This is a genomic window from Kitasatospora sp. NPDC034023, from assembly GCF_055575795.1.
The window spans coordinates 1-57,468 of sequence record NZ_JBVIRY010000025.1 but is presented as its reverse complement, the minus strand read 5'-3'; the positions used below and the strand labels follow the sequence as shown (position 1 = coordinate 57,468).

The 57,468-nt window shown below is 73.4% G+C and carries 49 protein-coding genes (1 of these 49 only partly in view); 36 read left to right on the top strand and 13 right to left on the bottom strand.

Annotated elements, in window-relative coordinates:
* Positions 1-60: the final stretch of a DUF4192 domain-containing protein gene (locus tag ACZ52R_RS28920; RefSeq protein ID WP_465754420.1), read on the top strand. 1,464 nt of this gene lie to the left of the window's left edge; only the last 60 of its 1,524 coding nucleotides appear in the window; the start codon falls outside the window, past its left edge; the stop codon is at positions 58-60.
* A gap of 36 nt (positions 61-96) precedes the next feature.
* On the opposite strand, the gene ACZ52R_RS28915 is transcribed toward ACZ52R_RS28920, so the two are convergent.
* On the bottom strand, positions 97-1,410 hold the full coding sequence (locus tag ACZ52R_RS28915; RefSeq protein ID WP_465754419.1) for an alpha/beta fold hydrolase: 1,314 nt from the start codon (positions 1,408-1,410) through the stop codon (positions 97-99).
* 752 nt (positions 1,411-2,162) lie between these two features.
* On the opposite strand from ACZ52R_RS28915, the gene ACZ52R_RS28910 reads away from it, so the two are divergent.
* The 8 genes from ACZ52R_RS28910 to ACZ52R_RS28875 all read left to right on the top strand — a co-directional run bounded on the left by ACZ52R_RS28910 (position 2,163) and on the right by ACZ52R_RS28875 (position 12,429).
* Positions 2,163-4,286 carry an amylo-alpha-1,6-glucosidase gene (locus ACZ52R_RS28910; protein WP_465754435.1) on the top strand — a complete coding sequence of 708 codons (2,124 nt, stop codon included), beginning with the start codon at positions 2,163-2,165 and terminating at the stop codon, positions 4,284-4,286.
* A gap of 173 nt (positions 4,287-4,459) precedes the next feature.
* Positions 4,460-5,218: an NUDIX hydrolase gene (locus ACZ52R_RS28905; protein ID WP_465623160.1), complete on the top strand. Its 759-nt coding sequence runs from the start codon at positions 4,460-4,462 to the stop codon at positions 5,216-5,218.
* 11 nt (positions 5,219-5,229) lie between these two features.
* On the top strand, positions 5,230-5,361 hold the full coding sequence (locus ACZ52R_RS28900) for a hypothetical protein (RefSeq protein ID WP_465623158.1): 132 nt from the start codon (positions 5,230-5,232) through the stop codon (positions 5,359-5,361).
* Between the two features lie 221 nt (positions 5,362-5,582).
* The gene (locus tag ACZ52R_RS28895) at positions 5,583-7,193 is read left to right on the top strand and encodes an ATP-binding cassette domain-containing protein (protein WP_465754418.1); all 1,611 of its coding nucleotides are present in this window, start codon (positions 5,583-5,585) and stop codon (positions 7,191-7,193) included.
* A 3-nt stretch (positions 7,194-7,196) separates the two neighbouring features.
* Positions 7,197-8,102, top strand: coding sequence for a hypothetical protein (locus ACZ52R_RS28890; protein WP_465754417.1), 906 nt, complete (start codon positions 7,197-7,199; stop codon positions 8,100-8,102).
* A 202-nt stretch (positions 8,103-8,304) separates the two neighbouring features.
* Positions 8,305-9,183: a FadR/GntR family transcriptional regulator gene (locus ACZ52R_RS28885; RefSeq protein ID WP_360505985.1), complete on the top strand. Its 879-nt coding sequence runs from the start codon at positions 8,305-8,307 to the stop codon at positions 9,181-9,183.
* Between the two features lie 519 nt (positions 9,184-9,702).
* A complete protein-coding gene (locus ACZ52R_RS28880; protein ID WP_360505988.1) occupies positions 9,703-11,337 on the top strand; it encodes an RNA polymerase sigma factor in 1,635 nt (544 codons plus the stop codon).
* A gap of 291 nt (positions 11,338-11,628) precedes the next feature.
* A complete protein-coding gene (locus tag ACZ52R_RS28875; RefSeq protein WP_465623243.1) occupies positions 11,629-12,429 on the top strand; it encodes a S1 family peptidase in 801 nt (266 codons plus the stop codon).
* 224 nt (positions 12,430-12,653) lie between these two features.
* On the opposite strand, the gene ACZ52R_RS28870 is transcribed toward ACZ52R_RS28875, so the two are convergent.
* Positions 12,654-12,887: a DUF7455 domain-containing protein gene (locus tag ACZ52R_RS28870; RefSeq protein ID WP_360505994.1), complete on the bottom strand. Its 234-nt coding sequence runs from the start codon at positions 12,885-12,887 to the stop codon at positions 12,654-12,656.
* A 538-nt stretch (positions 12,888-13,425) separates the two neighbouring features.
* Between ACZ52R_RS28870 and ACZ52R_RS28865 the strand changes: the two genes are divergently transcribed.
* From ACZ52R_RS28865 to ACZ52R_RS28840, 6 genes are all read left to right on the top strand, one after another.
* Entirely contained in the window at positions 13,426-15,537 is a 2,112-nt protein-coding gene (locus ACZ52R_RS28865) for a DNA gyrase/topoisomerase IV subunit B (protein WP_360505997.1), read from the top strand.
* 156 nt (positions 15,538-15,693) lie between these two features.
* Complete coding sequence (locus ACZ52R_RS28860; protein ID WP_465623150.1) at positions 15,694-16,179, top strand: DUF1453 domain-containing protein; 486 nt, start codon at positions 15,694-15,696, stop codon at positions 16,177-16,179.
* A gap of 82 nt (positions 16,180-16,261) precedes the next feature.
* Entirely contained in the window at positions 16,262-17,437 is a 1,176-nt protein-coding gene (locus ACZ52R_RS28855; RefSeq protein WP_465754416.1) for a sensor histidine kinase, read from the top strand.
* Positions 17,434-18,126 (top strand): response regulator transcription factor, encoded by a 693-nt coding sequence (locus tag ACZ52R_RS28850; RefSeq protein WP_465623147.1) that lies wholly within the window; start codon positions 17,434-17,436, stop codon positions 18,124-18,126. Before ACZ52R_RS28855 ends, ACZ52R_RS28850 begins: the two co-directional genes overlap by 4 nt.
* A gap of 127 nt (positions 18,127-18,253) precedes the next feature.
* A complete protein-coding gene (locus ACZ52R_RS28845) occupies positions 18,254-18,892 on the top strand; it encodes a DUF485 domain-containing protein (RefSeq protein ID WP_465623145.1) in 639 nt (212 codons plus the stop codon).
* Positions 18,889-20,691: a solute symporter family protein gene (locus tag ACZ52R_RS28840; protein WP_465623144.1), complete on the top strand. Its 1,803-nt coding sequence runs from the start codon at positions 18,889-18,891 to the stop codon at positions 20,689-20,691. Before ACZ52R_RS28845 ends, ACZ52R_RS28840 begins: the two co-directional genes overlap by 4 nt.
* Positions 20,692-20,836: 145 nt before the next feature.
* Here ACZ52R_RS28840 and ACZ52R_RS28835 read toward each other — a convergent pair whose 3' ends face one another.
* Entirely contained in the window at positions 20,837-21,523 is a 687-nt protein-coding gene (locus tag ACZ52R_RS28835) for a response regulator (RefSeq protein WP_360506014.1), read from the bottom strand.
* Positions 21,523-23,118 carry an ATP-binding protein gene (locus ACZ52R_RS28830; RefSeq protein WP_465623142.1) on the bottom strand — a complete coding sequence of 532 codons (1,596 nt, stop codon included), beginning with the start codon at positions 23,116-23,118 and terminating at the stop codon, positions 21,523-21,525. Before ACZ52R_RS28830 ends, ACZ52R_RS28835 begins: the two co-directional genes overlap by 1 nt.
* Before the next feature lie 305 nt (positions 23,119-23,423).
* Here ACZ52R_RS28830 and ACZ52R_RS28825 point away from each other — a divergent pair, with 305 nt between their 5' ends.
* From ACZ52R_RS28825 to ACZ52R_RS28815, 3 genes are read left to right on the top strand one after another with little or no spacing between them, the layout of a single operon-like run.
* Entirely contained in the window at positions 23,424-24,248 is an 825-nt protein-coding gene (locus ACZ52R_RS28825; RefSeq protein WP_360506020.1) for an ABC transporter ATP-binding protein, read from the top strand.
* On the top strand, positions 24,238-25,107 hold the full coding sequence (locus tag ACZ52R_RS28820; protein ID WP_465623140.1) for an ABC transporter permease: 870 nt from the start codon (positions 24,238-24,240) through the stop codon (positions 25,105-25,107). The genes ACZ52R_RS28825 and ACZ52R_RS28820 overlap by 11 nt, the downstream gene beginning before the upstream one ends.
* 39 nt (positions 25,108-25,146) lie before the next feature.
* Positions 25,147-26,223, top strand: coding sequence for an ABC transporter substrate-binding protein (locus tag ACZ52R_RS28815; RefSeq protein WP_360506025.1), 1,077 nt, complete (start codon positions 25,147-25,149; stop codon positions 26,221-26,223).
* Positions 26,224-26,378: 155 nt separating this feature from the next.
* Here the strand turns inward: ACZ52R_RS28815 and ACZ52R_RS28810 are convergent, their stop codons facing one another.
* The gene (locus ACZ52R_RS28810) at positions 26,379-27,281 is read right to left on the bottom strand and encodes a sucrase ferredoxin (RefSeq protein ID WP_465664866.1); all 903 of its coding nucleotides are present in this window, start codon (positions 27,279-27,281) and stop codon (positions 26,379-26,381) included.
* 97 nt (positions 27,282-27,378) lie between these two features.
* On the bottom strand, positions 27,379-29,829 hold the full coding sequence (locus ACZ52R_RS28805; protein WP_360506031.1) for a DNA gyrase/topoisomerase IV subunit A: 2,451 nt from the start codon (positions 29,827-29,829) through the stop codon (positions 27,379-27,381).
* A gap of 274 nt (positions 29,830-30,103) precedes the next feature.
* Here ACZ52R_RS28805 and ACZ52R_RS28800 point away from each other — a divergent pair, with 274 nt between their 5' ends.
* From ACZ52R_RS28800 to ACZ52R_RS28790, 3 genes are all read left to right on the top strand, one after another.
* On the top strand, positions 30,104-31,477 hold the full coding sequence (locus ACZ52R_RS28800; protein WP_465664864.1) for a M16 family metallopeptidase: 1,374 nt from the start codon (positions 30,104-30,106) through the stop codon (positions 31,475-31,477).
* 20 nt (positions 31,478-31,497) lie between these two features.
* Complete coding sequence (locus tag ACZ52R_RS28795; protein WP_360506092.1) at positions 31,498-32,862, top strand: M16 family metallopeptidase; 1,365 nt, start codon at positions 31,498-31,500, stop codon at positions 32,860-32,862.
* Between the two features lie 315 nt (positions 32,863-33,177).
* Positions 33,178-34,371: an RtcB family protein gene (locus tag ACZ52R_RS28790; protein WP_465623133.1), complete on the top strand. Its 1,194-nt coding sequence runs from the start codon at positions 33,178-33,180 to the stop codon at positions 34,369-34,371.
* A gap of 83 nt (positions 34,372-34,454) precedes the next feature.
* Here ACZ52R_RS28790 and ACZ52R_RS28785 read toward each other — a convergent pair whose 3' ends face one another.
* Positions 34,455-34,736: an HPr family phosphocarrier protein gene (locus ACZ52R_RS28785; RefSeq protein ID WP_360506040.1), complete on the bottom strand. Its 282-nt coding sequence runs from the start codon at positions 34,734-34,736 to the stop codon at positions 34,455-34,457.
* Between the two features lie 241 nt (positions 34,737-34,977).
* Between ACZ52R_RS28785 and ACZ52R_RS28780 the strand changes: the two genes are divergently transcribed.
* From ACZ52R_RS28780 to ACZ52R_RS28765, 4 genes are all read left to right on the top strand, one after another.
* Complete coding sequence (locus ACZ52R_RS28780; RefSeq protein ID WP_465664886.1) at positions 34,978-37,779, top strand: bifunctional acetate--CoA ligase family protein/GNAT family N-acetyltransferase; 2,802 nt, start codon at positions 34,978-34,980, stop codon at positions 37,777-37,779.
* Between the two features lie 91 nt (positions 37,780-37,870).
* Complete coding sequence (locus tag ACZ52R_RS28775; protein WP_360506045.1) at positions 37,871-38,470, top strand: DUF5998 family protein; 600 nt, start codon at positions 37,871-37,873, stop codon at positions 38,468-38,470.
* 32 nt (positions 38,471-38,502) lie between these two features.
* Positions 38,503-39,690, top strand: a complete 1,188-nt coding sequence (locus ACZ52R_RS28770) for an alkaline phosphatase family protein (RefSeq protein ID WP_465623130.1) — start codon at positions 38,503-38,505, stop codon at positions 39,688-39,690.
* Between the two features lie 61 nt (positions 39,691-39,751).
* Positions 39,752-40,408, top strand: coding sequence for a thymidine kinase (locus tag ACZ52R_RS28765; RefSeq protein WP_360506051.1), 657 nt, complete (start codon positions 39,752-39,754; stop codon positions 40,406-40,408).
* A gap of 86 nt (positions 40,409-40,494) precedes the next feature.
* Here the strand turns inward: ACZ52R_RS28765 and ACZ52R_RS28760 are convergent, their stop codons facing one another.
* A complete protein-coding gene (locus ACZ52R_RS28760; RefSeq protein WP_465623239.1) occupies positions 40,495-41,238 on the bottom strand; it encodes a VOC family protein in 744 nt (247 codons plus the stop codon).
* Between the two features lie 165 nt (positions 41,239-41,403).
* Here ACZ52R_RS28760 and ACZ52R_RS28755 point away from each other — a divergent pair, with 165 nt between their 5' ends.
* Entirely contained in the window at positions 41,404-42,279 is an 876-nt protein-coding gene (locus ACZ52R_RS28755) for a sulfurtransferase (RefSeq protein ID WP_465623128.1), read from the top strand.
* A gap of 54 nt (positions 42,280-42,333) precedes the next feature.
* Here ACZ52R_RS28755 and sepH read toward each other — a convergent pair whose 3' ends face one another.
* Positions 42,334-43,413, bottom strand: coding sequence for a septation protein SepH (gene sepH, locus ACZ52R_RS28750; protein ID WP_465623126.1), 1,080 nt, complete (start codon positions 43,411-43,413; stop codon positions 42,334-42,336).
* A 518-nt stretch (positions 43,414-43,931) separates the two neighbouring features.
* On the opposite strand from sepH, the gene ACZ52R_RS28745 reads away from it, so the two are divergent.
* Entirely contained in the window at positions 43,932-44,777 is an 846-nt protein-coding gene (locus ACZ52R_RS28745; protein WP_465623124.1) for a hypothetical protein, read from the top strand.
* Between the two features lie 46 nt (positions 44,778-44,823).
* Here the strand turns inward: ACZ52R_RS28745 and ACZ52R_RS28740 are convergent, their stop codons facing one another.
* On the bottom strand, positions 44,824-46,146 hold the full coding sequence (locus tag ACZ52R_RS28740; RefSeq protein WP_465623122.1) for a D-arabinono-1,4-lactone oxidase: 1,323 nt from the start codon (positions 46,144-46,146) through the stop codon (positions 44,824-44,826).
* Positions 46,147-46,249: 103 nt separating this feature from the next.
* Positions 46,250-47,506, bottom strand: a complete 1,257-nt coding sequence (locus tag ACZ52R_RS28735; RefSeq protein ID WP_465664862.1) for an MFS transporter — start codon at positions 47,504-47,506, stop codon at positions 46,250-46,252.
* 136 nt (positions 47,507-47,642) lie between these two features.
* Here ACZ52R_RS28735 and ACZ52R_RS28730 point away from each other — a divergent pair, with 136 nt between their 5' ends.
* Together ACZ52R_RS28730 and ACZ52R_RS28725 are read left to right on the top strand one after the other, a co-directional pair.
* Positions 47,643-48,785 carry a ferrochelatase gene (locus ACZ52R_RS28730; protein WP_465623118.1) on the top strand — a complete coding sequence of 381 codons (1,143 nt, stop codon included), beginning with the start codon at positions 47,643-47,645 and terminating at the stop codon, positions 48,783-48,785.
* Positions 48,786-48,827: 42 nt separating this feature from the next.
* Complete coding sequence (locus tag ACZ52R_RS28725) at positions 48,828-49,646, top strand: inositol monophosphatase family protein (RefSeq protein ID WP_465623117.1); 819 nt, start codon at positions 48,828-48,830, stop codon at positions 49,644-49,646.
* A 167-nt stretch (positions 49,647-49,813) separates the two neighbouring features.
* On the opposite strand, the gene ACZ52R_RS28720 is transcribed toward ACZ52R_RS28725, so the two are convergent.
* Positions 49,814-49,999, bottom strand: a complete 186-nt coding sequence (locus ACZ52R_RS28720) for a hypothetical protein (RefSeq protein WP_030057688.1) — start codon at positions 49,997-49,999, stop codon at positions 49,814-49,816.
* A gap of 443 nt (positions 50,000-50,442) precedes the next feature.
* On the opposite strand from ACZ52R_RS28720, the gene ACZ52R_RS28715 reads away from it, so the two are divergent.
* The 4 genes from ACZ52R_RS28715 to ACZ52R_RS28700 all read left to right on the top strand — a co-directional run bounded on the left by ACZ52R_RS28715 (position 50,443) and on the right by ACZ52R_RS28700 (position 54,484).
* Complete coding sequence (locus ACZ52R_RS28715) at positions 50,443-51,096, top strand: response regulator transcription factor (protein WP_465664860.1); 654 nt, start codon at positions 50,443-50,445, stop codon at positions 51,094-51,096.
* Positions 51,097-51,181: 85 nt separating this feature from the next.
* Positions 51,182-52,483 carry a sensor histidine kinase gene (locus ACZ52R_RS28710; protein ID WP_465623115.1) on the top strand — a complete coding sequence of 434 codons (1,302 nt, stop codon included), beginning with the start codon at positions 51,182-51,184 and terminating at the stop codon, positions 52,481-52,483.
* 229 nt (positions 52,484-52,712) lie between these two features.
* Positions 52,713-53,711, top strand: a complete 999-nt coding sequence (locus ACZ52R_RS28705) for an acyl-ACP desaturase (protein ID WP_465664858.1) — start codon at positions 52,713-52,715, stop codon at positions 53,709-53,711.
* A gap of 473 nt (positions 53,712-54,184) precedes the next feature.
* A complete protein-coding gene (locus ACZ52R_RS28700; protein WP_030057692.1) occupies positions 54,185-54,484 on the top strand; it encodes a DUF4193 domain-containing protein in 300 nt (99 codons plus the stop codon).
* A gap of 367 nt (positions 54,485-54,851) precedes the next feature.
* Here ACZ52R_RS28700 and ACZ52R_RS28695 read toward each other — a convergent pair whose 3' ends face one another.
* Positions 54,852-55,301, bottom strand: coding sequence for a DUF3093 domain-containing protein (locus tag ACZ52R_RS28695; protein ID WP_465754415.1), 450 nt, complete (start codon positions 55,299-55,301; stop codon positions 54,852-54,854).
* Between the two features lie 136 nt (positions 55,302-55,437).
* On the opposite strand from ACZ52R_RS28695, the gene ACZ52R_RS28690 reads away from it, so the two are divergent.
* The 3 genes from ACZ52R_RS28690 to ACZ52R_RS28680 all read left to right on the top strand — a co-directional run bounded on the left by ACZ52R_RS28690 (position 55,438) and on the right by ACZ52R_RS28680 (position 57,353).
* Entirely contained in the window at positions 55,438-56,016 is a 579-nt protein-coding gene (locus ACZ52R_RS28690; protein ID WP_465664884.1) for a PaaI family thioesterase, read from the top strand.
* The gene (gene dut / locus ACZ52R_RS28685; RefSeq protein ID WP_465623112.1) at positions 56,013-56,480 is read left to right on the top strand and encodes a dUTP diphosphatase; all 468 of its coding nucleotides are present in this window, start codon (positions 56,013-56,015) and stop codon (positions 56,478-56,480) included. The genes ACZ52R_RS28690 and dut overlap by 4 nt, the downstream gene beginning before the upstream one ends.
* A 69-nt stretch (positions 56,481-56,549) precedes the next feature.
* Positions 56,550-57,353 (top strand): DUF3710 domain-containing protein, encoded by an 804-nt coding sequence (locus tag ACZ52R_RS28680; protein WP_360506080.1) that lies wholly within the window; start codon positions 56,550-56,552, stop codon positions 57,351-57,353.
* Positions 57,354-57,468: the final 115 nt, after the last annotated feature.

Genomic DNA, 57,468 nt, shown 5'->3' with positions numbered 1-57,468 from the left:
GGCCTGCACCGGTGCCGCGGGGTCCGGCGGGCGGCGAGAGGAGGCCGCCGTGCCCACTGAGCCGCCCGCCCCCGCCCCGTACCGGTCTGCCGGCCGCTACGCCTCGCCGTGCGCCATCTTGATCAGGCGGTCCAGCACCTTGCCGCCGCTCGCCCGCAGGCCGTCGTGCTCCCACTCGTTGGTGATCCAGGTCCGCAGGCCGCGCACCGCGCGAGCGGTCTCCAGCGAGTCGGCGGTGTCCACGTACATGTCGTCGTGGTACACCGCCGCCACGACCGGTACGCCGTTGGCGGCCAGGCGCGCCCGGTCGTACAGGTCGGGCCAGTCGGTGCGGGCGGCGAGCAGCTCCGCGGTCTCCTTCAGCGGGCGCAGCGCGGGGTCGGTGTCGAACATCCAGGGGTAGATCATCTCCCCGGTGAACAGCACCGGCGCGTCCGACTCCAGCGCGGCCCGGGCGTCGAACCGCGGGAACTCCTTGCGGAGCCGCTCGGCCGACCAGGCGGTGCCGCCCTGGTCCACCGACCGCTGGCCGTAGATCGACTCGTGCAGCACGGCGTACAGCGGGCCGCCCGCGAAGGAGAGCTGGGCCTGGGCGCCGGCCAGGAAGGTGTCGGAGAGCTCGGGCCCGGCCGCGCCCTCCACCCAGGCCTCCTCCAGCAGGTAGTGCAGGACGCCGGAGCCGCTGCCGCCGCCAAGCAGCAGTCCGAGGGCCTGGAACGCCTCGACGGTGAGCAGCCCGCCGTCCGGCAGGGTCGCGGGGGCGTCCGCGAGGTGGGCGGCGATCCGCCGCACCGCCTCGACGTCCTGCGGGAACCGGGCGTAGTGGTCCTCGTTCTTGCGGGCCACGCGCGGGTAGGCGGCGCGGTAGACGTCGTCGGCCGAACTGCCGAGGCCGGCCAGGCCTCCGGTGATGAAGGCCTCGGTCAGGCCCTCGGGGGCGATGGAGAGGTAGGTGAGCGTGCAGAAACCGCCGAAGCTCTGACCGAGCACGCTCCAGCGCCGGTTGGCGCCGAGCAGCCGGGTGCGGATCAGCTCTGCGTCCCGGACGATCGAGTCCGCGCGGAAGCGGGCCAGGTAGTCCGCCTGATCCTGCGGGCCGCCGCGCCGGGCGAGGGTCTGCCGGGTCGCGGGCGTGGACCGCCCGGTGCCGCGCTGGTCGAGCAGGAGCACCCGGTAGTCGTCCAGGGCGCGCTTCAGCCAGGAGTCCCGGCTGAGCGGGCGGGCGGCCTTGCCGCCGGGCCCGCCCTGGAGGAAGAGCAGCCATGGCAGGTCGTCCCGCTCGCGGCCGGCGGCCACCACCTCCCGGGCGTACACCTCGATCTGCTCGCCCTGCGGGGCGGCGTGATCGAGGGGCACCTGGAAGACGTGGTCGGTCGTGACAATCCCGGGCAGCCGGCTGACGGTGGACATGGAACTCCTCGGTCTCTGCTGGTCACAACGGTGGTGTCGCGGTTCACGGGATCACCGGGTGCGGGGGCCGCGACCCCCGCACCGTATCCTGGCGGCGATCGAGCGCCGGTTCGACCGTCCCCGTCCATCCGGCCGGGCGGCCGACCCCGGCCGACGCCCGGTCCGAGCGGTGCGGACGACAGCCAGGAACGCCCGGAACCAGGCCTCGGCCGCAGGCGGCGACGGGCCCGTGGCGCGGTCCCGGTGATGCTCCGACGGACGCGGCACGACCGCCCGGCGGGGGCGGTCCCGACCAGCGGCGCTTCGGGCGGGGCGTGACCTGGCGGCGGTGCGCGGCGTTCACCCCGGGGGCCCTGCGCCGGACGGAGACCGACCGGGGCCCGGCCCGGCCGCCCCTGGCCCCACGGCGACCGCCGGCCACGCGCGGCACCGGGCCCGGTCGCCGCGAGGGGACCGGCCGGCCCGACGGGCGCGGGCCACGCGGCAGGGCGTCACCGGCGGGCCGGAATGGCGGACCTGACGGGGTGTCGGGCGCGGTGGCGGGCCCGACGCGACGGCGCGGCGCGCCGGTACCGGCCCGGTACCGAGCACCGCTTGGTACGACCCGCCACCGGGTACGGCCAGACACGGCACACCCGCCGACGGGAAACCCCGCCGGCTCGGCACCATCAGCACGCGATCGAGCATGCTCGCGGCCCACCGGCCTGACCCGGCCACCGGACCGCCGAGGGGAGGAGAGTCCGGTGACCGCCATGAGGCCACCACAGGCCATGCCGGCCGAGAGCGTGGTCGGCGCGCCGAGACCGGTCGGGCGCCCCGACCAGGTCCCGCCGACCGGCCCCGGGGGCGCACCCGCCGGTTCGGGTCGGCCCACCGCCGCGCCGCGCCCGCAGCCCCCCGCGGTCCACCACGCGGTGATCTGCGTCAATGCCCCGGCGATGGCTGCCTCCGGCCCCGACGGCCAGCTGCGCGGCCACGGCCTGCACGGCTTCTACCGCAACGGTGTCCGGGCACTCGCCCGGATGGAGCTGCGGCTGGGCGGCATGGAGCCGCTGCCGCTCCAGGGCGCCCTGACCAGCACCGCCCAGGCTCGCTTCCTCGGCGCCGTCCGCATCCCCGGCGACCTCGACCCGGATCCGGCGCTCACCGTCGAGCGGCTGCGCCACGCGGACGGCGTGGAGACTGTCGTCGTGCGCAACACCGGCCCGCGGCCCGCACGGCTGCCGCTGGAGATCGCCGTAGGCACGGACCTCGGCCCGGTCGCCGAGATCGCCGCCGGACACCGCCCGCCCGACCTGCCGGGCCAGGTGCAGTCCGCCGGGTTGCGCTGGACGGGCCCCGCGCACAGCGCCGTGGTCAGCGCCAAGCCCTCCCCGCACGCCGTACTGGCCGGCGCCGGGGTGCTCCGCTGGGACCTGGAGGTCCAGCCCGGCGCCCGCTGGTCGGTCGAACTGCGCACCGAGCTGGAGAGCGCCGCCACCGGCCCGCGCCCACCCGGCGGGCGCGGCACCGGTGTCCCGCTGCCCTGGTCCGAGCCCGAGGTCCGCAGCGACGACTCCCGGGTCGCCCCGCTGGTCTCCCGCTCCCTGGACGCTCTCGGCGGACTGCTGTTCGCCGACCCGGACCGTCCGACTGACCTCTACCCGGCCTCCGGCGCGCCCTGGCGCTTCGGCCTTGCCCCGGCCGACGCGCTCTGGGCCGCCCGGCTGACCCTGCCGCTCGGGACCCGGCTGGCCGCCGGCACCCTCCGGGCGCTGGCCCGCCGTCAGCAGCTCGCCCCCGCCCCGGGCCGCACCGAGGGCCTGCTGCCCGGCGGCCTGCGGCACGGCGGCCCGGAGCTGCCGCCCACCTGCACCGCCACCGAGGCCACCCTGCTGTTCGTCACGGTGCTGGCCGAGGCCTGGCGCTGGGGCCTGCCCACGGCGGAGGTCGCCGAGCTGCTCCCGGCCGCCGAGCGGGCCCTGGCCGCCCTGCGGGACGGACTGGTCGGCGGCTTCGTGACCGACCTGAGCCGCCCCACCGAGGAGCGCTCCGCCCACCCGGTCGCCGCCCGCGCCGAGGTCCAGGCGCAGGCCCACCGCGCCGCCCTGCACGGCGCCGAGCTGCTGGAGGCCTTCGGACGGCCGGGTGCCGAGGGCTGGCGGAGCTGGGCTGCCGAGCTGCGCGGGAGCTTCCGCGAGCGGTTCTGGATCGACGACCTCTCCGGCGGCCGCCCCGCCGCCGGGCTGGCCCCGGGCGGCCAGCCGCTGCCCGCAGTCGCCTCCTGCCTGGTGCACCTGCTGGACACCGGGCTCGCCGTCGACGGCGACCGGCACGAGAGCCTACTGGACCGTGAGCAGACCCGGTTGCTCGCCCAGCGTCTGGTCGCGCCGGAGCTGGACAGCGGCTGGGGCCTGCGCACCCTCAGCGCCAAGTCCCCCCGCTTCAACCCGCTGGGCCACCGCGGCGGCACGGTACGGGTCCACGAGACGGCGCTGGCGATCGCCGGATTGGCGGAGGCAGGCCACGAGAACGAGGCCGGCACCCTGTTGGAGGGCCTGCTCGCCGCGGCCGCCCACTTCGAGGGACGGCTGCCGGAGATGTACGCGGGGGAGCAGCGCACCCCCGGCTGCCCGCCCGTGCCGCACCCGGCGGCCTGCCGCCCGGCGGCGGTCTCCGCGGCCGGCGCCGCGCACGCGGTGTTCGCCCTCGCCGGGGTGCGGCCCGACGTGCCGGGTGGGCGGGTCCTGGTCCGCCCGGCCAGCACCGCGCCGCTCGGCGAGCTGGAGCTGACCGGCCTGCGGGTGGCGGGCGAGCCCTTCTCGGTCCGGGTGAGCCGGATCGGGGTGGCGATGGTCGAGGAGGCCTCCGCGGACCTGCAGCTCGTCGCCCGCTGACCGCGCGCCCCGGGCCGGCCCGCCCCGGGCCGGTGGCGCCGCTTCGGCGACTTCGGCCCGGGAGTCCCCGCCCGCCCGTGCGCGAACCGTGCCGGGCGGGCGGGCCGACGGCCTCGGGAGGGCCGGGCGCAAGGCCTGTGCTTATCGTCAGAGAGACGACTATGATCGTCGCCATGTCGCGTTACGATCCGTCGGCCTTCCCCCCGTTCGCTGTCACGGTTGACCTGGTGGTGCTGACGGTGCGCGACCACGCGCTCTGCGCCCTGCTGGTCCGACGCGGCGAGCCGCCGTTCCAGGGGTACTGGGCGCTGCCCGGCGGCTTCGTCCGCCCGGACGAGGGCCTGGCCGAGGCCGCCTCCCGGGAGCTGGCCGAGGAGACCGGCCTGCGCGCGCACTCGGCCCCGGGCCACGACGCGGTCGGCCCCGGTGCGGCCGGGGCCCACCTGGAGCAGCTCGCCACCTACGGCCATCCGCAGCGCGACCCCCGGATGCGGGTGGTCAGCGTGGCCTACCTGGTGCTCGCCCCGGACCTGCCGACGCCCCGGGCCGGCGGCGACGCCAGCAGCGCCCGCTGGGCACCGGTCGGCGAGCTGCTCGGCGACAGCCCGGCCGACGGCGTCCCGCTCGCCTTCGACCACGGGCTGATCCTCGCCGACGGCGTGGAACGCGCCCGCTCCAAGATCGAGTACTCCTCCCTCGCGACCGCCTTCTGCCCGACCGAGTTCACCGTCGGGGAGCTGCGCCGGGTCTACGAGGCGGTCTGGGGCGTGGTGCTGGATCCGCGCAACTTCCACCGCAAGGTCACCGGCACCCCGGGCTTCCTGCTGCCCTCCGGCGGCACGACGACCCGTCAGGGCGGCCGCCCGGCCCAGCTCTTCACCGCCGGCGGCGCGTCCGCCCTCAACCCGCCCATGCTCCGCCCCGACTCCTGAGCGTCGGCCCGGTGCAGGACCGGCTGACCTCCCACGAGGACCAGCAGGGGAGGGTCGCGGACCAGGGCAGGGCCGCCGTCGACGAGTTCACGGGCGAGTGCAGCGACCACCACCTCCCGCCGCTGCCCTGGATCTCGGACTAGCCGCCCGGCAGGCCTGCAGCCGGCGGCACCGGGTGCGCGGCAGGGAACCCCAGGATCGGATTGTCCCCTGATCGGGTGAGGTGGGCGGCCGGTGGCCCCGTTCCGCTCCCGCAATGCCCGGAATCGCCGCCGCCGCCCCCTAGTGTGCTGGCGCGGGGCCGTGCGGGCACGGTCCCGCTCCGCGTCGAGCGGGTCGGCCGAGGGCACGGGAGCAGCCAGCGATGATCCAGATCACCGGACTGACCAAGGTCTATCGCAAGGGCGCTCCGCCCGCCGTGTTGGACCTGACCTTCGACGCCCGGCCCGGCGCGGTGACCGCACTGCTCGGTGCCGAGGGCGCGGGCAAGTCCACCGCACTGCGGCTGATGCTCGAACTCGAGCGCGGCCAGGGCGTCACGCTCTTCGACGGCCACCCTTACCGCCGGCTCCGGCGCCCCGAGCGCGAGGTCGGCGTACTGCTGCCCGGTCCGGGCGAGGGCGTGGCCGCGGTGGCCGGGCACCCGGGCCGCAGGGCGCGCGGCCACCTGCGGATGCTCGCGGCGGCCGTCGGCGTCCCGGCCCGGCGGGCCGACGAACTCCTGGAGCAGACCCGGCTGGCCTCCGTCGCCGGGCAGCGGCTGCGCGCCTTCTCGCCCGGCATGCACCGCCGGCTGGCCCTGGCCGCGGCCCTGCTCGGCGACCCCGGGACGCTGCTGCTGGACGCGCCGACCGAGGGCCTGTCGCCGCGCAACGTCGAGTGGTTCCACTTCTTCCTGCGCTCGTTCGGCGTCGCCGGCGGCACGGTCCTGGTGACCACCCGCACCCCGCAGGAGGCCTCGCAGCTCGCGGACCGGGTCGTCACCCTGGACCGCGGCCGTCTGGTGGCCGACCAGCCGGTCGCGGAGTTCCGGCGGACCAGGCTCAGCCCCGAAGTGGCCGTGCGGGGGCCGCAGATGGCGCGGCTGGCGGACCTGCTGGTCAGCCAGGGCGCCGAGGTCCGCCGGGACGGCAGCGTGGGCCTCGCGGTGGCCGGCGTCGACCGCACCGAGATCGGCGAACTCGCCTACCGTCACGGGATCCTGCTGCACGAGCTGGCCGACCGGGTGGTCGAGCAGCCTGCTCCCCGGGTCGTCCTGCCGGTCGCCTCGGGCCGCTCCGGCCACCTCCGGGTCCGCCCGGTACCGGACGCCGAACCGAGCCCCGAGCCGGCCCGGGAACCGAGCCCCGAGCCGGTCCACGAGCCCGCAGGGCCGCCGGCCGCCGGACCCGCCCCGGACGCCCCGGCCGACGCAGCCGGCGCCGACGCAGCCGACACCGACCCGGTCGCCGTACCGGCTGCCGCGCGATGTGCCGACCCGGCCGTCGCGCGGGCCACCGAGCCGGACTCCGAGGCCGCCACCACCCCGCAGCGCCGGGCGCCGCGCCCCCAGGACGACGCCTTCCTGCCCACCCGCGCCCTGCCCGTCGCCGTGGTCGCCGCGGGCCTCCCCGTCCTCGCCACGCCCGGTCCCCGGGCCACGTCGGCCCACCCCGGCCGGCCCGCCGAGCGCAACCGGCCCGCTGAGCGCAACCGGCCCCCCGAGCGCACTGGGCCCGCTGAGCGCAACCGGCCCGCTGAGCGCAACCGGCCCGCCGAGCGCACCGTGCACGGCGAGTCGGCCCCCACCGTCGCTGTCGACCGGCTCTTCCGCGACGACCCGGCCCCGGCCGGGGAAGCCGTCCGGTCCAAGCCGCCGGGGCGCCGTGAGAACGCCGACCTGCTCACCGACGACACCGTCCGCCTCCGCCGCCTCGCCTCGGGCGCGACCGCCGCCTCGGCCCCCGCCACCACCGACGACCACCGGAGCGAGTGAACCGTGCCTGTCCTGGCCTACGAACTGCGCCGACTGCGCGGCCTGCGTTCCACCTGGCTGCTGCTCGCCGGCGTCCTGCTCGGTGACGCCGCCGTGGCCGCCGTCCTGGCGAGCCAGACCCCGGACGGCCCGCTGGCCGCGCTCGCCGGGGTGCGGCTGCTGACCGCCGCCGTCCCGCTGATCCCGCTGCCGTTCGCGGCCCTCGGCGCCGGAGTGCTGGGCGCGCTCTCGTACGGGCACGAGGTGTGCCACCCGGGGCTGCCGGCCTCGCTGGTGTCGTACCCGCGCCGGGTGCGGCTGCTGCTGGCCAAGCTGCTGGTGGTCGGCCCGGTGGCGGCGCTGCTGGCGTTGGCCACCCTGTTGCTCGACACGGTGGCCGTGCACCTCTCGCTGCCGGGCGGGGTGACGGTGGCGGCCTGGACGGAGCCCGGCGCACTGTCGGAGCGGCTGTCCGGGGCGGTGAGCGGCGCCGGGCTGTCCGGGCTGTCGGACCTGCCGGGCGTCTTCGCCCCGCTGGCGCTGGTGGCCGGCCACGGGGTGCCGGCCGCGCTGCTGGCGTTCGTCCTGCTGACCGTCGTGGCCGCCTGGACCGGGGTGCTGACCGCGTCGCTGACCCGCAGCGCCGCCGCCGGGGTGCTGCTGCTGTGCGCGATGCCGCCGCTGCTGGAGTCCGGCGTCGCCCTGCTGCTGCGCCGGACCGGCCGGCCGTGGCCGGTGCGCGCGGCCGAGCTGCTGCCGTTCCAGTCCGGCATCGAGTGGGCCTACGGCTGGGTGTACGGCGGGGCGCACGAGGCGGCGGCCGGGAGCGCGGCGCTGACGGACCCGGCGCTGCTCGCGGCGGTCGGGGCCCCCGCGGCCGTCCTGCTGCTCGCCGCGCTGCTCGTCCAGGCCCGGCGCCGTGCGCTGTAGGGCCCGGCGCGGCGACCGGTAGGGCCCGGCGCCGCAAGCGGTGGGGCGTCGGCACCCCGAAGAACCAAGATCGACCAGCAGTGACCGTAATGAGCGGTTCTTCCTGATAAGAAGTCAATTATCCAGTCACGGGCGATCACCCTTTCGTGTGCTTTTCACGAGAATTCTCAAGCCGCGCCCGCCGATCGCCGACAAATGAGGCGTGAGTACCCTTGCGCACCCCACCATGACCCCCGCCCGTTCCGCCGATGGGCCGATCCACGGTTCCGGCGACCTGGACCGCTTCTCGTACGCCGACCGGCCGGCCCCGCCGGCGCCCCGCTGGGAGGGCGCCGAGTCCGACATCGGCCGGGTCGGCCGCAAGACCACCAGCAGCCGCGGTCGCGGCCTGCACGGCCAGCTGGTCCAGCAGCTCGGCCAGATGATCGTCTCCGGTGACCTCGGCGCCGACCGCCCGCTGGTCCCCGAGGAGATCGGCCAGCGTTTCGAGGTGTCCCGGACCGTCGTCCGCGAGTCGCTGCGTGTGCTGGAGGCCAAGGGCCTGGTCAGCGCCCGGCCGAACGTCGGCACCCGGGTCCGCCCGGTCGGCGACTGGAACCTGCTGGACCCCGACATCATCGAGTGGCGTGCCTTCGGCCCGCAGCGGGACGAGCAGCGCCGGGAGCTGTTCGAGCTCCGCTGGGCGATCGACCCGCTGGCCGCCCGGCTGGCCGCCGGCCACGGCCGGGAGGACGTCCAGCAGCGGCTGGTCGAACTGGTCGAGATCATGGGCCACGCCGCCGCCCAGGCCGACCTCTCGACCTACACCCGGGCCGACGCCGAGCTGCACGGCCTGGTCCTGCAGATGGCCGGCAACCGGATGCTGGAGCACCTGTCCGGGATCGTCGGCTGCGCCCTGCACGTCTCGGGCGGCCCGGCGATCTCGTGCGAGCGGCCCTCCGAGTCCTCGGTCAGCCTGCACGCCCGGCTGGTGGACGCACTGGGGGCCGGCGACGGCGCCGCGGCCGAGGTCGGGATGCGGGCGCTGCTCACCGTCCACCCCGAGGTCGAGCCGTCCGTCCCCGCGCCCCGGGAGCACTGAGCGGGCTGTTCCGACGAGCGGAGGCGCCTGGCCCGGCGGTCCGCTCCGCCGAGGCCCTCCGGCCGCACCGCGTGGCGCAGCCGGAGGGCCTCCGCATGCGGAGGTCCGGACGGCTCTCGCAGGACCGGATCGCCCAGGCCTCCACGATCTGCCGTGGCTGCCACGATCCGCCCAGACAACGACGTCCGCCCAGGCCATGACAAAAGCTTTCGGCGCGAGTGCGCGATGATGGAACCCGGCCCCGTGGCCGCGGCCGCCGAGTGGTGTGACCCGCGACACGAAGGCCATGCGTAACACTTGACGAGTAGCAGCGATGTCTCCTGAGCGGGAGCAGCTCCGGAATACTCCAACATGTCAGAATGCTGTGTTGGTCCGCGGCGCTGCTGCCGTCCTGCAAACCCAGTCCTCAAGCCCGAGTCGGTCGGAATCGACACCGCGCGTCCGACGCGCGATTTCCTTCCCCGCCCGCTCGGGCGGCCGGTACGGGTTCGAGTCCACTCATCGTCCGAGAGGTTGTTCGTGTCGGCCAGCACATCCCGTTCGCTTCCCCCCGAGATCGCCGAGTCCGCGGCTCTGCTGGCGCTCATCGAGCGGGGCAAGGCCCAGGGGCAGATCGCCGGTGACGACGTGCGCCAGGCGTTCGAGGCGGACCAGATCCCGGTCACCAAGTGGAAGAACGTCATGCGCAGCCTCAACCAGGTGCTGATTGAGGAGGGGGTGGACCTCATGGTCAGCGCGGCCGAACCGGCCGGCGCCAAGCGCAAGAGCGTTGCTGCCAAGAGCCCCACCAAGCGCACCGCCACCAAGGCTGTCACCACCCGGAGCCCAGCCGCCCCGTCGGCCCCGACCAAGCCGCCCGTCCGGATCGCCCCCGGCGCCCCCGTCGCGGCTCCGGCCGTCGCGGCCGCCGCCGCGGCCCCGGCTCCCACCGTCTCCGCCGACATCACCGTCGAGGGGGCGACCGTCGGCATCGCCGAGGTGAAGGCCCCGGCGAAGAAGGCCGTGGCCAAGAAGGCCGCGGCCAAGAAGACCGCCGCGCCGGCCAAGAAGGCCGCCGCCAAGAAGACCGCCGCCAAGTCCGGCAAGGGCGACGAGGAGCTGCTCGGCGAGGAGGAGCTGCTCGAGGAGACGGCGACGCCGGGCGAGAAGGCCGAGGCCGAGGGCCCGGAGGAGGAGTCGGAGGGCTTCGTCCTCTCCGACGACGACGAGGACGACGCGCCGGCCCAGCAGGTCGCCGTCGCCGGTGCCACCGCCGACCCGGTCAAGGACTACCTGAAGCAGATCGGCAAGGTCCCGCTGCTCAACGCCGAGCAGGAGGTCGAGCTCGCCAAGCGCATCGAGGCCGGCCTGTTCGCCGAGGACAAGCTCTCGGCCGCCGACAAGCTCGCCCCCAAGCTCAAGCGCGAGCTGGAGATCATCGCCGAGGACGGCCGCCGGGCCAAGAACCACCTGCTGGAGGCCAACCTCCGCCTGGTGGTCTCGCTGGCCAAGCGCTACACCGGCCGCGGCATGCTCTTCCTGGACCTGATCCAGGAGGGCAACCTGGGTCTGATCCGTGCGGTCGAGAAGTTCGACTACACCAAGGGCTACAAGTTCTCGACCTACGCCACCTGGTGGATCCGCCAGGCGATCACCCGCGCCATGGCCGACCAGGCCCGGACCATCCGTATCCCGGTGCACATGGTCGAGGTCATCAACAAGCTGGCCCGCGTCCAGCGCCAGATGCTCCAGGACCTGGGCCGCGAGCCCACCCCGGAGGAGCTGGCCAAGGAACTCGACATGACCCCCGAGAAGGTCATCGAGGTCCAGAAGTACGGTCGTGAGCCGATCTCGCTGCACACCCCGCTGGGCGAGGACGGCGACAGCGAGTTCGGTGACCTGATCGAGGACTCCGAGGCGGTCGTCCCGGCCGACGCGGTCTCCTTCACCCTGCTCCAGGAGCAGCTGCACTCGGTGCTGGACACCCTGTCCGAGCGCGAGGCCGGCGTGGTCTCGATGCGCTTCGGTCTGACCGACGGCCAGCCGAAGACGCTCGACGAGATCGGCAAGGTGTACGGGGTCACCCGTGAGCGCATCCGCCAGATCGAGTCGAAGACCATGTCGAAGCTGCGCCACCCGTCGCGCTCCCAGGTGCTGCGCGACTACCTGGACTGATCGATAACGATCGTCGACGTGAAGGCCCGGAGCCGTACGGCTCCGGGCCTTCACGGCTGTCCGGCCCCGGGTGTGTCAGCGTCCGGGTGCTGCTTGTCGCTCGTCCGGGTGGCGGCGTGTCCGGAAGCGGACGCACAGCGTAGTTGAACACCTACGCTGTGCCGGTTGCCTGCTGCCGAGCCTTCTGGAGTCACGGTGCCGACCGAGCCGGACCGCACTGACCTGCCGACCCCCGTCCCGCCCCGGGCCGACCCGGCCGCCGCCCGGGCGGACCGCCGTCGCCGGGCTGCCGTGCTGGCGCTGCTCGCCGCCGTACCCGTCCCGCTGGTCGCCCTCGGTGCGGCGGCGCCGGCCGAGGCACAGCGCCGGGTGGTCGGCGGCAACGCCGCCAGCACCGTCGACCACCCGTGGATCGTGGCGCTGGCCAGCCGCCAGCAGTTCGGCAGCGGCCGCTCCGGTCAGTTCTGCGGGGGCGCGCTGGTCGGCCCGACCAAGGTGGTGACGGCCGCGCACTGCTTCTACGACGAGGGCAAGGGGCGGGTGGAGCGGCCCGGACTCAAGGTGATCGTCGGCCGGGACGACATGCGCGGCACGTCCGGCCGCGAGGTGGCGGTGCAGTCGGTCTGGATCCACCCCGACTACTCCTTCGCCGCCAACATGAACGACGTCGCGGTGCTCACGCTCGCCGAGTCCCAGGGCTCCCGGCCGGTGGTCGAGCTGGTCGGCCCGGGCGAAACGGCGCCGTACGCGGCCGGGACCAGGGCGCAGGTGTACGGCTGGGGCGACACCACCGGGCGGGGTGCCTACTCGCCCGTGCTGCGCGGGGTGGACGTGTCGATCGTTCCGGACCAGACCTGTGCGCACGCCTACCCGGGCGGGCAGGACGGCAAGTTCGACGCCCGGGGCATGGTCTGCGCGGGCGAGGAGAAGGGCGGCAAGGACGCCTGCCAGGGCGACAGCGGCGGCCCGCTGGTCGTCGACGGGCGACTGGTCGGCCTGGTGTCCTGGGGGACGGGCTGTGCCGAGGCGGCCCACCCGGGCGTCTACACGCGGGTGTCCACGGTCGCGGACGCGGTGCACTCGGTGCTGTGAGTGGCGGGGAGCCGCCGCGAGCCTCGCGGTGAGTGATGCGTCGGTCACGTTCTGACGCAGCGTCGAATCACCGAGCCCGCAGCGGGTGAACGCGGGAGAACCGTCCGGAGAACAACGGAGCCGGGCGACCGGCCCCCGAGGGGGTCAATCGCCCGGCTCACCGGTCGCGCGCAGTGCGTGACCGGACACAGCTCGACGCTGGCTGCTGGTGGCGGCGCCTGGAATCAGCGCTCGTCGTCGGTGGCCGTCGCGTTGGGGCTGGTGCTGAGACGGCCGCTCTCGTCCTGTATCTCCACGGCGATCTTCTTGAGCTCGGGCTCGAACTTCCGGCCGTGGTGGGCGCAGAAGAGCAGCTCTCCGCCGCTGGCGAGTACGACGCGCAGGTAAGCCTGGGCGCCGCATCGGTCGCAGCGGTCAGCCGCGGTGAGCGGGCTCGCAGGTGTCAGAACAGTAGTCACGTCGCCTCTTCTCTAGCTCGACGAGCTGTCGTACCAGGGTCAACATCCAACCAGGCCGAAAACGTTCCCGCTCGTGGCTTTTCTTCTCTGAGGATTCTGCATGTGTTGATGAGGACGTGCCCCGGGCGCCGGTGGTTCATGCGTGCCGAGTCCCGGGATCCGTCCACCGCTCGAACGTCCGATCGGGATCGGGTCCGAGGTCCGCGTAGCATAATCCTCTGCCGGGTTGGAGCATAAGCCCCGTCCCGGGCCCCGGTAGCCTGCATAACGGCAGTTCCGGAGCTTGCGCCGGTCCCACGATCCGCCAGGACCGGTGCTATCGGGAGGAGATGGCGCCCCCGGGGCCCACGCCCCGGCGCGGTCCTTGTTCGCGCAGCGCGTACAAGCTGCGCGGGGCCCGGCCGACGTGCTGCACACCCGACGGAGGGGTGTGGGCACGCAGAGCGACGGATGTCGGTGCGGCGTGCTGCACTGGCGTTTGGTCCGGATCCGTCCGGATGTGACCGATGAGACAGAACTTCACCGAGGAGAGTGCCGCGTGAGTGCCGAAACGACCGTGCCGTCCGCGCTGCTGGCCGGCGACGACGGTTCCAACTACACCGCGCGGCACCTGCTCGTCCTGGAGGGCCTTGAGGCGGTTCGCAAGCGCCCCGGCATGTACATCGGCTCGACCGACAGCCGCGGCCTGATGCACTGCCTCTGGGAGATCATCGACAACTCCGTCGACGAGGCGCTCGGCGGCTACTGCGACCGCATCGACGTCGTGCTGCACCCGGACTCCTCGGTCGAGGTCCGCGACAACGGGCGCGGCATCCCGGTCGACGTCGAGCCCAAGACCGGACTGTCCGGTGTCGAGGTCGTGATGACCAAGCTGCACGCCGGCGGCAAGTTCGGCGGCGGCTCCTACGCGGCCTCCGGCGGTCTGCACGGCGTCGGCGCCTCGGTGGTGAACGCCCTCTCCGCCCGGCTGGACGTCGAGGTCGACCGCGGCGGCCACACCCACGCGATCAGCTTCCGCCGCGGCACCCCGGGCATCTTCACCGAGACCAGCCCGGACGCGCCCTTCGAGCCCGCCAACGGGCTGACCAAGGCCCGTAAGGTGCCGAAGACCCGCACCGGCACCCGGATCCGCTACTGGGCCGACCGGCAGATCTTCCTCAAGGACGCCAAGCTCTCCCTGGAGACGCTGCACAGCCGCGCCCGGCAGACCGCCTTCCTCGTCCCCGGCCTGACCATCGTCGTGCGTGACGAACGGCTCACCGAGAGCGAGCAGATCGACGAGTCGGTCTTCCGCTACGACGGCGGCGTCGCCGAGTTCTGCGAGTTCCTGGCCCCCGACAAGCCGGTCTGCGACGTGCTGCGGCTGCGCGGCGAGGGCACTTTCAAGGAGACGGTGCCGGTCCTGGACGAGCTCGGCCACATGACCCCCACCGAGGTCACCCGCCACCTCGGGGTGGACATCGCGCTGCGCTGGGGCACGGGCTACGACACCACCCTGCGCTCCTTCGTCAACATCATCGCCACCCCCAAGGGCGGCACCCACGTCACGGGCTTCGAGCGCTCGCTGGCCAAGACCGTCAACGAGGCGCTGCGGGCCGGCAAGCTGCTGCGCGTCGCCGAGGACGACGTCACCAAGGACGATGCCACCGAGGGCCTCACCGCGGTGGTCACCGTCCGGCTCGCCGAGCCGCAGTTCGAGGGCCAGACCAAGGAGGTGCTCGGCACCTCGGCGGCCAACCGGATCGTCGCCGCCGTCGTCGCCAAGGAGCTCAAGGCCTTCCTCACCTCGGCCAAGAAGGACGAGAAGCTCCAGGCGCGGGCCGTGCTGGAGAAGGTCGTCGCGGCCGCCCGCACCCGGGTCGCGGCCCGCCAGCACAAGGAGGCCCAGCGCCGCAAGACCGCGCTGGAGACCAGCTCGCTGCCCGCGAAGCTGGCCGACTGCCGCAGCGACGACGTCGACCGCAGCGAACTGTTCATCGTCGAGGGCGACTCCGCGCTCGGCACCGCCAAGCTCGCCCGCAACTCCGAGTTCCAGGCGCTGCTGCCGATCCGCGGCAAGATCCTCAACGTGCAGAAGGCCTCGGTGAGCGACATGCTCAAGAACGCCGAGTGCGCCGCGATCATCCAGGTGATAGGGGCCGGCTCGGGCCGCACCTTCGACATCGACCAGGCCCGCTACGGCCGCGTCATCTTCATGGCCGACGCCGACGTCGACGGCTCGCACATCCGTACCCTGCTGCTGACCCTCTTCCACCGCTACATGCGGCCGATGGTCGAGCAGGGCCGGGTCTTCGCCGCCGTGCCGCCGCTGCACCGGATCGAGCTCACCAACCCCAAGCGCGGCCAGGAGAAGTACCACTACACCTACTCCGACGCCGAACTGCGCTCCACCCTGCTGGAGTTCCAGCGCAAGGGGCTGCGTTGGAAGGACCCGGTGCAGCGCTACAAGGGTCTGGGCGAAATGGACGCCGACCAGCTGGCCGAGACCACCATGGACCCGCGCCACCGCACGCTGCGCCGGATCAACCTGGGCGACCTGGAACAGGCCGAGAGGATCTTCGACCTCCTGATGGGCAACGACGTCGCCCCGCGCAAGGAGTTCATCGTGGACTCGGCGGCCACCCTGGACCGCTCGCGCATCGACGCCTGACGCACCCCGTCCGGCCGGGCCCTCCACCCACGGGTGGAGGGCCCGCGCGCTTTCCGTTCCACCCGAGGTCCACCCCCGCTCCGATCAGGGGGAACGGCCCGGTCCGTAGCGTCGGAGAGGTCAGCACAAGCCCTTCCGTCGGGACGGAGAAGTTCGATGAGCGCCCTTGCCAACCTCCTCGTGATCGCGGTGGTGATGGTCGCGGTGGTCCAGCGCCAGATGCGTGTCCAGCGCCTAGACACCGAGCGCCGCTTCTGGCTGCTGCCGCTGATCCTGGGCGTGCTCGCACTGCGCGACCCGCAGATCATCGACCATCAGCACACCGGGCTCTCGATCGCCCTGCTGGCCGCCGGACTGGTGACGGTGCTCGCGATGGGCTCCGTCTGGGGCTGGACCGTCCGGCTCTGGCGGGACGCCGACGGCACCGTCCTGGCCAAGGGCACCAAGGCCACGATGGCCGCCTGGGGCGGGATGATCGCCGTCCGGGTCGGCCTGTACGGGATCGGCTCGGCGCTGCACGTCCACCAGTCGGGCAGCGCGCTGATGCTGGGCATGGCGGTCATGCTGCTGGTCCGCTCGCTCGTGGTGAACTGGCGGGCCCGGATGCTGGAGCCCGTCGAGCGGACCGCCGTGCTGCGGTGATCTCGTCGAGACCCTGTCGAAGGACCGCAGTGATCCCCCGTCGGTGAGCCCTGAGCCCGCCGTGAGCACCGAGGAGGCACCCGTGGCCGCGTGGTACCGGACCCGCTGGCCGTCCCGCGAGGGGCTGGAGCGTGAGGCCGAGAGCCGGCCGCGGCGGGTCCTCAGCGTGTTCGGTCGGATCGTCCTGCTGGCCGTCGTCGGCTGGGGGACCTTCTCCGACGGCAAGTACGCCGGCTGGGCGGCGGTGGCCGCGGCGGCCGGGCTGGTCGCGGCCGTCGCGCTCTGCGCGCTCTACCTGCGGGTCACCCGGGAGCAGCGCCCGACGGCCTCGTACCTGCTGTCGGCCGCCCTGATCGGTGCCGCCTGGCTCGCCAACCGGGGGCTGGCCTACACGCTGGCCGACTTCCTCTGGATCGGGCTGGCCGTGACGGTGCTGATCCGGCTGCCGCCCGCGCCCGCGCTGCTCGCGGCGGTGGCCGCGCTGGGCTCGTACACGGCCGCTTCCCCGGCGAGCTGGCTCAGTATCTCCGCCACCGTCGGCGGTTCCGTCCTGCTCGGCTACCTGCTGCGGCTGGACGTCGAGGCGCGCGGCACCGCGCGCCGACTGCTCGAACAGGAGCGGGCCGCGCGGGCCGCCGAGGCGGAGAGCGCGGCGCTCGCCGAACGGGCCAGGATCGCCCGGGAGATCCACGACGTGCTCGCCCACAGCCTCTCCGCGCAGCTCGTCCACCTGGAGGCGGCCCGGCTGATGCTGGAGCGCGACACCGATCGCGAGCAGATTCGCGAACGGGTCGTCGCCGCCCGGCGGATGGCGCAGGACGGGCTGGCCGAGACCCGGCAGGCGCTGTCCGCGTTGCGCGGCGAGTTCACCCCGGTCGGGGACTTCCTGGTCGAGCTGACCGGCCGGGAGCGGGCCGCCCTCGTCGTCACCGGCACACCCCGGCCGCTCGCCGCCGAGCCGGCCCTCGCGGTGCGGCGCACCGCGCAGGAGGCGCTGACCAATGTGCGCAAGCACGCGCCCGGCGCCCGCTGCTCCGTCGAACTGCGCTACCTGGACGGAGTCGTGGAGCTGGAGGTGCGCAACACCCGCCCGCCGCGCGGCCAGTCCGCGGGTGAGCTGTCGCCGGGGGAGCTGGCCGGCAGCGGCAGCGGGTACGGTCTGCTGGGAATGCGCGAACGCGCGGAACTGCTCGGCGGCACGCTGCTGGCGGGCCCGGAGGACGGAGGGTGGCGCGTGCTGCTGCGGGTGCCGGCATGACGGCGGCGATCACCAGGGTGCTGGTGGCGGACGACCAGACGGTGGTGCGCGAGGGCATCGTGATGCTGCTGGGGCTGCTGCCCGGCATCGAGGTGGTCGGCGCGGCGGGCGACGGGGAGGAGGCCGTCGCCCTGGTGGAGCGCCATCACCCGGACGTGGTGCTGATGGACCTGCGGATGCCGCGCTGCGACGGCGTCGAGGCGACCCGGCGGATCCGGGCGGCGCACCCGGAGACCGAGGTCGTGATCCTCACCACCTACGCCGACGACGACTCGCTGTTCCCGGCACTGCAGGCCGGGGCGCGCGGCTACCTCACCAAGGACGCCGGCGCCGAGGAGATCGCCCGGGTCGTCGCGGACGTCCGCGCGGGCGCGGCCGGGCTCTCGCCGCAGGTCCAACTCCGGCTGCTGGAAAGGCTGTCGGAGCAGCCGGGCCGGTCCGCGCCGACGGCCGAACGGCCCGCCGTGCGGCCGGGGGAGCTGCCCGACGGGCTGACCGTCCGGGAGGCCGAGGTGCTGGCGCTGATCGCGCAGGGGCTCTCCAACGCCGAGATCGCCCAGCGGCTGTTCGTCAGCCAGGCCACCGTGAAGACGCACATCAACAACCTGTTCGCCAAGACCGCGGTCCGGGACCGGGCGCAGGCGGTCGCGTACGCGTTCCGACACGGAATCACCGGTACGCAGCAGTAGTCGTATGAGTGTCTGTCGGATGATCGATCACCTCATCGAGTGAACGTATCTACGGTGGTCGGAGGCGCTGTCCGGCGGCCCCCATCATGGTTCGGGTCAGAACGTCCGGCCGGGCCCAGGAGCAGCAGTGCCACAGCAGCAGACGAGCAGTCCCGGGCAGGGACAGCGATTCGACTGGTGGGCCGCTCCGGCTGCCGCCACCCTGTCCGCCACCCCGTCCGGCAGCCCGGCCGACGTCCCGTCCGGAGCCACGTCCGAGCCGTTCGAGCCGTCGGCACCGCACCGCCGATCGGCCGTGCCGACGCAGCCCGCGCCCGCCCGTACGGCTCCCGCCCGTGCGGAGCGGTCGGCACCGGTCGCGGCCGAGCCCGCCGCCGCGCCGGCCGACCGGGCCGCCGTCCCGCCGATCCGCCCGGACGCCCCGGTCGTCGACGCCGCTCCGGAGGCCGCCGACAGCACCAAGGTCTACCGGGCGGTCCAGGCCAGCGCGGCCTTCCAGGACATCCGCCGCAGCTACCGGTCGTTCGTCTTCCCGGTCACCGGTGGCTTCCTCGGCTGGTACCTGCTGTACGTCGCCGCCCAGGCGGCCGCCCCCGACCTGATGCGCACCCAGGTGGCCGGGCCGTTCAACGTGGCCTGGCTGCTCGGCCTGCTGCAGTTCGCCTCCACCTTCCTGCTCACCTGGCTCTACGCCCGCAACGCCCGGACCAAGCGCGACCGCGCCGCCCTGGGCCTGCGCTGGGACACCCAGGACCAACTGCGATGACGAGCGTGATGACCACACTGATGACCGGCCCGGTGAGGAACGCGGTGACGACCGTGCTGACGACCGCCACCCCGCCCCCCGTCGCCCCCACCGGCGACCACCACTCGCTCGCGATCGTGCTGTTCGCCGTCGTCGTCCTGGTCACCCTCGGCATCACCCTCTGGGTCGGCCGCCAGGGCAACGCCGCCGAGGACTTCTACGCAGGCGGCCGCGACTTCACCCCGCTGCAGAACGGCTTCGCCCTCTCCGGCGACTACCTCTCCGCCGCCTCCTTCCTCGGCGTCGCCGGGCTGATCGCCCTGTACGGCTACGACGGCGTGCTGTACAGCATCGGCTTCCTGGTCGCCTGGCTGGTGGTGCTGATGCTGGTCGCCGAACTCGTCCGCAACGCCGGCCGGTACACCCTGGCCGACGTGCTCGCGCTGCGGCTGCGCCGCCGCAAGGTGCGCGCCGCGGCCGGCGGCGCCAGCGTCGTCGTCACCCTGCTCTACCTGGTCGCCCAGATGGTCGGCGCCGGCTCGCTGGTCGCCCTGCTGCTCGGCACCGACAGCCCGCAGGCCCGGACCTGGACCATCATCGGGGTCGGCGCCCTGATGATCGTCTACGTGACGATCGGCGGGATGCGGGCCACCACCTGGATCCAGATCATCAAGGCCTTCCTGCTCACCGCCGGCTCGGTGCTGCTCACGGTGCTGCTGGTGGTCCGCTTCCACGGCGACCTCGGCGAACTGATGCGCCAGGCCGCGCAGCACAGCGGCGCCGGACACCGCTACCTGGAACCCGGGCTCAAGTACGGCCGCACCTTCACCAGCCGGCTGGACTTCTTCAGCCTCGGCCTCGCCCTGGTGCTCGGCACCGCCGGCCTGCCGCACATCCTGTCCCGCTTCTACACCGTGCCCACCGCGCGCGCCGCCCGCCGCTCCACGATGTGGGCGATCGGCCTGGTCGGCGGCTTCTACCTGATGGCGATCGTGCTCGGCCTCGGCGCCACCGCGCTGGTCGGCTCGGCCGAGGTGCGGCACGCCAACTCGGCCGGGAACACCGCCGTGCCGCTGCTCGCCCTGGTGCTCGGCGGCGGCAACGGCAGCACCGGCGGGGTGGTGCTGTTCGCGCTGATCTCGGCGATCGCCTTCGCCACCATCCTCGCCGTGGTCGCCGGACTGACCCTGGCCTCCTCGGCGGCCTTCGCCCACGACATCTGGGCCGGGGCCTGGCGCAACCGGCCCCGGCGGCGCCCCCGGGCACTTCGCGACCGGGGGCGCCGCCGTCGGGCCGAGGCCGTCCCGGCGTCCCGGTCGTCGGAGGGCGTCGCGGCCTCCCGGGCTGCGGAGGAGCCCGGGCCCGGGGCCGGCGAGCGGCAGGAGATCGTCGTCGCCCGGATCGCGGCCGTCGGGATCGGCGCGGCGGCGATCGTGCTCAGCCTCTACGCGCAGCAGCTGAACGTCGCCTTCCTGGTCGGCCTGGCCTTCGCCGTCGCCGCCTCCTCCAACCTGCCCGTGCTGCTGTACAGCCTGTTCTGGTCGCGGTTCACCGTCCGCGGCGCGGTCTGGTCGGTGTACGGCGGTCTGGTCCCGGCGATCGTGCTGGTGTTCTTCTCACCGGTGGTCTCCGGCACCAAGGTGGCGCTGTTCCCCGGCGTCGACTTCCACTGGTTCCCGCTGGAGAACCCCGGCATCGTCTCCATCCCGCTCGGCTTCCTGGCGGGCTGGATCGGTACGGTCACCTCGCCCGAGCCGGCCGACGCGGACCGCTTCGCCGAGCTGGAGGTGCGTGCCCTCACCGGTGCGGGCGCGGCCTGAGCCGTCGCGCCCGGGGAACCCCGGGCCTGGGGCCGCCGGGGTTCCCCCATATCCGGGGCCCTGCGGCGCCGGGCCCGGTGCCACCAAGCCGGGACTGCTGCCACCCGGCCCGGCCGGGACTGCTGCCACCCGGCCAGGACCGGGGCTACGCCCGAGCCGCTAGCCCGTAGCGGTGCTCCGGGCGGCCGGTGTCGCCGTACCGCAGGGTCAGCCGTAGCCGACTGTCCCGTTCCAGCTGCTTGAGGTAGCGCTGCGCCGTGGAGCGGCTCAGCCCGGTGGCGTCGGCGACCTCCTGGGCGGACAGCGGCCGGCCCGCCCGGCGCAGCACGCCCATCACCAGGTCGGTGGTCGGCGCCGAGTGACCCTTGGGCAGGGTCCCGGCCGGGGCGGCGGCGCTGCGCAGGGTCGCGAACAGCCGGTCCACCTCGTCCTGGCCGGCCTCCCGGGCCGGTGCGGCCAGCGCGTGCCGCAGCTGCGCGTACGCCGCCAGCTTGTCCCGCAGCCCGGCGAAGGTGAACGGCTTGACCAGGTACTGCAGCGCGCCGTGCTGCATCGCGGCATGCACCGTCGACACGTCCCGGGCGGCGGTCACCATCATCACGTCGCAGGCCACCTGGCGTTCCCGCAGCCGGCGCACCAGGGCCAGGCCGGTCTCGTCGGGCAGGTGGTGGTCGAGCAGCAGCAGGTCCACGGGGCGGCGTTCCAGCGAGGCCAGCGCCTCCCCGGCCGAGTGCGCGGTGCCGGTGACCCGGAAGCCCGGCACCTTGGCCACGTACGCGGCGTGCACGTCGGCGACCCGGAAGTCGTCGTCCACCACGAGTACGTCGATCATCAGGCCTCCACGAGCCGATCGGTGAGCAGGGCCTCGGGCAGCTCGACCGTGAACCGGGCGCCGCCCATCGGCCCGGCGTCGAGCACGATCCGGCCGCCGGTCCGTTCGACCAGCCGCCGCACCATCGCCAGTCCCAGCCCGCGCGGACGGTGCGCGGGTGCGTCCTTGCTGGTCCACCCCTCCTCGAAGACCTGCTCGCGCAGCTCCTCCGGCACGCCCGGGCCGCTGTCCGCGACCTGCAGCAGAAGGGTCGAGCCGGCCGCCGCCAGGCTCACCTCCGCCCGGCCGCCCCCACCCGGCGTCAACGCGTCCACCGCGTTGTCGATCAGATTGCCGAGCACCGTCACCAGCGCCCGGGCGTCCACCACCGCGTCCGGCAGGTGCGCCGCCGGGGCCAGCACCAGCCGGACCCCGCGCTCCTGCGCCACCGCCGTCTTGCCCGCCAGCAGCGCCGCGACGTGCGGATCCTGCACCTGCTCGGCGATCCGGGCGGCGACCACGGCGTGCGAGCCGGACTGCTCCGAGATGAACGCCACCGCCTGCTCGTGGCGGCCCAGTTCCAGTAGGCCCAGCAGGGTGTGCATCCGGTTGGCGTGCTCGTGGTCCTGGGCGCGCAGCGCCTCGGTCAGGCTGCGGGTGGTGTCCAGTTCGCGGACCAGCGACTCCAGCTCGGTGCGGTCGCGCAGTGTGACCACCGCGCCCCGCTCGGGGGTCGCCATCCGGTTGACCACCAGCACCCGGTCGTCCCGGACGGCCGGCAGATCGGCGCCGGTGATCCGCCCGGTCAGCACGTCGGCCAGCCGGCCCGGCGGCAGCACCTCGGCGATCGGGCGGCCGGTGCAGTCCTCGGGCAGGCCGAGCAGTCGGACCGCCTCGTCGTTGGCCAGCCGGATCCGGCCGCGCTCGTCCAGCGCCACCATGCCCTCGCGGATGCCGTGCAGCATCGCCTCCCGCTCCACCAGCAGCGCGGAGATGTCGGCCAGCGCGATGTTGTGGGTGCGGCGCTTGAGCCGGCGGGCCAGGGCGAGCGTGGCGACCGTACCGGCGGCCAGGCCGGCGCCCGCGCACAGCAGGATCCCGGTGAGCATCTTCAGCAGCCGGCGCCGGATCGAGTCGTCGCTGATGCCCACCGACACCTCGCCGACGATCCGGCCGTCCGTCATCCGCAGTGGCACCTTGCCGCGCGCGGTGCGGCCCAGGGTGCCCTGCTGGATCGCGGTGATGCTGCGGCCGCCCAGCGCCGGCTCCGGGTCGGTGCTGACCCGGTGGCCGATCCGGCCGGGGTCGGTGTGCGAGAGCCGGATCCCGTCCAGGTCGGTGACCACCACGAAGCTGGCGCCGGTGGCCAGGCGGATCTGTTCGGCGTTGCGCTGCGCGGTGACCACGTCGCGGGTGTCGGCGGCCCGGGCGATCGTCTCGTCGGTGGCGGTGGCCTGGGCGATCGACAGCGCCCGCTGCATCGCGTCGTGGTCCAGCTCGCTGCTGACCGGGGCCAGGAACAGCCCGGCGGTCACGGTGGTGACACCGACGGTGACGACGGTCTGGCTCAGCAGCAGCTGGGCGAAGACCCGGCGGGGCCAGTGGGGGAGCTTCATCCGGGCCTCCTCTCGGCAGCTTCGGGCGGTTCTGCGGGGGTGGGGGCGCAGGGGCGGGTCTGCGGGGGTGGTTCTCGGGGTGGTTCTGCGGGGTGGGGAGCGTCCTCGGGAGGGGCGGGACACGGGGGTCGGGACACCCTACGTTTCCGGCGTGTTTCTGTCAGCCGCGTCCCCGCAGTTGTAGCGGAAGCAAAACGAGCAGAACACCCCTCTATGCGGAGAAGTCGCAGTACGCGGAGAAGGCTCCCGCCGGGGCCGGGGCCGCTCCTACCTTTCCGGGGCAAGCACTGACCCGGGAGGATCGAATGAGCACAACCCCGGCGATCGAGCTGACCGGCGCGACCAAACGGTTCCGCACCCCCTCCGGGGCCCTGCACACCGCCGTCCGCGATCTCGATCTCACCGTCGCCCAAGGCGAGTTCGTCGCCGTTGTCGGGCCCACCGGCTGCGGCAAGTCGACCACGTTGACCCTGGTCAGCGGCCTGGAGGAGCCCACCGAGGGCGAGGTCCGGGTGTACGGCGAGCCCGTCAGCGGGATCGACCCGAAGGTCGGGTTCGTCTTCCAGCAGGACGCCGTCTTCCCCTGGCGCACCGTCCTGTCCAATGTCATGGCCGGCCCGCGTTTCCGCGGCGTGCCCGCCGCCGAGGCCAAGGAGCGGGCCCGGGACTGGCTGGGCCGGGTCGGCCTCGCCGCCTTCGAGGACCGCTACCCGCACCAGCTGTCCGGCGGCATGCGCAAGCGCGTCGCGCTCGCCCAGACCTTCGTCAACGACCCGGCGATCCTGCTGATGGACGAGCCGTTCTCGGCGCTGGACGTGCAGACCCGCGCCCTGATGTCGGACCAGTTGCTGGAGCTGTGGGCCGGCACGAGTTCCTCCAGGGGCGCGGCGTCGGTCGTCTTCGTCACCCACGACCTGGACGAGGCCATCGCGCTCGCCGACCGGGTCGTCGTCATGACCGCCGGACCGGCCACCGTCAAGGAGATCTTCACCGTCGACCTGCCACGACCGCGCAGCGTGGAGGCCGTCCGGCTGGAACCGAGGTTCGTCGAGCTGTACCGCGAGATCTGGGCCTCGCTCGGCGAAGAGGTGCGCATCACCCGGGAGAGAGGAGCGGGTCGTGCCGCTTGAGACCGCGTCCGCCGTCGCCGGGAAGTCCCCGGCCGTCACGACGAGAACCGAGGCCCGCGAACGGGCCGCCCGCAACCGGAAGTTGGGTGTCTACGGCGCCCGGGGGGCGGTCCTGGTCGCCTTCCTCGGGCTCTGGGAGGTCTGCGCCCGTACGGACGTCATCGACCCGTTCAACTTCTCGCAGCCGTCGAAGATCTGGGACCAGATCTGGCAGTGGATCACCCACGGCACCGCGCAGGGCTCGCTCGGCGAGCAGATCGGCTACACCCTCTACGAGGCCCTCACCGGCTGGGTGATCGGCGTCATCGGTGGTGTGCTGCTGGGCATCGCGCTCGGCCGGATCCGCTTCCTGGCCGACGTGTTCGGGCCGTACATCAAGGTGCTCAACGCCATCCCGCGCATCGTGCTCGCGCCGATCTTCCTGATCTGGTTCGGCCTCGGCCCGGCCTCCAAGGTCGCCTCCGCCGTGGTGCTGGTGTTCTTCCCGGTGTTCTTCAACGCCTTCCAGGGCGCCCGCGAGGTGGACCGCAACCTCGTCGCCAACGCCCGCATCCTCGGCGCCGACAACCGCAAGGTCACCCTCCAGGTGGTCATCCCCGCCGCCACCACCTGGATCTTCACCAGCCTGCACGTCAGCTTCGGCTTCGCGCTGATCGGCGCCATCGTCGGCGAGTACATCGGCGCCACCAAGGGCCTCGGCCTGCTCGTCGCGGCCGCCCAGGGCACCTTCAACGCGGCCGGCGTGTACGCCGCCATGACCATCCTCGCCGTCGTCGCGCTGCTCACCGAGGGGCTGCTGACCTTCGCCGAGAAGAAGCTGTTCCGCTGGAAGCCCGCCGACGCGGGCGACGGCCGCTGACACCCCCCGCCGGCAAGAAGAGAGAGGCACCCCCCACCCATGCGCCCCAACCCGACCGGCAGAGCCGCTGCCGCCGCCCTCGCCGCCGTCCTGCTCCTCCCGCTCTCCGCCTGCGCCAACGACGCCGCCACCGCCGGCCACGGAGCGGTCGCCGCCCCGGCCGGGCAGCAGGTCGACGGGCCCAAGGTCAAGATCATGGTCGGCGGCCTGGACAAGGTCATCTACCTGCCCGCGATGCTCACCCAGCGGCTCGGCTACTTCGCCGAGGCCGGCGTCAACGTCGAGCTGATGACCGAGCCCGCCGGCGTCAACGCCACCACCGCCCTGCTCGCCGGGGACGTCCAGGGCGCCGTCGGCTTCTACGACCACACCATCGACCTACAGGCCAAGGGCAAGAACGTCGAGTCCGTGGTGCAGTTCGCCCAGGCGCCCGGCGAGGTCGAGGTGGTCTCCACCAAGCAGGCCGACGCCGTCAGGTCCGGCGCCGACTTCAAGGGCAGGAAGCTCGGCGTCACCAGCCTCGGCTCCTCGACCGACTTCCTCACCAAGTACCTCGCGGTCAAGAACGGCACCGCCGTCAGCGAGTTCAGCCCGATCGCGGTCGGCGCCGGCCAGACCTTCATCGCCGCGCTCCAACAGGGCAGCATCGACGCCGGGATGACCACGGACCCGACCGTCGCCACCATCCTGGACAAGGGCCTCGGCAAGGTCCTCTACGACATGCGCACCCCCGAGGGCTCGCGCCAGGCGCTCGGCGGGCTGTACCCGTCGTCCTCGCTGTACATGAACATCGACTGGGTGGAGAAGAACAAGGACACCACCCAGAAGCTCGCCAACGCCTTCGTGAAGACCCTCAAGTGGATGTCCACCCACACCCCCGAGGAGATCGCCGCGAAGATGCCCGCCGACTACGGGCAGGGCGGCGCCGACCAGTACGCGGCGGCGATCAAGGCGACGCTGCCGATGTTCACCACGGACGGCGTGATGCCGGCCGACGGTCCGAAGACCGTGCTCTCGGTGCTCGCGGCGTTCCACCCGGACGTCAAGGGCAAGGAGGGGTCGATCGACCTGTCCAAGACGTACACCACCGAGTTCGTCGGCAAGGCCACCGGCTGAGCCCCTGCTGCCGCGGTCCCGCGCTCACCCCCACGGGCGCGGGGCCGCTGTTCGTTCGCTCGGACCCCTTGCCGGAACCCTGGTCAGACCCCTTGTCGGGCCACTTTTCGGACTCCGGGTCGGGCCGATTTTCGGACTCCTGGTCAGGCTCCTCGTCAGATCCCCCGTACGGACAGCACGTCCATGCGGGACGGCGTCCCCGCCGCCTTGCCGCAGCTCTCCGGACGCGGCGGCTCGCTCGCCGACTCGATCACGTCCACCTCCCAGGCCCGGCCGTCCTGGTGCAGCACCGTCACCAGCCAGCGGCCCGCGCCGTCCGGCCGCTGGCTGAGCGTCAGCGCGTCCACGCCGGTCTCGCCGGTCGCCAGCCGCACCGCGTGCTCGGCCGCCTGGCCCGGGCGCTCCCAGCCCGAGCAGCCGCGCGACCACGCCGGCACCATGTGCCCGGACGCCGTCGCCGCCAGCACCTCCTTGGCGCTCTCCGCCGTCAGCCGTCCGTACGCGTAGCCGTACGGCAGCACCAGCATCGTCGGGGAGAAACGGTGCCCGCCCAGGTGGGTCACCTCCCACACCTCGCTGTGCCCGGCCGCCGCCAGCTCCGCCGCGAGTGGACGGCCCAGCAGCGCGCAGCAGCGGTCCCGCCGCCCGTTGGTGCACACCAGCGCCACCGGGCCGCCGACGTGCTCCGCCCCGAAGCCCGTGTGGTCACCCGCGCCGAGCGCCGCGAAGTCCAGCCCCAGCAGCTCCGCCGGGTCCGTCACCCCCGCCCGGCGCACCCAGCCGCGGCCCGGCACCGTGTGCGCCACGACCACCTCGTGCCGCGCCGTCGGCAGGCAGTCCGCGTGCCGCCCCGGCCGCCGGATCAGCGCCACCCGCACGCCCGTCCCCGCCGCGGCCTCCTCCAGCGCCTGACCGAGCGCCGCGTCCAGATGGCTCTCGCGCAGGGCCTTGGCACCCCACGGCCCGTTCTGCTCCACCAGCAGCCAGGTGCTCGCCACCGCCGCCGTCGCGGCCAGCGGCTCCGAAAGTTCACGCGACAACGTCGCACAGGTGCTCACCCGGGCAAGGCTACCCTCACCGTCTGCCGCGGCCGTCGAGCCCCGGAAACGGCGGAGGGAGGGACACCCCGCGCGGCATCCCTCCCCCCGTGCGCCGCTACGCCGGGCCGGCGACCACCGCGATGGGCGTGGTGACCGGGATGCCGGAGCCGTCGCGGCGGGGGTCGCGGTCGGGCAGGTCGACCGGGGCGCCCTTGGCGGTGGCGGCGCGGGCCGGGGCGGCGCCGGCCCAGGCGAAGGCCAGGGCGTCCTCGCCGCGCAGGAAGCGCTGGCAGCGGACGCCGCCGGTGGCGCGGCCCTTGCGCGGATACTGCTCGAACGCGGTGACCTTCCAGGTCGTCTGCTCGCCGTCGGACAGCGTGCCGGAGGTCGTGGCGACCGAGACCACCACGGCGTCGGTGGCCGGGTCCACCGCCGTGAAGGACAGCACCCGCGCCCCGTCGGACAGCTTGACGCCCGCCATGCCGCCGGCCGGACGGCCCTGCGGGCGGACCTGGCCCGCCGGGTAGCGCAGCAACTGCGCGTCCGAGGTGATGAAGACCAAGTCCTCCTCACCGGTGCGCAGTTCGATCGCGCCGACCAGCTCGTCACCCTCCTTGAGGGCGATCACCTCGAACTCGTCCTTGTTCGCCGGCCACTCGGGCACCACCCGCTTCACCACACCCTGCAGGGTGCCCAGCGCCAGCCCCGGCGAGGACTCGTCCAACGTGGTCAGCGCCAGCACCCGCTCCCCGGCCTCCAGCCGCAGGAACTCGCCCACCGCGGCCCCGCCCGCCAGCGTCGGCGACGGCGTCGGCGGCAGCGCGGGCAGGTCGATCACCGGCAGCCGCAGCACCCGGCCCGCGGACGTCACCACGCCCACGTCGGCACGCGCCGTCGCGTGCACCGCCGACACGATCACGTCGTGCTTCGCCCGCTTCTCCGACAACTCGAACGGCTCGCCGTCCGCCGTCCGCGCCAGCAGCCCGGTCGAGGACAGCAGCACCCGGCACGGGTCGTCCGCGACCTCCAACGGCACCGCCAGCGCCGCCGACGGCGCCGCCCCCGCCTCCAGCAGGACCGTCCGCCGCTCCGTGCCGAACTGCTTCGCCACCGCGCCCAGTTCGGACGACACCACGCTGCGCAGCCGGGTGTCCGAATCCAGGATCTCGGTCAGCTCCGCGATCTCCGCGGTCAGCTTCGCCTTCTCCTGCTCCAGCTCCACCCGGTCGAACCGGGTGAGCCGGCGCAGCGGGGTGTCCAGGATGTACGCCGTCTGCGTGTCCGACAGCGAGAAGCGCTCCATCAGGCGCTCCTTCGCCTGCTGCGCGTTGTCACTCGACCGGATGATCGCGATGACCTCGTCGATGTCGAGCAGGGCCACCAGCAGGCCCTCGACCAGGTGCAGCCGCTCCTCGCGCTTGCGGCGGCGGAAGTCACTGCGCCGGCGCACCACGGTGAAGCGGTGGTCGACGTAGACCTCCAGCAGCTCCTTCAGACCCAGCGTCAGCGGCTGCCCGTCCACCAGCGCCACGTTGTTGATGCCGAAGGTCTCCTCCATCGGCGTCAGCTTGTAGAGCTGCTCGAGCAGCGCCTCCGGCACGAAGCCGTTCTTGACCTCGATCACCAGCCGCAGCCCGTGCTCGCGGTCGGTCAGGTCCTTGACGTCCGCGATGCCCTGCAGCTTCTTCGCGTTGACCAGGTCCTTGATCTTCGCGATGACCTTCTCCGGGCCGACGTTGTACGGCAGCTCGGTGACCACGATGCCCTTGCGGCGGGCCGTCACCGCCTCCACCGTCGTCGTCGCCCGGATCTTGAAGGTGCCGCGGCCGGACTCGTAGGCGTCCCGGATCCCCGACAGGCCCACGATCCGCCCGCCGGTCGGCAGGTCCGGACCGGGGACGAACCGCATCAGCGTGTCCAGGTCGGCGTTCGGGTGCTTGATCAGGTGCCGGGCCGCCGCCACCACCTCGGACAGGTTGTGCGGCGGCATGTTCGTCGCCATGCCCACCGCGATGCCCGTCGCACCGTTCACCAGCAGGTTCGGGAACGCGGCCGGCAGCGCCAGCGGCTCCCGCTCGCTGCCGTCGTAGTTCGGGCCGAAGTCGACGGTGTCCTCGTGGATCGACTCCACCATCGCCATCGACGCCGCGGTCAGCCGCGACTCGGTGTAACGCATCGCGGCCGGCGGGTCGTCGTTGCCCAGCGAACCGAAGTTGCCGTGCCCGTCGATCAGCGGCAGCCGCATCGAGAACGGCTGGGCCATGCGCACCACGGAGTCGTAGATCGACGCGTCACCGTGCGGGTGCAGCCGGCCCATCACCTCGCCCACCAGGCGCGCGCACTTCACGTGCCCGCGCTCCGGGCGCAGGCCCATCTCGTTGGCCTGGTACAGGATCCGGCGGTGCACCGGCTTCAGACCGTCCCGCGCGTCGGGCAGCGCACGCGAGTAGATCACCGAGTAGGCGTACTCCAGGAAGGAGCCCTGCATCTCGTCCACGACATCGACGTCGAGGATCCGCTCCTCGAAGTCTCCGGGCGGCGGGGTCTGCGAACTGCGGCGGGCCATCGCGGCGGGGCTCCCTTACGTGTCGCTGGCTGTGTCTAGGTCGGTCGTCGGTCGGCCGGTGCCGTCCTGACGCCGAACCCGTCAACCAGGTGTGGTCGACAGGGCACGGCGCCCCCATTGTGGACCCTCGCGCCGACACTCCCGGTCAGCGGCCCTCTTCCGCCCCTGGCGAACGACCCCGTCCGCGCGGACACAAACACGGCTCCCGCACGTTGCACCACAATGGGGGACGCCACACGAACCCCGACATCGACGACGGGAAGGACCCGAGCGCATGGCCAACCCGGCCCCCGCCTCCAGCCGAGGCATCGCCATCACCGAGCACCGCCTGGCCAACGGGCTGCGCGTCGTCCTCTCCGAGGACCACCTCACCCCGGTCGCCGCCGTCTGCCTCTGGTACGACGTGGGCTCCCGCCACGAGGTCAAGGGCCGCACCGGCCTCGCCCATCTCTTCGAGCACCTGATGTTCCAGGGCTCCGCCAACGTCTCCAACAACGGCCACTTCGAACTGGTCCAGGGCGCCGGCGGCTCGCTCAACGGCACCACCAGCTTCGAGCGCACCAACTACTTCGAGACCATGCCCGCCCACCAGCTGGAGCTCGCCCTCTGGCTGGAGGCCGACCGCATGGGCTCGCTGCTCGCCGCGCTCGACGAGACCTCCATGGAGAACCAGCGCGACGTCGTCAAGAACGAGCGCCGCCAGCGCTACGACAACGTCCCGTACGGCACCGCCTTCGAGAAGCTCACCGCCCTCTCGTTCCCCGACGGCCACCCGTACCACCACACGCCCATCGGCTCCATGGCGGACCTCGACGCGGCCACGCTGGAGGACGCCCGGACGTTCTTCCGCACCTACTACGCGCCCAACAACGCCGTCCTGTCCGTCGTCGGCGACATCGACCCCGAGCAGACCATCGCCTGGGTCGAGAAGTACTTCGGCTCCATCCCCGCCCACGACGGCAAGCAGCCCCCGCGCTCCGGCGAACTCCCGGACACCATCGGCCGCGAGATCCGCGAGGAGATCCACGAGGACGTCCCCTCCCGCGCCCTGACAGCCGCCTACCGCCTCCCGCACGACGGCACCCGCGAGGCCGACGCCGCCGACCTGGCCCTCACCATCCTCGGCAGCGGCGAGTCCAGCCGCCTCTACAACCGGCTCGTCCGCCGCGACCGCACCGCCGTCGCCGCCGGGTTCGGCCTGCTGCGCCTGGCCGGCGCCCCCAGCCTCGGCTGGCTCGACGTCAAGACCTCCGGCGACGCCACCATCGCGCAGATCGACGCCGCCGTCGACGAGGAACTCGCCCGCTTCGCCGCCGAGGGCCCCACGGCCGAGGAACTCGAGCGCGCCCAGGCCCAGATCGAGCGCGAGTGGCTGGACCGGCTGACCACCGTCGCCGGCCGCGCCGACGAACTCTGCCGCTTCGCCGTCCTGTTCGGCGACCCCAAGCTGCTCAACGACGCCCTCCCCAAGGTCCTCGACGTCACCGCCGAGGAGGTCCAGGCCGTCGCCAAGGCCCGGATCCACCCCGACAACCGGGCCGTCCTCGTCTACGAGCCGACCGCCGCCGAGACCGACGCCGCTTCCGCCGCCGCCGACTCCGCCGCCGACTCCGACGCCGCTTCCGAAGAGGAGGGTGCCGCCGTATGAGCACCGACTACGTCCCCGCCATGACCTTCCACCCCCAGCCCCAGCCCGGCACCCCCAGCCCGTGGGCCTTCCCCGCCCCCGAGCGGACCGCCCTCGGCAACGGCATCACCGTCCTGCACTGCCACCGGCCCGGCCAGCAGCTGGTCGCCGTCGAGGTCCTCCTCGACGCCCCGCTCGCCGCCGAACCCGAGGGCCTCGACGGCATCGCCGCCATCCTCGCCCGCGCCCTCAGCGAAGGCACCGACACCCTCAGCGCCGAGGAGTTCGCCGGCGAACTCGAGCGGGCCGGCGCCACCCTGGACGCGCACGCCGACCACCCGTGCATCCGGGTCTCCCTGGAGGTGCCCGCCTCCCGGCTCCAGCGCGGCCTCTCCCTGCTCGCCGACGCCCTGCGCGCCCCCGCGCTGCCCGAGGCCGAGATCGAGCGCCTGGTCGCCAACCGCCTGGACGAGATCGTCCACGAGCAGGCCAGTCCCGCCCGGCGCGCGGCCAAGGCCCTCTACGCCGAGCTCTTCGACGCCGCCGACCGGCTCTCCCGGCCCCGCGCCGGCACCGCCGACACCGTCAAGTCGATCGACCGCGCCGCCGTCAAGGCCTTCTACGAGGCCCACGTCCGCCCGGCGACCAGCACCCTCGTCGTGGTCGGCGACCTCACCGGCGTCGACCTGCCCGCCCTCCTGGAGAGCACCCTCGGCACCTGGACCGGCTCGGCCGCCGAGGCCTCCGTCCACGCCCCGGTCGCCGGCGACGACCACGGCCGTGTCGTCATCGTGGACCGCCCCGGCTCCGTCCAGACCCAGCTGCTCATCGGCCGGATCGGCCCCGACCGGCATGACCCGGTCTGGGCCGCCCAGACCCTCGGCACCTACTGCCTGGGCGGCACCCTCACCTCCCGCCTCGACCGCGTCCTGCGCGAGGAGAAGGGCTACACCTACGGCGTCCGCTCCTTCGCCCAGCCGCTGCGCTCCGCCGCCGACGGCAGCGGGCGCTCGCTGCTCGCCATCAGCGGCTCGGTGGACACCGCCTCCACCGCCCCGGCGCTCGCCGACACCTGGACCATCCTGCGCACCCTCGCCGCCGAGGGCCTCACCGACGCCGAGCGCGACGAGGCCGTGCAGTTCCTGGTCGGCGTCGCCCCGTTGAAGTACGAGACCGCGGGCTCGGTGGCCGGCACCCTGGCCGACCAGGTCGAGCAGTACCTGGCGGACGACTACCAGGCCGAGGTCTACCGGCAGCTCGCCGAACTGCCCACCGCCGCCGCCACCGAGGCGGTCGTCGCGGCCTTCCCGCCGGACCGGCTGGTCACCGTCCTGGTCGGCGACGCCGCCACGATCGCCGACGACGTGCGGGCGCTCGGCATCGGCGAGGTCACCGTCGTCAGCTGACGACCGCTGCGGTTCCGTCCGGCCCGGTGGAGCACCCGCTCCACCGGGCCGAACGCGTTTTTAAATCCCTTGCGGGCCCCGTCCGGTCCGTGGATAGATATCCCCGGCACACACGTACGAACTCTGACGAACGAAGGGAGGCGGTCACCATGCGGGTCGAGCGAGCCATACGACGACGCTCCCCAAGGCCGCATTCCCTCTGTGCCGCCCCGGGCGCCTGAGCCCCACCCCTGAACTTCCCCGAGCCCCGCCGGGATCCTTTCGCGCGGCACCCCATTTCTCGTGAACCACCCGACCCATGGAGGTCGTTCAGCGATGACGTACACCGAGGTACCCGGCGTCCGGGTCCCGATCCGGATGTGGACCGATCCGGCGACGGTCGAGAGCCAGGCCCTGCAGCAGCTGCGCAACATCAGCTCCCTGCCGTGGCTGCACGGCCTCGCCGTGATGCCCGACGTCCACCTGGGCAAGGGCGCGACGGTCGGCTCCGTCATCGCCATGAAGGGCGCGGTCTGCCCGGCGGCGGTCGGCGTCGACATCGGCTGCGGGATGAGCGCGGTGAAGACCTCGCTCACCGCCAAGGACCTCCCGGACGACCTGTCCGGCCTGCGCAGCAAGATCGAGCAGACCATCCCGGTCGGCCGCGGCCTGCACACCGACCCGGTCGACCCGGCGAAGCTGGACGGCTTCCGGGCGGCGGGCTGGGACGACTTCTGGCAGCGCTTCGACGACATCGCGGAGGACGTCAAGTGGCGCCGCGAGCGGGCGATGCAGCAGATGGCCACGCTCGGCGGGGGAAATCACTTCATAGAAGTATGTGTTGATACGACCGGTGTGGTCTGGCTGATGCTGCACTCCGGATCCCGAAACATCGGCAAGGAGCTGGCGGAGCACCACATGGGCGTCGCCCGCTCGCTGCCGCACAACCAGGGCCTGGTCGACCACGACCTCGCGGTCTTCCTCGCGAAGACCTCGGAGATGGCCGCCTACCGCCAGGACCTGTTCTGGGCGCAGGAGTACGCCAAGAACAACCGAGCGGTGATGATGGCGCTCTTCCAGGACGTCGTCCGGCGCGAGTTCGCGAAGGCGAAGGTCACCTTCGACGAGGTCATCAGCTGCCACCACAACTACGTGGCGGAGGAGCGGTACGACGGCGTCGACCTGCTCGTGACCCGCAAGGGCGCGATCCGGGCCGGCTCCGGTGACTTCGGGATCATCCCGGGGTCGATGGGGACGGGCTCCTACATCGTCCGCGGCCTGGGCAACAAGGCGTCGTTCAACTCCGCCTCGCACGGCGCCGGCCGCAAGATGAGCCGTAACGCCGCGAAGAAGCGGTTCACCACGCGGGACCTGGCCGAGCAGACCGCGGGCGTGGAGTGCCGCAAGGACAGCGGCGTGGTGGACGAGATCCCGGGCGCCTACAAGAACATCGAGAAGGTCATCGAGCAGCAGAAGGACCTCGTCGAGGTGGTCGCGCACCTCAAGCAGGTCGTCTGCGTCAAGGGCTGACCTCGACGGGCGAAGGGCCGACCACAGCAGATCGGGGTGCCGCCGGAAGTCCGGCGACACCCCGATCGGGCGGTTGCGAGGCCTCAGGCCGCGGCGGGGAGCTCGTCGAGGCCCTCCTGGACGAGCTTGGCGAGGCGGTCGAGCGCGTCGTCGGCGTCGGCTGCGTCGGAGGCCAGGATGACCTCGTCGCCGCCCTGGGCGCCCAGGGCGAGGAGGCCGAGCATGGAGGCGGCGTTGACCGGGTTGCCGCCGGGCTTGGCGATGGTGATCGGCACGCCGGTGGCCGTCACGGCCCGGACGAAGACGGAGGCGGGACGGGCGTGCAGGCCCTCGGCCCAACCGATGGTGACGCGGCGCTCGGCCATGAGACGTGCCTTTCCGGTGAAGCTGGTCACGGCCGTGCTCGGGGAGCGGGGGAAGCGGCCGTGTTGTCTAGACCAGTGTCGCACGCAGGCAACCCCTGCGGGCCGCTGCGTTCAGGACTTGTGATTGTTTCTTTTCGGGGCATAAACCCCGGCCACTGGTCCTGTCCGCCCTGCCGTGAGCACGCACCCGGCGCCATCCGGCCCGCCGCCGGATAACCTGACGAATGTGGACGACTCCGCGGTGCCGAACCCCGAGCAGCAACCGGACTATCCGCAGCACTGGGAAGCCGACATCCTGCTGCGCGACGGTGGCACGGCCCGGATCCGGCCGATCACGCCCGCCGACGCAGGGCGCCTCGTGGAGTTCTACGAGCAGGTCTCGGACCAGTCCAAGTACTTCCGTTTCTTCGCTCCTTATCCCCGGCTCTCCGCCAAGGACGTCCGCCGCTTCACCCACCACGACTTCGTGAACCGGGTCGGCCTCGCGGTCGTCATCCGGGACGACTTCATCGCCACCGTCCGGTACGACCGGATCGACGCCGAGGGCCGCCCGTCCGCCACCGGGACCGACGCCGAGGTGGCCTTCCTCGTGCAGGACGCCCACCAGGGCCGCGGCGTGGCCTCGGCACTGCTGGAGCACATCGCGGCCGTCGCGCAGGAGCGCGGCATCCGCCGCTTCCAGGCCGAGGTGCTGCCGGAGAACCGGAAGATGGTGAAGGTCTTCACCGACGCCGGCTACACCCAGCGCCGCAGCTTCGCCGACGGCGTGGTGCACCTGGAGTTCAGCCTCGAACAGACCGACCGCTCGCTCGCCGTGATGCGTGCCCGCGAGCACCGCGCCGAGGCGCGCTCGGTGCAGCGGCTGCTCACCCCGCGCTCGGTCGCGGTGATCGGGGTCTCCCGCACCCCGCAGACGGTCGGGCGGGCGATCCTGCGCGACCTGCTGGGCGGCGCCCCGACCGAGTGCCCGGTCTACGCGGTGAACCGCAACGCCCCGCCCGGCACCGAGCTGGACGGCATCCCGGTGCACCGTTCGGTTCTGGACATCCCCGGGCCGGTGGACCTCGCGGTGATCGCCGTCCCCGAGGGCGCCGTCCCGGCCGCCGTCGCCGAGTGCGGTGCCCACGGCGTGCAGGGCCTGGTGGTGGTCACCGCCGGCTACGCGGAGACCGGTCCGGAGGGCCGGGACCGGCAGCGCGCCCTGGTCCGCCAGGCCCGCGCGGCAGGGATGCGGGTGATCGGCCCGAACGCCTTCGGCCTGATCAACACCGACCCGGCGAACCCGCTGAACGCCTCGCTCGCGCCGCGCCTGCCCGGCCGCGGCGGCTTCGGGATCTTCTGCCAGTCCGGCGCGATCGGCGTGGCCCTGCTGGAGGCCGCCCACAAGCGCGGCCTCGGCGTCTCCTCCTTCGCCTCGGTGGGCAACCGCGCCGACGTCTCCGGCAACGACTTCCTGCAGTACTGGGCCGAGGACGAGGCCACCCGGGTCGTCCTGCTGTACCTGGAGTCCTTCGGCAACCCGCGCAAGTTCACCCGGATCGCCCGCCGCCTGGCCGCCGCCAAGCCGATCGTGGTGGTCAAGGGCGCCCGGCACACCGGCAGCCTGCCGCCCGGCCACGCCGTCCCGGCCACCGCCACCGGCCTGCGCGACGCGACCGTCGACGCGCTGTTCGAACAGGCGGGCGTCATCAGGGTCGCGACCATCACCGAGCTGTACGACACCGGCGAGCTGCTGGCCCTGCAGCCGCTGCCGCCGGGGGACCGGGTCGCGGTGGTCGGCAACTCGGACTCGCTCGGCCTGCTCACCTACGACGCCCTGCTGGGCGCGGGCCTGCGCCCGCGGACCCCCGTCGACCTGACCACCGCCGCGACCGGCGAGAACTTCCGGATCGCGCTCGACGTCGCCCTCGCCGACCCCGCCGTGGACGCGGTGATCGCCGTCGCCATCCCGCCGATCGGCACCTCGGCGCACGCCTTCATGGGCGGCCGGCTGACCGGCGAGGACGACCCCGCGATGGGTTCCGACGACCCGGAGATCGCCGCCGCCCTGCTCGAAGCCGGTCAGCGTGCCCAGGAGTTGGGCAAGCCGCTGGTGCTCGCCCACCTGGCACTGACCGACCTGCCGGTCCGGCTGCGCCCCGGCGGCATCCCCGCGTACGCGGCGCCCGAGCGGGCCGTGCACGCCCTCGCCAACGCCGTCCACTACGCGCAGTGGCGCCGCCGGACGGCCGAGGCGGAGGAGACCGCGCGCGTCCCCGAGCTGGACCGGATCGATGAGCCCGGCGCCCGCAACCTGGTGGCGGCGGCGCTGAGTACCCGAACCGCGATCGCCGCGCGCACCCAGCCCGGCGGCGCCCGGATCACCCTGTCCGACGCCGAGGCCCGCGACCTGCTGGTCCGCTACGGCATCGACGTCTCGTCGACGCGGCCGGCCCCGGACGAGGAGACGGCCGTCGCGGCGGCGGCCTCGCTCGGCTACCCGGTGGCTCTGAAGGCGACCGCCCCGCACCTGCGCCACCGCCCCGACCTGGGCAGCGTCCGGCTGGACCTGACCGACGAGCCGGGCCTGCGCCGCGCCCACCGCGAGTTGGACGCGCTGCTCGGCGGCGCCGCGCAGGCCGAGCTGGTGGTGCAGCGGATGGCGCCGCGCGGTGTGGACACCGTGATCGGCGCCACGGTGGACCCGGCGGTCGGGGCGATCCTGTCCTTCGGCCTGGCAGGCGCACCGGCCGAACTGCTGGGCGACACGGCGCACCGACTGGTTCCGGCCACCGACCAGGACGTCGCCGGGCTGATCCGGGAGGTGCGGGCCGCGCCGCTGCTGTTCGGCTGGCGCGGCGCGGAGGCGGTGGACACCGCGGCCCTGGAGGAATTGCTGCTCAGGGTGTCGCAGCTGGTGGACGACGTCCCGGAGATCGCCTCGGTGGATCTCGAACCCGTGGTCGTGGCCCCGCACGGGCTGGCGATCCTGGGGGCGCGGGTGCGGGTCGCGCCCCTGCCGGTCCGCAGCGATCTGGGCCCGCGCGCGATGAGCACGCTGTAACCTTCCTTGGTTGCGCCCTGCCCGGGCGCTGTTGTCCGAAGCTCGGCGCCGTGCCGCCCGCTTCGTCGGCGGACCATGCCAGGATGGAGATATGGCGAAGACCGGTACCACCACCACTCAGGACCTGCGCTCGGCGATCGAGCGCAGCGGCTACTACCCAGCCCTGGTGTCCGAGGCGGTCGAGTCCGCGGTGGGCCCGGAGCCGATCGGCTCCTACCTGGTGCACCAGGAGACGACCTTCGACGCCAACGAGGTCCGCCGGCACGTGACGGTGCTGGTGCTGACCCCGACCCGGTTCGTGGTGAGCCACACCGACGAGCAGTCCGGGGCCGAGGGCAGCCCCTCGGTGCCGTTCGCGACGACCTCGACGGAGAGCGTCCGGCTGGACCGGATCGGCTCGGTCGTGGTGAGCCGGATGGTGGCGAACCCGGAGACGTACACGCCGGGGACGCTTCCGCGCGAGGTCGTGCTGACGATCGGCTGGGGCGCGGTGCAGCGCCTGGACCTGGAGCCGGCCGGCTGCTCGGACCCGAACTGCGAGGCGGACCACGGCTACACGGGCTCGGCGACCGCCGACGATCTCTCGCTGCGGGTGAGTGAGGCCGGTGACGGCCCGGAGACGGTGGCCCAGGCGCTGGTGTTCGCCCGGGCACTGTCCGACGCGACGATCGACAACGGCCCGCGGGTCTGATCGCCGCCACCGAACGCTACGAATCCGGTTCCATGTCCTTCGTTCCTGCCGACGGCTACGACGCCTTCGAGATCCTTGACCCGGCCGCGGCCCCCGCGCCCCCGTACGGCAGCGGTTCGCTGTGCGACCTGCTGCCCTCGGTGGCGGCGGGGCTCGGCGTTCCCGGGTTCACCGCGACGCTGCCCATCGCCCCGGCGGACCGGGTGGTGGTGTTCCTGGTGGACGGCCTGGGTTGGGAGCTGCTGCTTCGCCACCCCGAGTACGCGCCGTTCCTGTCCTCGCTGGCCGGGAGCTCGCTGGGCGGCAGCGGCCGTCCGCTGACCGCGGGCTTCCCGTCCACCACGGCGACCTCGCTGGCCTCGGTCGGCACCGGGACGCCGCCGGGCCTGCACGGCCTGGCCGGGTACACGGTGGCGGTGCCGGGCGCCGGCTACCTGATGAACCAGCTGCGCTGGCAGCCGCCGACCGAGCCGCACGCCTGGCAGCCGTACCCGACGGTCTTCGAGCGGACGCACCAGGCCGGGGTGGCGACCGCGCAGGTCTCGTCCCCGCTGTTCGCGCAGACCCCGCTGACCCGGGTGGCGCTGTCCGGCGGCACCTTCCTCGGCCGCACCACCGGCGAGGAGCGGATGGACCTGGCGGCCTCCTGGCTGGCCGAGCACGACCGGGCGCTGGTGTACACATACGTCAGCGAGCTGGACGGCGCGGGCCACCGTTTCGGGGTGGACTCCGACGAGTGGCGGATGACGCTGGACGCGGTGGACCGGCTGGCCCGCCGGCTGGCCGAGCAGCTGCCGCCGCGTTCGGCGATGTACGTGACGGCCGACCACGGCATGATCGACATCGCGCCGGAGGACCGGATCGACTTCGACGAGGACTGGGAGCTGGGCGCTGGCGTGGCCCTGCTCGGCGGTGAGGGCCGGGCCCGGCACGTGTACGCGGTGCCGGGGGCCGCGGCCGACGTGCACACGGTCTGGAGCGAGGTGCTGGGCGACCGGATGTGGGTCGCCACCCGGGACCAGGCGGTCGCGGCGGGCTGGTTCGGCCCGGCCGTGGACGAGCGGGTGTACGGCCGGATCGGCGACGTGGTCGCCGCGGCGCGCGACGACATCGCGATCGTCGCCTCCCGCAACGAGCCCGGCGAATCCGCGATGATCGGCCTGCACGGCTCGATGACCCCGGTCGAGCAGTTCGTGCCGCTGCTCGAAGTCCGCGGCTGAGCCGCTCCCTTGACTCATCCGTGCCCGAACTCCCCTGATCTGAAAGGCCCCTGCTCCACCCATGGCTGAACTGGTGTTCTTCTCGGGCACGATGGACTGCGGCAAGTCGACGCTGGCGCTGCAGATGGACCACAACCACGCCGCGCGCGGCCGGCAGGGCGTCATCCTCACCCGCAACGACCGGGCGGGCACCGCGACGATCTCCAGCCGGCTGGGCCTGCAGGCCGAGGCGGTCGAGGTGACCGACGACTTCGACTTCCACACGCACGTGGTGCACCGGCTCTCGGCGGGTGGCCGGGTGGACTACCTGATCTGTGACGAGGCGCAGTTCTTCTCCGCCGGGCAGGTCGACCAGCTGGCCCGGGTGGTGGACGAGCTGGACATCGACGTCTACACCTTCGGCATCACCACCGACTTCCGCACCCGGCTGTTCCCGGGCTCGCAGCGGCTGATCGAACTGGCCGACCGGGTGGAGGTGCTGCAGGTCGAGGCGCTGTGCTGGTGCGGGGCGCGGGCGACCCACAACGCCCGTACGGTCGGCGGGGTGATGGTGGTCGAGGGCGCCCAGGTGGTGATCGGCGACATCTCGGTGCGCGACGACGAGGTCGGCTACGAGGTGCTGTGCCGCCGCCACCACCGCCGCCGGCTGACCGCCGCGACGGCCCGCGCTTCGGTGCTCTCCCCGGACGTGCTGCCCTTCGAGGAGCAGCAGGCCTGACCGGCGCCGCAGGCCTGAGCGAGGCTGCAGTCCTGGCCGGGCCTCTGCAGGCCTGACCAAGGCTGCAGACCTGACCGAGAGCAGGCCTAACCGAAGGTCTGCAGCACCGAGAAGTGCCCGCCCTGCGGGTCGGCCAGCCGGGCGGCGCGGCCGCGGGTGGTGTCGTGCGGCTCGACCAGGATCCGGCCGCCGAGCTCCACGGCGTGACGGGCGGTCAGGTCGGCGTCCCGGACGGCGAAGTGGGTGCGCCAGCGCGGCGGGTGGCCGCGCAGGTCGGCGCGGTGCCGGATGCCGGCGACCGCCCGGCCGTGTACGAGCAGCGCGCTCTCGTCCGCACCGGGCCGGACCGGTCGGTCGAGCACGGTGGCGTAGAAGACGGCGGCGCCCTCGGTGTCGGGGGTGAGCAGTTCGGCCCAGGTCGGTCCGCCGTGCTCGGTGCCGGCTTCCCGGCCGAGGTGCTCCTCGCCCTGCCAGAGGCCGAAGACGGCGCCGGACACGTCGGAGGCGATGGCCATCCGGCCGGCGCGCTCGGCCTGCAGCGGCCCGACGGCGACGGTGCCTCCGCATTCGCGGACCAGCTGGGTGGTGCGGTCGGCGTCGTCCACGGCGAAGTAGGTGGTCCACTGCACCGGGAAGCCGGTGGCGGTGGAGAGGCCGAGGCCGGCGACCGGCGCCCCGTCGAGTTCGGCCCGGACGTAGTCGCCGAGCTGGCCGGGTCCTGGGGTGTACGTCCAGCCGAGCAGTACGCCGTAGAAGGCGCGGGCGCCGGCCAGGTCGTCGGTCAGCAGGCTGACCCAGCAGGGCGTGCCCTGGGCCAGTCGGAGTTCCACCGCGGGCAATGCGGGCCTCCTCGTGGGTGGTTGGCGCACGGAAACCTCGGGCGCGAGGGTGATGCTTCCACCCTGGCGGGCGCCCAACCCTCGGGCCGCGCGGAAAATCCGGCAAAGTCCGCACAAAGAGCGGCGGGTCGGCGGTGCTGCGCGACAATGGCCGCCATGACCACCTACAACGACGGTTCCCCGCTGATCTCCGCGGTCGAGCTGGCGGAGGCGCTCGCCTCCGCCCGTCCGCCGGTGCTGCTGGACGTGCGCTACCAGCTGGTCGGTGCCGCGCCGGGCGGCCCGACCGCGGCCGAGGAGTACCGGGCCGGGCACCTGCCCGGCGCCCACTTCGTCGAGCTGGACCGGGACCTCGCGGCCCCGCCCGGTGCCCCCGGCCGGGGCGGGCGCCACCCGCTGCCGGACCCGGAGGAGTTCGGCGCGGCGATGCGCGGCTTCGGGGTGAGCGCCGAGCGCCCGGTCGTGGTGTACGACGGCGCGGCCTCGATGGCGGCGGCCCGCGCCTGGTGGCTGCTGCGCTGGGCCGGGCACCGGGACGTCCGGGTGCTGGACGGCGGCTTCGCGGCCTGGCAGGCGGCGGGGCTGACGGTGACGGCCGAGCTGCCGGAGCCCGCGGAAGGCGACTTCAAGCCGGTGCCCGGCCGGCTGCCGACGGTGGACGCGGACGGCGCCGCGGCCTGGGCGCGCGGCGGTCTGCTGCTGGACGCCCGGTCGGGGGAGCGCTACCGGGGCGAGACGGAGCCGGTGGACCCGCGGGCCGGGCACGTCCCCGGCGCGGTGTCGGCGCCGACGGCCGAGAACGTGGGCCCGGACGGGCGGTTCCGTCCGGCGGCCGAGCTGGCGGCCCGGTTCCGGGCGCTGGGCGCGGGGGAGCGGGAGACCGCGGTGTACTGCGGCTCGGGGGTGACGGCGGCGCACCAGATCCTGGCGCTGGAGGTGGCGGGTCTGCCGGCCACGCTGTACCCGGGGTCGTGGAGCGAGTGGTCGAGCGACCCGGGCCGCCCGGTGGCGGTCACCGACCAGCCGGGCTGAGTCCGGGAACGCCGAAGGGCGGGAGGCCCGGCCTCCCGCCCTTCGGCATCGGTACTACTCCTGCTTCTTGCGCCGGCTGCCGAAGACGATCTCGTCCCAGCTGGGCACGGTGGCCCGGCGCCCGGGCCGGACGCCGTCCGCCTCGGCCTGCCGGTCGGTGGTGCCGACCAGGCGCTCGCGGTGCGGGGCGACGGCGCGCGGCATCAGGATGTCGGCGTAGGCCGAACCCGCGCCGACCGCCGGGGCGGCGGCCGCGGCCGGCTCCTCGCTCTCCTCGGCGACCTCGGCGGGCACCGGCTCGATCGGGGCGGGGCTGCCGACGGCGAGGTCGCCGCGGAAGGCGGGGACCACGTCGAGCAGGCTGGTCAGCGAGTCCCGGGACTCGGCGGTGGCCTCCCGCGATTCGCGGACCTCGCGGGCCGACATGATGCGGTCGGCCGAGGGCCGGTCGATCATCGGGCGGGGCGGCCGGTCCTGGGGGAGCCGGGCGATCCGCGGGATGAACGGGAAGATCGACTCCTCCTCGCGCTCGACGTTCTCGCCGATCAGCGCGCGGGCCTCGTCGTCGTTGGGCTGGACCAGGCGCCGGGGCGGGTCGTACGTCCACGAGGCGCTGCGGCCCTCGCCGTCGGCCCGGTAGGAGAGGATGACCTCCCAGGTGCCGTCGTCGCGGCGCCAGGAGTCCCAGCGCTCGGTGTCCTTCTCGGCGCCGCGCAGCGCGAGCCGCTCGGCGACGGCCTCGCCGAGCTGCGGGCCCGGGGACTCGCCGTTGCGGCGGATGGCGGTCTTGCGGGCGCGCTCGGCCATGAAGGCGCGCTCGGCGAGGACCGGACCCTCGAAGCGACGGACGCGGTCGACGGAGATCCCGGCGGCCTGGGCGACCTCCTCGGCGGAGGCACCGGCTCGTATCCGGGCCTGGATGTCCCGGGGGCGCAGATGGCTCTCGACCTCGATCTCGATCTGGCCGAGGCGCGGCCGGTCGCCGCGGATGGCGGCGCGCAGCCGCTCGTCGATGGGGAGGGTGTACTCCGTGCTGTCGGCAGCCTTGAGCACCAGCCGTGTGCCGTCGTTGCTGACGGCCACAACCCGCAGTTCGGGCACGGTTACCTCCCGGGTGGTGCCTGCCGACGTCACCTGCGTCGCTGCTCCCGTACTGAGTGTGGCCTGCCCGCTCGCGACTGGCCACAACCTTGCTGAGTTCCCCGGCGTGTCGGGCTTACGCCCCGCCACGCCGCTGTGGCACGGTTGCCTTTTTGCCACGCCATCCGTCGACGTCGCGCCTGGGTGTCCCGGCCGTCCTCGCACGCGGAGTGTTCGCGACGATCCGGGACCCGGCGTCGCCGTGCGTGCCTGTTCCGTGGCTCCTCGTCAAGCTGCCGGTGTAGAAGCAGTCGACAAGTCGACCCAAGGCTCAGGCTTTACGAACAGTACTCCATTCGTGGCATCCAAAGGGGCGGCTCGCCGCTCAAGTCTCCCGCGATTCACGGGAATCTCAAGAGCGCGCTCCCCCGATGGCGGACCACCAGTGGGTGAACGGTGATCATCTTCACACAATCCGGGCGCGCAGAACCGCATTTTCGTCCCTTGTGTCCTTCTTTGGGCAAGATGGAGTGGCTTGTTCGAGGAACAGTCGTACGGACCGAGGGATGTTGATGTCGGAGCTGAGCCCCGCCGAGGAGGGCGGCAAGGAGGAGCGCAAGCGGATCGATCTGAGTGTGGCTCAGGTCGCGGCGGGTGCGCTGGCCGCCGTGGTGGGCGCGCTGTTGGCCTCCGAACTGGGCGTGTACGGGACGATCATGGGCGCCGCGGTGGTGAGTGTCGGGGCCACCACCGGCGGCGCTGTGCTCCAGCACGTCTTCAGGCGGACCGGCGAGCAACTGCGCGACGCGGTGGACCGGGGGCCGATCCAGACCGCGAACACGCTGCGCCAGGTGCCGGCGGAGCACGAAGCGCCGCCGCGGCCTTCGGTGATCACCGCGGAGTGGAGCGAGCCGCAGGTGGTGCGGGCGCGCCGGCGGTGGACCTGGAAGACCTACGCGGTGGTGTCCGGGCTGGTGTTCGTGCTGGCGATGACGCCGATCGTGGCGTTCGAACTGGCGACCGGGCAGCCGGTGTCGGCGACGGTCAAGGGCGAGTCCGGCAACGGCACCTCCTTCGGCGGCTCGGTGGCGCCCAAGTCCTCCCAGCCGCAGGACGCTCCGCCGGAGCGGCCGGGCCCGGGCGACAGGCGCGCTCCGGAGGCCACGCCGTCCGGCGGCGCCTCGGCCCCGGCGACGACGCGGCCGAGCCGGGAGCCGAGCGGCACCCCTGGTACCGGCCCGGGTACGGCTTCGCCCTCGGCGAGTCCGAGCGCGACCCCGTCGGCCGGTTCCTCCCCGTCGGCGGGGGGCGGGAAGCCCACCGGCGAGGCCACGACGCAGCCGCCCGTGCCGGGGAACGAGCCGACGGGGTCGACGACGGTGGCCCCGCCGCCGGCGGCCGGGACCCCGGCGAACTGACGAGCCCGGGCGGACCGGCGAGTCCGGGCGGACCGGGCCCCGTGGATCAGGCCCCCAGCACCCGGCGCAGGTAGTCGTTGCCGAAGATCCGCTGCGGGTCGACCTCGTCGCGCAGGGCGGTGAAGTCGCCGAAGTGCGGGTAGACGCCGGCCAGGTACTCGGCGTCGCGGGTGTGCAGCTTGCCCCAGTGCGGGCGGCCCTGATGGGCGGTCATCAGCTGTTCGACGCCGGTGAAGTAGCCCTGGTCGGCGGTGCCCCGGTAGAGGTGGACGGCGATGTAGGCGCTGTCCCGGCCGGAGGCGGTGGAGAGCCAGAGGTCGTCGGCGGGGGCGAAGCGCACCTCGACCGGGAAGCTGACCTTCCAGTCGGAGCGTTCGATCAGGGCCTTCAGCTCGCGCAGCACCTCGCCGACGGCCGCGCGTGGCACCGCGTACTCCATCTCCACGAAGCGGACCTTGCGCGGGCTGGTGAACACCCGGTACGCGGTGTCGGTGTAGCTGCGGTCGGACCAGGCGCGGCTGGCCAGTGCGGCGATCGAGGGGATCGAGCCGGGGAAGCGCCGGCCGACCCGGCAGGCGCCCTCCCAGACGGTGTTGGAGAGGAAGTCGTCCTCCAGCCACCCCTTGAACCGGGGCAGCGGGGCGGCCGGGCCCTGGCTGCGGTTGTTGCGCTTGGTGGAGCAGCGGTCGGTGTGCGGGAACCAGTAGAACTCGAAGTGCTCGTTGACGGCGGCGAGGTCGTCGAGGCGCTCCAGCACCTCGTCGAACGCCATCGGCTGCTCGTGCGCGGTGAGCAGGAAGGCCGGTTCGACGCCGAAGGTGAGCGCGGTGATCACGCCGAGGGCGCCGAGGCCGAGCCGGGCGCCCTGGAAGAGCCGGGGGTTCTCGGTGGGGGAGCAGCGCTTGAGGGAGCCGTCGGCGAGGACGATCTCCAGCGCGCGGATCTGGGCGGCGAGCGAGCCGGAGTCGCGGCCGGTGCCGTGGGTGCCGGTGCTGGTGGCGCCGGCGACGGTCTGGACCTCGATGTCGCCCATGTTGGTGAGGGAGAGGCCCTCGGTAGCGAGGACCCGGTTGAGTCGGTGCAGCGGGAGGCCGGACTCGACGGTGATGGTGCCCGCCTCGCGGTCGATCTCGCGGATGGCGGTGAGCGCGTGCGGGCGGATCTGGACGCCGTCGCCGGCGGAGGCGATCGAGGTGAAGGAGTGGCCGGAGCCGACGGCCTTGACGGTACGGCCCTGCTCGGCGGCGCGCAGGATCTCCTTGGCCAGTTCCTCCGCGGTGCCGGGGGCGGCGGCCCGGGCGGGCTCGGCGCTCTGGTTGCCGGCCCAGTTGGTCCACCGGGTGCGGGTCGCGGTACTGGCCTGGGGCATTGCGCTGCCTCCTGCTCCGTGGCACCGGGGTCGGCGCGGTCCGGGACGGCGCGGCCGCCCTACCCGCGGGTAGGGCCACGGGTAGGGCGAGAGATTAGTCAGTTCACCGTTCGGCGTCTACGGGTCGATCGGCGTCCGCGGCGGGCTGCTCGGCGGCCAGTCCGGCGCGCAGCCGGCCGAGTCCGCCCAGTGCGGCGACCACGCCGAGCATGCCGGCGGCCAGCGGTACCCAGTAGCCGGCGGCGGCGCCGGAGGCGTCCACCACCCAGCCGCCGGCCGAGGAGCCGACCGCGACGCCCAGGGCGAGGCCGGTGGTCGTCCAGGTCATGCCCTCGGTCAGCTGGGACGCCGGCACGAGCCGCTCGACCAGGGCCATCGCGCTGATCAGGGTGGGGGAGATGGCGATGCCCGCGACCAGCAGGGCGCCGCCGACCGCGGCCAGCCCGCCGACGCCGTGCACCGCGTGGGCGACCAGCAGCAGCGGCACCATGCTGACGGCCATGAACACCACGCCGAGGAAGAAGCGGGCGGCCAGCGAGCCGGTGAGCTTGAGGGTGCCGTAGACCACGCCGGCCAGGCAGGAGCCGAGCGCCCACAGGGCGAGGATCACGCTGGAGATCGACTTGTGGCCCTGGGCCTCGGAGAAGGCGACGGTGACGACCTCGACCGAGCCGAAGATCGCGCCGGTGGCGACGAAGGTCAGGATCAGCACCTGGAGGCCGTGGTTGAGGATGACCGAGTGGCCGTCGTGCCGGGCGGTCGGGTGGACCGGCGGCTCGGTGGAGCGCTGTCCGGCGAACAGCAGGACGCCGACGGCGAGGAAGATCCCGGCGAGCAGCACGCCGGCCTCGGGGAAGACGGAGGTGGCCAGCCCGATGGAGAGGATCGGACCGACGATGAAGCAGACCTCGTCGACGACGGCCTCGAAGGAGTACGCGGTGTGCAGCTTGGGGGCGTCGTCGCGGTAGAGGTGGGCCCAGCGGGCGCGGACCATCGCGCCGGTGCTCGGCATGACGCCCATGCCGGCCGCGAAGACGAACAGCGTCCAGTCCGGGGCCTTCAGCCGGGCGCAGAGCAGCAGGCCGACGACGGCGGCGATGGTGAGCGCCATGGCCGGGATGATGATCTTGCGCTGGCCCAGCCGGTCCACCAGCCGGGAGACCTGCGGGCCGAGGACGGCGGCGGAGATCGCCAGGGTGGCCGAGACCAGGCCCGCGACACCGTACGAGCCCCTCAACTGGGAGAGCATGGTCACGATGCCGATGCCGGTCATGGAGATCGGTAGCCGGGAGACGAAACCGGTGGTGGAGAAGGCCAGAGTGCCGGGGGAGGCGAATATCCGGCGGTAGCTGGACAGCACGGGAGAACTCCGGACGGGGGTGGGGTAAGGAACAAGGCAGGTGAACACAGCTTACGTACGTTGGCAAACGGTATTTTCCGGACACCTGCGCGGCCCCGGCGACAGCGCCCGGCCCCTCAGTGGCAGGATCGGTGCCATGTCCGACGCGCGCAAACCCTCCCCCTCCGGCGCCGCTCCGTACGACGCCCTGCTGCTCCTGTCCTTCGGCGGGCCCGAGGGCCCCGAGGAGGTCGTCCCCTTCCTGGAGAACGTCACCCGCGGCCGCGGCATCCCCAAGGAGCGGCTGAAGGAGGTGGGCAAGCACTACTTCATGTTCGGCGGGGTCAGCCCGATCAACGAGCAGAACCGCGAACTGCTCGCCGCGCTGCGCAAGGACTTCGCCGAGCACGGGCTTGACCTGCCGGTCTACTGGGGCAACCGGAACTGGGCGCCCTACCTGGTCGACGCCCTGCGGGAGATCGCCGCCGACGGCCACCGCCGGATCGCCGTGCTCGCCACCAGCGCCTACGCCGGCTACTCGGGCTGCCGCCAGTACCGGGAGAACCTCGCCGACGCGCTGACCGCCCTGGCCGAGGAGGGTGTGCCCGCCCTGAGGGTCGACAAGCTGCGGCACTTCTACAACCACCCCGGTTTCGTCGAGCCGATGATCGACGCCACCGTGGCCGCGCTGGCCGAGCTGCCCGCCGGGGTACGGGACGGCGCCCGGCTGGCGTTCACCACCCACTCCATCCCGGACGCCATGGCCGAGTCCTCCGGCGCCCCGGACGACCCGGCCCGCGGCACCCCGGGCGGCGCGTACGTCGCCCAGCACCTGGACGTGGCCCGGCTGATCGCCGCCGCCGTCGCCGAGCGCACCGGCGTCGCCGACCGACCCTGGGAACTGGTGTTCCAGAGCCGCAGCGGCGCCCCGCACACCCCGTGGCTGGAACCCGACATCTGCGACCACCTGGAGGCCCGGCGGGCCGAGGGCGCGCCCGCCGTGGTGATGGTCCCGATCGGCTTCGTCTCCGACCACATGGAGGTCAAGTACGACCTCGACACCGAGGCGGTCGCCAAGGCCGCCGAACTCGGCCTGCCAGTGGCCCGCGCCGCCACCGTCGGCGCCGACCCCCGGTTCACCGCCGCTGTCCGCGACCTGGTCCTGGAGCGGGCCGCCACCGAGCGCGGCGAGGGCGTGACCCGCTGCGCCCTCGGCGCGCTCGGCCCCAGCCACGACGTGTGCGCGATCGCCTGCTGCCCCAACCCGCGCGCCCCGCGCCCGGCCGCCGCCGAGCACTGACCGCCCGTCCCGCCGCTCACCGCCGCCCCGGAGGAGAATCCCGTGACCGCCCCCGCCCAGCCCGACGACCGGCTCCTCGACGACCTGCTGGACGTCGCCCTGGACGCGGCCCGGCAGGCCGGCGTCCTGCTGCGCGACGGCCGCCCCGCCGACCTCGGCGTGGCCGGCACCAAGAGCAGCCCGGTCGACGTGGTCACCGAGATGGACCTCGCCTCCGAGAAGCTCCTGCTGGAGCTGATCACCGACCGCCGCCCGACCGACGGCTACCTCGGCGAGGAGGGCGCCGAACGGTCCGGCACCAGCGGGGTCCGCTGGGTCGTGGACCCGCTCGACGGCACGGTCAACTACCTGTACGGACTGCCCTCCTGGGCGGTCAGCGTGGCCGCCGAGCTGGACGGCCGGGCGGTCGTCGGCGTGGTGTTCGCCCCGGCGCGCGACGAACTGTTCCACGCCGTCCTGGGCCGCGGCGCCCGGCTGAACGGCCGGCCGCTCTCGGCCCGCCCCGCCCCGCCGTGGGGCCAGGCGCTGATCGCCACCGGCTTCAACTACGTCCGGTCGGTGCGGGTGCGCCAGGCCGAGGTGCTGCTGGCGCTGATGCCCGAGGTGCGGGACATCCGCCGGGGCGGGGCGGCCGCGGTCGACCTGTGCGACGTCGCCGCCGGGCGGCTGGACGGCTACTACGAGCGCGGCCTCGCCCCCTGGGACCGCGCGGCCGGCTGTCTGATCGCCGCCGAGGCCGGCGCGCTGACCGGCGGCCGCCCCGGGCACGGCCCGGACGGCGAGCTGACCGTGGCCGCCGCCCCGGGCGTGTACGAGCCGCTGCAGGAACGCCTGGCCACGCTGCGCGCCTGGGCGGACTGACCGGTTCCGGCCCGGCCGGGCGGGTTCGCACGCCCGGGACCGCGGCTCGGCCCCGGGCATGCGAAGAGCCCTGGCATACGGGGGATGCCAGGGCCTGGGGTTTCGCACGGCCCCCGCAGGGCCGCAGGTGCCGGAGGACCGGCGACGGGTCGGTGGTGCCGGACGGGTCAGGCAGCGGTGCGGTGGCGCTCCAGCACCGTGTCCACGCCGTGCTCGGCGGCGAGTCGGCGGAGGTCGTCCAGCTCGGACTGCTCCACCTCGGCGAGGAACTCGTCCCCGGCCTCGATCGCGCGGTGCAGGTCCTGCTCGGCGTTGGCTATGCGCTGCAGGATTCCGGCCTTGAAGGCGTCCATACGGGCCCCCTTACTGTGTCGGACGTGCACGGTCGTGCGTTCTCCGCCCTGAGGAAGGTCCAGCCGGTGAAAGCGCCCCGGCCGGCAGTGGTGGATCGCCGGTCGGACGCGGAGACGGCCTTCGGCCGCTCCCGGTGATGTCCCAGCCCCAGGGCCGGCGCGGATGAACGCACGGCGGGTGGGTGCGACCGGCCAAGGGCCAGATCGCGGGTGTGCAGCTGTCCTCCCCGCCGGGGCGGCCGGGAAACCTCCCGGCGAAAGAAAGTTGCCCGTGTCACAGTCCAAGCGGAGTGGTGCCGACACGAACGGTCATCGCCGCGGACCCGGACCCCGTGCCCGAGGGGCAGCTTATCGCTGCTTTACCGCAGGACCAGGCAGGATGGAGCCACCGTCGGAGCCGTGCGTCCGCTTTCCGGGGCCGGCCTGGAGAAGGGACAACGACCGTGCGGGTTCTCGTCGTCGAGGACGAGCAGCTGCTTGCCGAGGCCGTCGCGACCGGCCTGCGCCGCGAGGCGATGGCTGTCGACGTGGTGTACGACGGGGAGGCCGCGCTCCAGCGCATCGCGGTCAACGACTACGACGTGGTGGTCCTGGACCGCGACCTTCCGCTGGTCCACGGCGACGACGTCTGCCGCAAGGTGGTCGAGCAGGGCCTCGCGACCCGGGTGATCATGCTGACCGCCTCCGGCGACATCAGCGACCGGGTCGAGGGCCTGGAGCTCGGCGCGGACGACTACCTTCCGAAGCCGTTCGCCTTCAGCGAACTCGTCGCCCGGGTCAGGGCGCTGGGCCGCCGCGCGACCGTTCCGCTGCCCCCGGTGCTCGAACGCGCCGGCATCTCGGTCGACCCCGGTCGGCGCGAGGTGATCCGCGACGGCCGCACCGTCCAACTCGCCCCCAAGGAGTTTGCCGTCCTGGAGGTGCTCATGCGGGCCGGCGGCGCCGTCGTCTCCGCCGAGCAGCTGCTGGAGAAGGCCTGGGACGAGCACACCGACCCGTTCACCAACGTCGTGCGCGTCACCGTGATGACGCTGCGCCGCAAGCTCGGCGACCCGCCGGTGATCGTCACCGTGCCGGGCTCCGGCTACCGGATCTGACCCCGGGATCCCTTCGACGAAGGGCCCGGATCCCGGGAATCCACCACCCCGCGCCCGCCCCGGCGGACGCCCCGAGAGGACGATCATGACCACCCCGCCCCCGGCCGGCGGGCCCTCCGGCGCGCCCGCCGGCGGCCCGCGCGCCGTACCGCCCAAGCCTCTGCACCCGCCGCGCTCGGCCCGGTCGAACCAGACCTACGTCCCCGGCGACGGCGTGCTCGCCTGGCTGCCCTTCCGCCCCACCATCCGGATGCGGCTCACCCTGCTCTACGGCGGGATGTTCCTGATGGCCGGCGTCGTGCTGCTGCTGGTGATGTACTTCTTCGTCCAGCAGGCCCTGCAGGAGGTCGGCCAGCCGCACCTGGTGCTCAACGGACCGGGCATCTCGGTGCGGACCCCGGACAACCTCACCCTCAACAGCCAGTCCGCGCTCGACCAGTGGCTGAACGACTACAAGGCCTACCAGGCCAGCCAGGCGCTCAACACCCTGCTGCGCAAGCTGCTGACCGTCCTGGTCTGCCTCGCCGTGATCGCCTTCGCGGCCGGCTACGCGATGGCCGGCCGGGTGCTGCGCCCGCTCGGCCGGATCACCCGCACCGCCCGCGACGTCGCCTCCTCCGACCTGCACCGCCGGATCGAGCTGGACGGGCCGGACGACGAGCTCAAGGAGCTCGCCGACACCTTCGACGACATGCTGGACCGGCTGGACCGCTCCTTCGACTCCCAGCGCCGTTTCGTCGCCAACGCCTCGCACGAGCTGCGCACGCCGCTGGCGATCAACCGCACCCTGCTGGAGGTCCAGCTCTCCGACCCGGCCGCCTCCCCCGACCTGCAGCAGCTGGGCAAGACCCTGCTGGCCACCAACGAGCGCAGCGAGCAGCTGGTCGAGGGCCTGCTGCTGCTCGCCCGCAGCGAGAACGAGCTGACCGACCGCCGCCCGGTGGAGCTGTCCGAGGTGGCCACCCGGGCGCTGGAGCAGACCCGGGCCGAGGCGGACAAGCGCGAGGTCGAGCTGCGCTCGAAGCTCGATCCGGCCGTGGTCGCGGGCAACGGCGTGCTGCTGGAGCGGCTCGCGCTCAACCTGCTGCAGAACGCGGTCCGGTACAACACCCCGGGCGGCTGGGTCGAGCTGGCCACCGCCGAGGTGCCGGGCGGCGGCGAGCTGGTGGTCTCCAACACCGGCCCGATGGTGCCGGGGTACGAACTGGAACACATCTTCGAGCCGTTCCGCCGGGTCAAGGGCGCCGACCGCACCCGCAGCGACAAGGGGGTCGGGCTGGGTCTGTCCATCGTCCGCTCGGTCGTGCGCGCCCACGGCGGCACCATCGAGGCCACCCCGCGCGCCGGCGGCGGCCTCACCATGCGGGTTCGCATCCCCTCGCCGTAGGCAGACCGGCTGCCGTCGGCTCGTGGAACAGCAAGCCGCCCCCGTCAGGCCCGTCAAGACGACATAAGGCCTGGCGGGGGCGGCTTGTCTTTTGCGGCCCCAGCAACTTACGGTGTCGTAACCTACGCAACCGTAAGTGCGAGTCCGCCGGCGCCCCCGCCGGAGTCCGCACGACGTGTGCCCGCCCAACGCGCCGGTCCCCGCGCGTGCCGTCCCCCAGGAGCAAACCGTGACCATCGCCCCTGTGCAGCGCAGCACCGTGCAGAGCAGCACCTCGCTCGGATCGAGCGGCTGGACCGACGCGCGGCTGATCCTGGCCCTCGAGGAGGTCGTGGAGAAGGAACTCGACCGCCACCTGAGCGTCGCCAAGGAGTGGATGCCGCACGAGTTCGTCCCGTGGAGCCAGGGCCGCGACTTCGACGGCGTGCTGGGCGGTGAGGCCTGGTCGGTCGAGCAGTCGCAGGTGACCGCGCTGGGCCGGGTGTCGCTGGTGGTGAACCTGCTGACCGAGGACAACCTCCCCAGCTACCACCACGAGATCGCCAGCATGTTCGGCCGCGAGGGCGCCTGGGGCACCTGGGTGCACCGCTGGACGGCCGAGGAGGGCCGCCACGGCATAGCCATCCGCGACTACCTGCTCGCCACCCGGGCCGTCGACCCGGTGGAGCTGGAGCGGGCCCGGATGAGCCACATGTCCGAGGGCTTCGAGTCCGACAACGCGCACAGCATGCTGCAGTCGGTCGCGTACGTGGCCTTCCAGGAGCTCGCCACCCGCATCGCGCACCGCAACACCGGCAAGTACGCCGGCGACCCGCTGTGCGAGCAGCTCCTGGCGAAGGTCGCCAACGACGAGAACCTGCACATGGTCTTCTACCGGAACCTGCTGAAGGCCGCCCTGGAGATCGCCCCCGACCAGGCCATGCGGGCCATCGCCGACGTGGTCACCGACTTCCGGATGCCCGGCCACGGCATCCCCGGCTTCGAGCGCGCCGCCGCGCAGATCGCCCTCGGCGGGGTGTACAACCTGCGCATCCACCACGACGACGTGCTGCAGCCGGTGCTGCGCCACCTCAAGGTGATGGAGATCGGCGGCCTCGGCCCGGAGGGGGTGCTGGCGCAGAACGAGCTGGGCGTCTTCCTGGACGGGCTGGACTCGCAGGCGCGGAGGTTCGAGGAGCGCCAGGCGGCGATCATGGCGCGTCGGGCGGCCCGGCGGAGCGCGGAGTAGGGTGCTCCCGCAGGCGGTCGGAGTGGGTGGATTTTCCGTGGTTTGCCCCGGAAGATTCTGAACGTGACCAAGCTCACACCGTGTCGCTCCATGGTTTCGGCCAACCCCGGAGAGTGATCACCCGTTCGGGGGTGTAGATCGCCGTCCGTGACCGGATTTCGCCCCCGGGCGGATCCGCCGGATCGGTCGTCATCCCTGAGAGGCAAGGGATTCGGCGGGTACCCGCACCTCCGGTGCTCACTGTGCGTGGCTGGCTCACCGGGCCCGGGAAGGGTCGGCGATGGCCCAGCGTGAGGCCTTTTGCGGCCCCGAGGATCACCCCGATGGACCCCGGGCTGAGTGTCGATTGAGTAACAGGGCTTGAAGTAAGGCAAAATCTCCGCCTCGGGTCGGGCACAAGACCGGCCCCCCATGCGTTACGTGCGCTGGAGATACCCGCACACACCGCACAACCCGGAGGGGGAGAGCGACAAATGGCAACCGACTACGACACCCCACGCAAGACTGACGACGAGCTCAACGAAGACAGCATCGAGGAGCTCAAGGCTCGGCGGAACGACAAGGGCGGCGGCTCTGTCGACGTCGACGAGTTCGACGCCGCCGAAGGCATGGAGCTCCCCGGCGCCGACCTCTCGAACGAGGAGCTCGCCGTCCGGGTGCTGCCGAAGCAGGCGGACGAGTTCACCTGCATGAGCTGCTTCCTGGTCCACCACCGCAGCCAGCTCTACAGCGAGAAGAACGGCAACCCGATCTGCCGGGACTGCGGCGCCTGAGCACCGCGGCAGACAGGGCCCGGTGCCCGCGGCTCCCGCGGGACCGGCACACCGCTCCTTCCGGCCCCGGGCAGCGGGGCCGGACGGCAGTTTCGGAGCCCGTCCGAACGGACGGGCCCGGCAGGACGGAGTCGGCCGACGCGTCGGCCGGCACAAAGTCGTAGGGACGGTCCCGCAGCAGCGGAACCGTCCCTCTCCGTTTTCCGGTCCTCGGACCCTTCAGGTTTCCGGTCCTTGGACCCTTCAGGTTTCCGGTCCTCGGACCCTTCAGGTTTCCGGTCCTCGGACCCTTCAGGGCCTCCCAGGGCCTCCCAGGATCTGTCAGGACCTGTCACACGACCCTTCGGGGCCCTCGCGGCCCGCGCGCTCAGGTACGGGCGCCGCGCCGGGCCTCCTCCAGCGCCTCCGCCAGCTTCATCGGCGAGCGGGTCGACAGATAGAGATACGGCGTCGGGTCGGCCGGATCGCTCACCTCGACCCGCAGCGCCGTCGGGACGTAGCTGCGCAGCAGCATGAAGGCGCGCGGATCGGCCTTCGGACCGCGCCAGGCCGCCGCCTCGGCGGGGCTCAACGCCTGCGCGGCGCCGAGCGCGTCCACCGGGATCCGGGCCGGTCCGGCCACCAGCGAGCCCTGGACCACACGGATCCGGGCCGAGCCGTAGCTGCTGATCCCGACCGCGCCGGCAGCGATGCCGACCACCAGCCCGACCAGCGCGGCCGGGCCGCTGACCCGGATCAGGATCAGCGCGAGCGTGAGGCTCACCGCGACCGGGAGCAGCCACCAGGAGCGCGGCACCGTGAGGCGTTCGTCGTACATGCCCTCCATTGTGGGCGCCCTGACGCCTGGCGCGGGACGCCACCCCCACCGGGGGCCTACCTACCCCTGAGTAGGGTTGGGCTCCGTGACCGGTACGACAGCCCCCACCACTCCCACCGACCGGCCGGCGCCCGCGGTGCCGCCGTCCCCGACCACCCCGCCGCCGGACGCCGTCCTGCCGCCGCGCGCCCCCGAGGCACCGGCCCCCGGCACCCGGCTCGGCTCCCACTACGAGCACTGCTTCGGCTGCGGCCCGCAGCACCCCGGCGGCCTGCGGATCGACGCGATCGCCGGCGAGGGACTCGACGTCACGGCCGAGTTCACCGTCCGGGACGTCCACCAGGGCGGCCCCGGGCTGGCCCACGGCGGCGTGCTGACGACCGCCATGGACGAGACCCTTGGCACGCTCAACTGGCTCCTGCACGCCCCCGCCGTGACCGGCCGGCTGGAGACCGACTTCCTCTGCCCGGTGCCCGTCGACTCGGTGCTGCACCTGCGCGCCTGGGTCACCGGCGTGCACGGCCGCAAGATCTACAGCGCCGCCGAGGCGCGGATCGGCGGGCCGGACGGACCGGTCGCCGTGCGTGCTCAGGCGCTCTTCATCCAGGTGAAGCTGGAACACTTCACCACGCACGGTCGAGCCGAGGACGTCGGAAAGGTCCTCGACGACCCGGATCTGATGAAGCGCGCACGAGCCTTTGAGGTGAACCCTTGAGTGACACCCCCCGCCCGCAGCTGGACGTCCTGATCAAGCGCATCGACCCCGAGCTGCCGCTGCCCGCGTACGCGCAGCCCGGGGACGCCGGCGCCGATCTGCGCACCACCGTCGATGCCGAGCTGGCCCCCGGCGAGCGGGCGGTCCTGCCGACCGGCATCGCCGTCGCCCTCCCGGACGGCTACGCGGCCTTCGTCCACCCCCGGTCCGGGCTCGCAGCTCGTTGCGGAGTTGCTCTCGTGAACGCCCCGGGGACCGTCGATGCCGGGTACCGTGGAGAGATCAAGGTGATCGTCGTCAATCTGGACCCGCACGAGGGGGTCAGCTTCCGCCGAGGGGACCGGATCGCCCAGCTGGTGATCCAGCAGGTCGAGAAGGCCCGCTTCCACGAGGTGGAGGAGCTGCCTGGGTCGGCACGCGCCGAGGGCGGGTTCGGGTCGACCGGCGGCCATGCCGCGGTCTAGCATTCCCGCGGCCTCGCAGGAAGCCGAGCAGGTATTCGCATCGGTCTTGGACCGGGAAGGACAGTGACCGTGTTCCGTCGTCGCCAGAAGAGCGAGGACGCTGTCGAGCAGCTCGCCGACGACGCCATCAGCGCCGACGAGACGGCCGATGACGTCGAAGGTTCCGCCGAGAGCGAGAACGTGACCGAGCTGGACCCGGCCGACAGGGTCGGCCTGCCGCCGGCCCCCCGGCCGGACGGTCCGTGGGACCACTCGGAGCTGGAGAACCCCGAGGAGGGACGAGTCGACCTCGGGGGTCTGCTGGTCCCCGGTGTCGAGGGAATGGAACTGCGCGTCGAGGTCGCCGGTGACGCGATCGTGGCCGCCACCCTCGTGCTCGGCAACAGCGCCATCCAGCTCCAGGCCTTCGCGGCCCCGAAGTCCGAGGGCATCTGGGGGGAGGTCCGCGAGGAGATCGCCAACGGCATCACCTCGCAGGGCGGCCTCATCGAGGAGGAGGAGGGCCCGCTCGGCTGGCACCTCCGTGCCCAGGTCCCGGTGCAGCTGCCCGACGGCACCCAGGGTGTCCAGCTGGTGCGGTTCGTCGGCTGCGACGGTCCGCGCTGGTTCCTGCGCGGCGTGATCTCGGGTCAGGCTGCGGTGCAGCCGGAGATGGCCGGGATCCTGGAGCAGGTCTTCCGCCAGACGGTCGTCGTCCGTGGCGAGTCCCCGATGGCTCCCCGCGACCCGATCGTGCTGAAGCTTCCCGAGGACGCCCAGATGGTGGCCGACGGTGGCGGGGCGGCCGCCACCGCCGGCGAGGGCGACAACCGCTTCGGCGGCGCCTCGATCGACCCGTTCGCGCGCGGTCCGGAGATCACCGAGGTCCGCTGATCGGTCCGTGATCGGCCCTGATCGCCCCTGCCCGGGACCCCGGGCAGGGGCGATTTGCATGTGGCGGGCCCGTCCCCGTACAGTTCCGGAGTCGCCGCGGGAGACCGGGGCGGCA

Bases quoted from the DNA above. Each gene is read 5' to 3' on its own strand.
- ACZ52R_RS28915 (WP_465754419.1), bottom strand. From the start codon at position 1,410: ATGTCCACCGTCAGCCGGCTGCCCGGGATTGTCACGACCGACCACGTC.
- ACZ52R_RS28910 (WP_465754435.1), top strand. From the start codon at position 2,163: ATGAGGCCACCACAGGCCATGCCGGCCGAGAGCGTGGTCGGCGCGCCG.
- ACZ52R_RS28905 (WP_465623160.1), top strand. From the start codon at position 4,460: ATGTCGCGTTACGATCCGTCGGCCTTCCCCCCGTTCGCTGTCACGGTT.
- ACZ52R_RS28895 (WP_465754418.1), top strand. From the start codon at position 5,583: ATGATCCAGATCACCGGACTGACCAAGGTCTATCGCAAGGGCGCTCCG.
- ACZ52R_RS28860 (WP_465623150.1), top strand. From the start codon at position 15,694: ATGAGCGCCCTTGCCAACCTCCTCGTGATCGCGGTGGTGATGGTCGCG.
- ACZ52R_RS28850 (WP_465623147.1), top strand. From the start codon at position 17,434: ATGACGGCGGCGATCACCAGGGTGCTGGTGGCGGACGACCAGACGGTG.
- ACZ52R_RS28840 (WP_465623144.1), top strand. From the start codon at position 18,889: ATGACGAGCGTGATGACCACACTGATGACCGGCCCGGTGAGGAACGCG.
- ACZ52R_RS28835 (WP_360506014.1), bottom strand. From the start codon at position 21,523: ATGATCGACGTACTCGTGGTGGACGACGACTTCCGGGTCGCCGACGTG.
- ACZ52R_RS28830 (WP_465623142.1), bottom strand. From the start codon at position 23,118: ATGAAGCTCCCCCACTGGCCCCGCCGGGTCTTCGCCCAGCTGCTGCTG.
- ACZ52R_RS28825 (WP_360506020.1), top strand. From the start codon at position 23,424: ATGAGCACAACCCCGGCGATCGAGCTGACCGGCGCGACCAAACGGTTC.
- ACZ52R_RS28815 (WP_360506025.1), top strand. From the start codon at position 25,147: ATGCGCCCCAACCCGACCGGCAGAGCCGCTGCCGCCGCCCTCGCCGCC.
- ACZ52R_RS28805 (WP_360506031.1), bottom strand. From the start codon at position 29,829: ATGGCCCGCCGCAGTTCGCAGACCCCGCCGCCCGGAGACTTCGAGGAG.
- ACZ52R_RS28800 (WP_465664864.1), top strand. From the start codon at position 30,104: ATGGCCAACCCGGCCCCCGCCTCCAGCCGAGGCATCGCCATCACCGAG.
- ACZ52R_RS28795 (WP_360506092.1), top strand. From the start codon at position 31,498: ATGACCTTCCACCCCCAGCCCCAGCCCGGCACCCCCAGCCCGTGGGCC.
- ACZ52R_RS28790 (WP_465623133.1), top strand. From the start codon at position 33,178: ATGACGTACACCGAGGTACCCGGCGTCCGGGTCCCGATCCGGATGTGG.
- ACZ52R_RS28785 (WP_360506040.1), bottom strand. From the start codon at position 34,736: ATGGCCGAGCGCCGCGTCACCATCGGTTGGGCCGAGGGCCTGCACGCC.
- ACZ52R_RS28775 (WP_360506045.1), top strand. From the start codon at position 37,871: ATGGCGAAGACCGGTACCACCACCACTCAGGACCTGCGCTCGGCGATC.
- ACZ52R_RS28770 (WP_465623130.1), top strand. From the start codon at position 38,503: ATGTCCTTCGTTCCTGCCGACGGCTACGACGCCTTCGAGATCCTTGAC.
- ACZ52R_RS28765 (WP_360506051.1), top strand. From the start codon at position 39,752: ATGGCTGAACTGGTGTTCTTCTCGGGCACGATGGACTGCGGCAAGTCG.
- ACZ52R_RS28755 (WP_465623128.1), top strand. From the start codon at position 41,404: ATGACCACCTACAACGACGGTTCCCCGCTGATCTCCGCGGTCGAGCTG.
- ACZ52R_RS28745 (WP_465623124.1), top strand. From the start codon at position 43,932: ATGTCGGAGCTGAGCCCCGCCGAGGAGGGCGGCAAGGAGGAGCGCAAG.
- ACZ52R_RS28740 (WP_465623122.1), bottom strand. From the start codon at position 46,146: ATGCCCCAGGCCAGTACCGCGACCCGCACCCGGTGGACCAACTGGGCC.
- ACZ52R_RS28730 (WP_465623118.1), top strand. From the start codon at position 47,643: ATGTCCGACGCGCGCAAACCCTCCCCCTCCGGCGCCGCTCCGTACGAC.
- ACZ52R_RS28720 (WP_030057688.1), bottom strand. From the start codon at position 49,999: ATGGACGCCTTCAAGGCCGGAATCCTGCAGCGCATAGCCAACGCCGAG.
- ACZ52R_RS28710 (WP_465623115.1), top strand. From the start codon at position 51,182: ATGACCACCCCGCCCCCGGCCGGCGGGCCCTCCGGCGCGCCCGCCGGC.
- ACZ52R_RS28700 (WP_030057692.1), top strand. From the start codon at position 54,185: ATGGCAACCGACTACGACACCCCACGCAAGACTGACGACGAGCTCAAC.
- ACZ52R_RS28695 (WP_465754415.1), bottom strand. From the start codon at position 55,301: ATGTACGACGAACGCCTCACGGTGCCGCGCTCCTGGTGGCTGCTCCCG.